Here is a 57,671-nt window from a genome sequence, read left to right on the forward strand (position 1 = left end):
CTTTCGGTCGTCGTGCTTGGCGATGAAAGCGGCTATCTGACGACCGAACATCAGAAGATGAAGCTCGCGGCAATCGAAGCCATGTGGAAGACCGAACCGGCGCCGGCCGCCTTCACCGCTTTCGGCTTCCCAGATCAGGAGGCCCGCGAGACCCATTATGCCATTCACATTCCATGGGCCATGGGCCTGATCGGGACGCGGTCGCTGACGACGGAAATCCCTGGCATCGACAAGCTCGAGGAACAGGCCAAGGACCATATTCGGGAGGGTATCAAGGCTTATGACGCGCTGATGAAGATCCGCGCAGCCAAGCCGGCAACGCCCGGCGAAGTCTCGCAGGATGTTGCCACTGCACGCACCTCCTTCGAGGATATCGGCCACGAGCTCGGTTATGCTCTGCTGCTCAAGCGCTATGTCGACGATCCTCGCCAGGCGACGGAGGAGCAGATTGCGCAAGCGGCTCGCGACACCATTCCGAATGTGCCGACGCTCTTCTGGTCATTCCGCATCATGGTCGGCCTTGGGATGTTCTTCATCCTGCTGATGACGGTCTTCTTCTTGCTCTCGGCTCGCCGGAAACTGGATCGCTATCCGCTGCTGCTGAGGATCGCGGTCTTCGCCATTCCGCTGCCCTGGGTCGCCATCGAGCTTGGCTGGGTCGTTGCGGAATTCGGCCGTCAGCCATGGATCATCGAAGGCGTGCTGCCGACGGCGGCGGCCGTCTCCAATCTTGGCGCCGGCACCGTGCTTCTCACCATCCTCGGTTTTGCCGCGCTCTACACCATCCTCATCGTCATCGAGATGATGCTGATGATCAAGGCGATCCGCAATGGCCCCGAAGCGGATGACGAGCCGGAGGCCAAGCTGATTTCCGAAAACCTAGTTCCGGCTGCGGAGTGACCTGCCATGATCCTGCATGAATTGATCGATTATGAGACCCTGCGCATCATCTGGTGGCTGCTTCTCGGCGTGCTTTTGATCGGTTTTGCCGTCACCGACGGCTTCGACCTCGGCGTCGGCACGCTCCTTCCCTTCGTCGCAAAGACGGATACGGAGCGACGCATCGCCATCAATTCGATCGGCGCGACTTGGGAGGGAAATCAGGTCTGGCTGATCCTCGGCGGCGGCGCTATCTTCGCCGCCTGGCCACCGCTCTATGCGGTGTCCTTCTCCGGTTTCTACCTCGCCATGTTCGCCATCCTCTTCGCTCTCATCCTGAGGCCGGTTGCGTTCAAATACCGTTCCAAGCGCGATAGCGCCGGCTGGAAGGCGGGCTGGGACTGGGCCTTGTTCGTTGGCGGTTTCGTTCCGTCGCTGATCTTCGGCGTAGCGGTCGGTAACGTGCTGCAGGGCGTGCCGTTCCGGTTCGACGACGATATGCGCATCTTCTACGAAGGCTCCTTCTTCGCGCTTCTGAATCCATATGCACTCCTCTGTGGTCTGCTGTCGGTTGCCATGCTCGTCATGCACGGCGCCGCCTGGCTTCTCGTAAAGACAGATGGAGTTGTCGCCGAACGCGCGCGTCGGTTCGGCACGGTGGCGGCTCTGGTTGTGATCGTGCTCTTCGCGCTCGGCGGCCTGTTCCTTTGGATCGGCATAGACGGCTATCGCATCGCCAGTGCAATCGATGTCGAAGGCCCATCCAATCCGCTTCTGAAGACGGTCGAACACAGCGCGGGCGCATGGCTTGCCAATTATGGCAGCCATCCATGGATGATGATCGCGCCGGCTCTCGGTTTCCTGGGTGCGGCAGTGGCCTTGCTTGCCATGCTCGGGCGGCGTGAAGTGACCGTGCTGCTGTTCAGCAAGCTTGCCATCTTCGGCATCATCTCAACCGTCGGCGTCTCGATGTTTCCCTTCATCTTGCCGTCCTCACTTGATCCGCGCTCCAGCCTCACGGTCTGGGACGCTTCGTCCAGTCATCTGACGCTCTTCATCATGCTCGTCGTCGCCGTCATCTTTCTGCCGATCGTGCTTGCCTACACCGCATGGGTTTATCGCGTGCTGTGGGGCAAGGTTGACGAGGCGACGGTGAACGATAAGGGCGGCCACGCCTACTGATCTGCAAGGAGATTTCGCATGTGGTATTTTGCCTGGCTTCTCGGCTTCCCTCTCGCCGCAGCATTCGCTGTCCTCAACGCCATGTGGTACGAACTGGTGGATGATCAAGCGAAAGCGAAAGCCGCGCTCACTCAGGAAAAATGAGCGAGCGTCCCATCCTTGATGGAACTTTGCCATATGATCGGCACGCCGGACCAAAACCGGCGTGCCGCGCTCGCAAGAGCGAATGGCGATAACCGGGATATAGGTTCCTGGGTTTATGACTGCCGAGTTGGTCAAACAGCTTTGTCATGCCGTCAATTACGGGAGTATCGGCTGGTTCAAGGCATTCATGGCTCGAAAATATTGGGATATTTGGTTTTCTTAGAGATGAAAAATGCGGTAGATAGCTCCACATAGCGGGAATTGTATGCAATGATATGCCATCAATGCCGGCCGGAGTTTCAGCTCAGGTCTGGTCTCGTGCGGAGCATGAAATGAAAGACTGGCATCCCGATCTCAGCCGCTCCTCCAGCCCCCGCTACATTGCCATAGCCGACTTGATCGAGATGGATTTGCGCAGCGGCGTTCTTGCCGCCGGGGACAGGTTGCCGCCGCAACGCGCGCTTGCCAAGCGTCTCAGCATCGATTTTACGACCGTTGCGCGCGGCTATGTCGAGGCGCAGAAGCGTGGGCTTGTGGATTCCCATGTCGGACGCGGGACGTTCGTGACTGGCAGGCAGGAGAGGGAGCGCCGAAGTTTTGCTCTCGACGCCGCTTCCGATCCGCGTCGTGCCTCCGCGATCGATTTTTCGATGAATCTCCCGCCGGAACCGAGCGATCCGGATCTTCTGGCCCGCATGCAGGAGGGCATGTCGGCCGTAGCGGTCGATCTTATTCCCTTGCTGCGGTATCAGGGATTTGGCGGCCTGGCTGTGGACAAGGAGGCCGCCGCAATCTGGCTCAGCCGCCGGGGCCTCACCCCGACACAGGAGCGCATCTTCATAACACCCGGCGCGCACCCGGCCTTGCTGGCGATCTTTGGCCTCTTGGCCAAGCCAGGCGAAACCGTTCTCTCGGAAAATATTACCTATCCCGGCATGCGTTCGATTGCGGCGCAGCTCCGGCTCAATCTCTCGGGCCTGGCGATGGATGAGGAAGGTGTCTTGCCGGAAGCTTTTGAAGACAGCTGCGAGCGCCTGCGACCGAAGGCGCTTTACCTCAACCCGACACTGCAAAATCCGACGACGCTGACGATTCCGCAGGCGCGGCGCGAAGCGATTGCCGCAATTGCCCGCAAATATCGTGTGCCGATCATCGAGGACGATGCCTATGGCTTCATTCCGCTGGATGCGCCAGCGCCAATGGCTGCAATCGCCCCGGATCTGACCTGGCATATCGGTGGATTGGCAAAGTGCATCGGTGCGGGGTTGCGTTTGGCCTTCGTCGTGGCGCCGGATACCCGGTCGATATGGCCCTTCGTGAGTGCGATGCGAAGCAACAATGTCATGGCGTCGCCGCTCAACATGGCGCTTGCGACGCGCTGGATCGAAGATGGCACTGCCGATGGTATTCTGCGTTTCATTCGTACGGAGGCCGCCGCCCGCCAGGAGATGGTCGCTGACACATTGCCATCAGGCAGCTATCGGGCTGACCCCATCAGCTTTAACATCTGGCTGCCGCTGGGTAACGGCTGGACGCGTGCCACCTTCGGCAGCCATATGCGCAATGCAGGTATCGGCGTTGTTGCAAGCGACGCATTCACGGTAGACGGCGTGGCACCTGAGGCCGTGCGCGTTTGTCTCGGTGGCCCAATAGGCCGCGAGGCCTTGAAGGGTGCCTTGAGTTTCATGGCGCATGCGCTGCAGGGGCCGCCGGAATTGGCCGCCTCCTTTTTCTAGTCTTCTGGCGCAACATCGCTATTGATGGGAGCGGCGCAGGCTCCTTACCGCGCCTATTCTCTTCATTTGCCGAAATTGCCACTGCGTCATTCTGCCGAATGGACGTATAGAATGCATTCATTATATTTAGAATGAATGCATGCAATATGATTATTGATTGCCTTCCCTTGGAAGATTGATTCAGGAGTGATGCTGTCATGGATGCCGATTATCCCCCGCTGAGCCCGCTGCAGGCCGGCCTTCGTTGTCGTTGCCCGCGTTGCGGGCAAGGGCGTTTGTTCGATGGATTCTTGACCCTTCGCAAGCAATGCGAAGCGTGTGGTCTCGACTATTCCTTCGCAGATCCCGCCGATGGGCCGGCTTTCTTTGTCATCTGCTTTGCCTGCATCCCGAGCGTCCTTCTCGGTGTCTGGCTGGAGGTGGCGTTCTCGGCGCCAGTGTGGGTGCAGTTTCTGGTGACTGGCCCCTTCATGCTGGCGACCTGCATTCCGCCATTGCGACCGTTGAAGGGATGGCTGATTGCGAGTCAGTACTTCTACAAGGCCGAGGAAGGCAAGCTTGTTCGTCTGCCGCAGGCGGACGGGCCTCACGCAACAAATTGAGGCCTGCTGTCGCTAGAGAACCAGAGCAAAGTTTGCAACGGATGGCTACGAGGCGATCAGAAGAAGATCGCCAAACCGACTTTCTCGGACTGATTTTCTCGGCATGGCATGGCTCGACCCTTTTCGTCGCCTGCGTTTCCGAAGCCTCCGGATATCAAATTGGACGACGATGGATGTTGCTTGATTTCAATTTTCCTGTCCACTTGACGGATATCCTACAAGTCAATAAGTTGCACGCCATGTCCCGAGGAGCTTGGGTGTCATGGTGGGAAAAGTCATTCAGCCTTTGACGCGCGCACCCTTGCTGCATGTCTCCGTGCAGGAGAGTTTGCGCAGCTATATTGCCGATAACGGTCTCGAGGCGGGCACGATGCTGCCGGCGGAGGGCGAGCTCGCGGCGCAATTGGGTGTCAGCCGCAACTCTCTACGCGAAGGCATAAAGGCGCTGGAATCTCTCGGTGTATTGGAAACGCGCCGCGGCATCGGCATATTCGTCAAGGCATTCTCCTTCGCGCCGCTGCTCGACAATCTCGCCTACGGGCTCGGCGATGCGCTGCGGCATATGGAGGAAGTGCTGGAAATCCGCCGCACGCTCGAAGTGGGCCTGATCGGCAAGACGCTCGACATGATCGGGCCGGAGGACCTGGTGGAACTGCGTGCCACGACCGACCGCATGCGCGCTCACGCCGAACGCGGCGAACCTTTTGCCGAAGACGATCAGCTCTTTCATCGCCTGCTGTTTCGCTGCCAGGGCAACGAGACCTTCGTTCGGCTGATCGATGTCTTCTGGCTTGCCTTCTACAAAGCGTCCCGCTTCTTCGATCTGGACGATGTCGATCCCATGGCCACCTGGCGTGACCATGAGGCAATCGTCGATGCGCTGGAATCCAGAAATCTCAAGGAGGTGCGCATGCGCCTCGACCGTCATTACGAGGGAATTTCGCAGGTGATCGCCAACAACAAGAAGAAGTAGCGATCGCAACCACGAGAGGAGGATCATCATGAGGAAAGCTTTTCATCTGCCTGCAATCGCGTTGGCAGCTTTGCTATCGGCCACTGCGATGCCCGTCTTGGGTGGCCTAGCAGTACCTGCCGCCGCCGCTACCATGTCCGGGGGCTTCGATGTCGGCCCAGGCGGCTTCCAGGGCAACTTCAATCCGCTGGCGGCAACCGCCGGTCTCACCTGGCTCAGCACCTACTTTGAGCCGCTGGTCAGCTACGATGAAAAGCTGCAGAAGATCGTCGGTGTGCTTGCGTCCTCCTATGAGGTGAGCCCGGATCAGTTGACCTATACGTTCAAGCTTGCCGATACCAAGTGGCATGACGGCAAGCCTTTTACGGCCAAGGACGCCAAATTCACCGTCGATCTTGCGGCCAATGCCAAGACCGGCTCGATCTTTGCCGCCCGTTTTAAACTCCTGTCATTCGTCGAGACGCCGGACGACCATACGCTTGTCATCAAGCTTTTCGCGCCTTCCGCGAGCCTGCTTGATACGCTGGCCAAGATCATGGTGCTGCCTGAGCATGCGCTTGCCGCCGTGCCCGTCGATCAGCTTGCGAAGAGCACTTGGTGGTCGACCTCGCCGATTGGGACGGGGCCGTTCAAGTTCGTCAAATATGTGCAGGATCAATATGTCGAGCTGACAGCCAATCCCGACTATCGCGGCGGCAAACCCGTTCTCGATCGGCTGATCAACCGCTATTTCGCCAATCCGGCGGCAGCGATCTCGGCGCTGCGGGCAGGCGAGATCCAGTTCACCTATGTCGATTCCAACGATGTGCCGACCTTCAAGGACGACAAGTCCTTCAAGATCATCGAGGGCGATTCCTTCGTCGTCAATTATCTTGGTTTCAACCAGGATTCGCCACTGTGGAAGGATCTTCGCGTCCGGCAGGCCGTCATGTACGCCATCAATCGCGATGCGATCATCAAGAGCCTCTATGACGGAGCGGCAAAGCCCGCCAATTGCGCTTATGTCGCCAATCAGTTGGTTCCGGACGGCATCGAAGCCTATCCCTACGATCCGGCCAAAGCCAAACAATTGCTCGACGAGGCCGGCTGGGACAAGATCAACGGCAGCAAACCGATCACCTTGCTGACCTATTATAACACGCCGCTTGCAACGAACGTATTGGCGGCCATGCAGGCCATGCTGGCGCAGGTCGGCATCAATGTCGTGCCGCGCGCCGTCGACGCGCCGACGTATAATGGCATCGTGCTGAACCCAAATGCCGACGCATCGCAATTCCAGCTTGTCTATGCGGGCCTTCAGAACGGACCCGATCCGAGCAACATCAACACCGGGCTCAACGAAAAGCAGATCCCGCCGGCGGGCGCCAATGTGGTGCGCGCACGCATGCCCGATCTGACCAAGGCGCTAGATGCGGCGATTGCCGAGACGGACGCCGGCAAGCGTGATCAGCGCTACCAGGATGTCTGCAAGGTCATGAACAAGGATCTGCCCTGGGCGACCATGTGGGTGGCGAACCGCTATGGCGTGGTTTCGTCCAAGGTGAAGGATTTCATCTGGACACCGGCGCCGGGCGGCGGGCCATACATCGCGCATCCGGAAGCGTGGAAGCTCTCAAACTAGGTTTTGAGCCGGCTGCAGGCTCGGTGGCTGGCGCATTCCGCGAAACGCAGGTTCGATATGCTGCACTATGGTCTCAGGCGTCTTGTAATCGGCATCGGCATGCTCGTCGCCTTGAGCATACTGGTCTTTGTGTTGCTGCGGTTGACGCCGGGCGATCCGATCGATGCCTATATCGACCCGAGCACGCCTTTATCTCCCGCTGCGATGGCCGATTTGCGTGAGCGCCTCGGGCTGGATCGGCCGCTGCCGCTGCAATATGTCGGCTGGTTGCAGCAGGCTCTGCAAGGCAATCTCGGCTATTCCGTCAAGCGGCTGGATCAGCCTGTTCTGACGCTGGTTCTGTCTCGCATCGGTCCGACGGTGCTGCTGATGGGCTCGGCCCTGATCATGGCGATCGTCGCCGGCATTGCTGCAGGCGTCATCGGTGCCGTCAGGCGCAATTCAGTCACGGATATCTCGCTCTCCGTGCTGGCGCTTGCCGGCATATCGAGCCCTGCCTTTCTGAGCGCGCTTCTTGGTCTTTATATTTTTGCGGTGCGTCTCGGCTGGCTGCCCTCGGGCGGCATGCTGACGCCCGGCGAGGACTTTTCCATCGGCGACCTGCTTTGGCATCTTATCCTGCCGGCTTCGCTTCTGGCGATCGCGCAAGCCGCGCTCATCATGCGCTATATGCGCGCTTCGCTGCTGGAGGTCCTCAATCAGGATTATGTGCGCACCGCGCGGGCCAAGGGCGTGTTCGAATTCTGGGTTATCGTCAAGCATGCCCTGCGCAATGCGCTCCTGCCTGTCGTAACCGTCATCGGCTCGACCATAGGTCTTGCCATCGGCGGTGCGATCTTCGTCGAAAGTGTCTTCAACTGGCCGGGCATGGGCCTGCTTCTCGTCGATGCGGTCACGTCGCGCGATTATCCCGTCATCATGGGGGCGACGCTCGTCATCGGCGCCTGCGTCATCATCGTCAACCTGCTGACCGATCTCGCCTACGCAGTGATCGATCCCCGCATCAAGGTGGGCTGAGCGATGCTGGCGCGAACCGAACGACCAAGCCATGGGCCACTTGCCCGAGCATTCGATCGCTTCCGGCTGAACGGGGCGGCCCTTTTCGGCGTCTGCGTTGCCGTACCGCTGCTGCTGCTGATCGTCACCTATCCGCTATGGTGGCGATTCCAGCCCAACGACATCGATCTCCTGGCCATGAACGCGCCGCCCAGTGCGACGCACTGGTTTGGAACGGACGGCGTCGGGCGCGATGTCTTTGCCAGAGCGCTCGAAGGCGGCCGTATATCGCTGATGGTCGCGGCAGGTTCCACCGTCATTTCGGCCATCATCGGTTTTCTGTTCGGCTTCGTGTCTGCCTTTGCCGGCCGCTGGGCGGATGCGCTCAGCATGCGCTTCGTCGATCTGGTCATGACCTTGCCGCCGGTGATCTTCCTGCTGGTGCTGGCCTCCATCACCGGCACGGGCATCTTGCCGACGATAGCAGTCATATCGCTGCTCTCCTGGCCGCTGCTGGCCCGTATGGTGCGTTCCAGGCTGCTGGAACTGCGCGAACGCGATTTCGTCACCGCTGCGCGCGGCATGGGGGCAGGGCTGCCGCACCTGCTGCTGCGCCACGGCATGCCGAACTGCATCGATATTCTGGTTGTCTACGCCACGACGCAGGTCGCCAATGCAATCCTCTTGGAGGCTGGGCTTTCCTTTCTCGGTCTCGGCATTGCGCCGCCCGCGGCGAGCTGGGGCAATATGCTGAATGCGGCCCGCTCCACAGCCGTTCTCGAACAATATCCGTGGCAATGGCTGTTTCCCGGCGCAGCTCTGGTGCTTGCCGTCCTTGCCATCAATTTCATCGGCGACGGGCTGAGGGATGCCTTCGATCCGCGCGCCGAGCTTCATTGAACCCAGGAAAGAAAGAGACGATGAGTAAATTCAAGGGTGTGGTGCCTCCCGTTGTAACGCCGCTGAACGACGATTTCACTGTGGATTACGCATCCTATACTAGGGTGCTGGAGCATCTGATCGATGGCGGCTGCCACGGCGTCTTCGTGCTGGGCTCCACCAGCGAGGTCGTCTTCCACGACGAAAAGACACGGCGGGAGATCATCGAGCATTCCGCCAAGGTCGTGAACGGGCGGGTGCCGCTGCTGGTCGGTGTCATCGACCCCACGACAGACCGCGTGATCGCTCATTCGAAAATCGCCAAAGCGGCCGGCGCCGACGCCGTCGTCGTCACCGCTCCGTTCTATACGGTGACCAGCCAGTCAGAGATATTGGATCACTTCCGCTGCATAAGAGATTCTGTCGATGTACCGCTCGTCGCCTATGACATCCCGGTCTGCGTGCATGTGAAGCTGCAGCGCCAGACGGTGGTGACACTCGCCAAGGAAGGGACCATCATCGGGCTAAAGGATTCCAGCGGCGACGACGGCAATTTCCGCTATGCGCTGCTCGATCTTGCCGATCACAAGGATATCTTCCTGATGACCGGCTCCGAAATCGTCGTCGACAATGCGCTTCTGATGGGCGCGCATGGCGTGGTGCCCGGTATCGCCAATGTCGATCCACATGGCTATGTGCGGCTATGGGATGCCGCGCAGCGCGGCGACTGGGCCGCGGCGCGGCGCGAGCAGGAAAGGCTTTGCCGCCTGTTCGAGATCGTCTGGGTCGCGCAGGGCCGCGTCAGCGGCGGTGCCGCCGGCATCGGGGCCTTCAAGGCAGCGATGAAAAGCCTCGGCATCATCGATACCGCTGTCATGCCCCGCCCGCGCGCGGCACTGAATGCGGAGGAAACGGCCAGGATCGATGCGATCCTGAAGAATACGGGGCTGCTGTAGGTATGATAGCGCCGGCTGCCCAACCCGTTCTCGATATCAGAGGGCTCAGGACCGTCTTCCGCACCCGCGGCGGCGAGTTGACCGCTGTCAGAGATATCGACCTGACCATCGACGCGGGCGAGACGCTGGCGCTGGTCGGCGAGTCCGGTTCGGGCAAGTCGGTGACGAGCCTTTCCGTGATGCGGCTTCTGACGCGCAATGTCGGGAAGGTCGCAGCTGGCAGCATTCGGTTGCGGGACAGGCAAGGCGTCGTCAGCGATCTCGCCACGCTGGACGACAGCCATATGCGTGAGATCCGCGGCGGCGCTATCGGCATGGTATTCCAGGAGCCGATGTCGAGCCTCAATCCAGTGCTGACAATCGGCGATCAGATTGCCGAGCCGATCCGCATTCATCGGCGGGCAGATCGTGCTACCGCGATGCGTGAGGCGATCGCGCTGTTGGAAAGCGTCGGAATTCCCGATGCGCAACGCCGCGTCAGGCAATATCCGCATGAACTATCCGGCGGCATGCGGCAGCGCGCGACCATTGCCATGGCGCTTGCCTGCGATCCGGTGCTGCTGATCGCTGACGAGCCGACGACGGCGCTCGACGTCACAATACAGGCGCAGATCCTCGATCTCCTGCAGCGGCTGCAGCGGGAGCGCGGCATGGCGATCCTCTTCGTCACGCATAATCTCGGCGTGGTGGCAGAGATCGCCGATCGCGTCGCCGTCATGTATGCCGGCCGGATTGTCGAGGAAGGGCCGACGGAAACAGTGTTCCGCAATCCGAGGCATCCCTATACGCGCGGCCTTTTGGCCTCCATGCCGCGGCTCGGCGAGGCGACACGGATGCGGCAGGCAGGCGAGCCGCTATACGCTATTCCCGGTGTCGTGCCGAGCCTGACGCGAATGCCATCCGGCTGCGCTTTCGCGCCGCGTTGCGCCCACGCGATCCAGGCTTGCGGCGCGGCGGTGCCGCCTCTCGATGCTGTCGATGCAAGCCATGCGAGCCGCTGCATCCGCTGGCGGGAGATTTAGATGACCGAAGCGCTTGTCTCCGTTCGCGATCTTGCCAAGAATTATGTGTCCCGCGGCGCAAGGCTTTCCATACTTCGCGATATCTCCTTCGATATCGGAAAAGGCGAAGTGGTGGGGCTCGTGGGAGAGTCCGGCAGCGGCAAGACGACGATCGGCAGGTCCATCCTGCGATTGATCGAGCCATCGGCCGGCAGCGTGCGCTTCGACGGCACGGAAATGACCATGCTCGGCGCCGGCGATCTGAGGCGCATGCGACCGCGCATGCAGTATATTTTTCAGGATCCCTTCGCCAGCCTGTCGCCGCGCATGACCATCGGCGAGATCCTGATCGAGGGGCTGAAGATCCAGCGTATCGGCAGCCGTATGGATCGGCTGGATCGGGCACGCGCGGCGCTCGAACAGGTGGATTTGCCGGCGGACGCGATCAATCGCTATGCCCATGAATTCTCAGGCGGCCAGCGCCAGCGGATCGGTATTGCGCGCGCACTTGCGCTCGGGCCGGAATTTCTGGTCGCCGACGAACCCGTTTCGGCACTGGATGTCTCCATTCAGGCGCAGGTCATCAATCTGCTGCGCGGCCTACAGCAGCGTCTCGCGCTTACCATGCTGTTCATCTCTCATGATCTTGCGGTGGTCGAATATCTCTGTGATCGCGTCATTGTGCTTTATCTCGGGCGGATCATGGAGATTGCTGCAAGCGCTGATCTGTATGCCCGGCCACGCCACCCCTATACCCGCGCGCTGCTCTCGGCCATTCCCTCACCGGACCCGGACAGTAGACGCGACCGGCAAATCCTGAAGGGCGATATTCCGAGCCCGGCAAATCCGCCGAGTGGCTGCGTCTTCCGCACGCGCTGTCCCTTCGTGCTCGAGGCCTGCGCGACGACGGTTCCGCAATTGCGGGAGATTGCGCCGGGGCAGTTCAAGGCATGTATTCGCGACGATCTCGATTGATCCCGCTTTCAGGCTGATACGGATCTCGCGACGCGGCTTGCTATGTCGCACTGCACATTTGACCAAACGGGCCACCCTTGATGTCAAAAAAGTATCGGTTGGGCGTACAAGGCGTAGTAGCGGCAGGCGCCTATGAGAGGTAGATTTACCACATAGAAGACGCGATGGCCTCTGGGAGGAGGCGCCGTAGCCGTAACGAATGCGGACGGACGAAAGGAGGTTTGCCGATGAATCCCGATTTGGAAGTGGTCGCGATCGGCAGCGGAGAATCCTTCAAAGCGTGGGAGCACGGCTATCCCTACCGCACGGTGCGTTGGCATTTCCATCCCGAATACGAAATCCATCATGTCGTCGCGACAACGGGTCAATATTTTATCGGCGACTTTATCGGCGAGTTCGAGCCCGGCAATCTAGTGCTGACAGGACCGAACCTCCCGCATAATTGGGTGAGCGACGTGCCTGCCGGTGTCACCCTGCCGCTGCGCTGCCGCGTCCTGCAATTTTCCGAATCCTTCTTCGCCGATGCCAGCAAGGTTTTTCCGGAACTGTCGGCCTGCGCCGGTATTCTTGAGACGAGCCGCCGCGGTGCGCTCTTTACGCCTGAAACGGCGGCCATCGTCGGTCCGATCCTCGGCGAACTGGTGGAAGCAACCGGTATCCGCCGCATCGAACTCTTCATGAATATTCTCGATGCGATGAGCTGTGCCGAGGGCACGCGTACGCTCGCCAGCGCCGGCTATCAGCCGGACCCATCCGGCTTCATGTCGGCGGGCGTCAATCAGGCGCTGGCTTACATCAATGCGCACCTCACCGAGCCGTTCAGCGAGTGTGATCTGGCCGAATTGACCGGCCAGAGCCCGAGCGCCTTTTCGCGCAGCTTTCGCCGCCATACCGGCATGGCGCTGGTTCAGTACGTCAATCGTCTGCGTATCAACTTCGCCTGCCATCTGCTCATGAGCAAGGCCGAGATGACGATCACCGATATCTGCTTTGCGGCAGGCTTCAACAATATCTCGAACTTCAATCGGCGTTTTCTGGATCAGAAGGGCATGGCGCCCTCCCGGTTCAGGTCGCTCTTGGCACAGCACGCACGCGCGGTGGAGGCCGCCTAACACAAGGGAGGACAGGGAGGAGAGACAAATTCAGGGCGAGCGAACGGGTTGGCATCTCTGCCGTCTGAAGGAGAAGGCTTGTCCAAAATTACCGCCGCGTCGGTCTGAGATCGCCTTCGGCGACGCATCAACAAGAGCATCGCGTGCGGACAGCCGCGATGATCGAGGGAAACCATTACCATTTGGAACGGAGAAATTCCAATGAACCATTTCGCACTGAAAATCGCCGGCATAACCGCGCTTGCGGTCGGTCTTCTGGCCGGCACTTCCGCCTTCGCGCAGTCGGCCAAAGTCACGGACGCGACCGTCGCCTTCCTGATGCCCGACCAGAGCTCGACGCGCTATGAAGAGCATGATTTCCCTGGTTTCCAGGCCGAGATGAAGAAGCTCTGCGCCGGCTGCAAGGTCATCTACCAGAACGCCAATGGCGATGCCTCGCGTCAGCAGCAGCAGTTCAATTCGGCGATCTCGCAGGGTGCGAAGGCTATCGTGCTCGACCCGGTGGACTCGACGGCCGCCGCCTCATTGGTGAAGCTCGCGCAGAGCCAGGGCGTGCGCGTCATCGCCTATGACCGGCCCATCCCGTCGGCGGCCGCCGACTACTACGTGTCCTTCAACAACGAAGAGATCGGCAAGATGATCGCCAAATCGCTGGTCGATCATCTGAAGGCGAAGGGCGTGAAGGCGGGCGATGGCGGCCTTCTCGAGATCAACGGCTCGCCGACCGATGCTGCTGCCGGCCTGATCAAGAAGGGCATCCATGCCGGTCTGGCCGACGGCGGCTATCCGGTGCTGGCCGAATTCGACACGCCGGAATGGGCACCGCCGAAGGCGCAGCAATGGGCAAGTGGCCAAATCACCCGCTTCGGCAAGAAGATCCTCGGTGTCGTCGCCGCCAATGACGGCACCGGTGGCGCAGCCGTCGCTGCCTTCAAGGCCGCCGGCTACGATCCAGTGCCGCCGGTCACAGGCAATGATGCGACCATCGCTGGCCTGCAGCTCATCATTTCGGGCGATCAGTATAATACGATCTCCAAGCCGAGCGAGATCGTGGCGGCTGCTGCCGCCAATGTTGCGATCGAGCTGCTCTCCGGCGAGACGCCGAAGGCCGACACGAAGCTCTTCGACACACCGACCAAGCTCTTCACGCCGGCCCTGGTCACGTCCGAAAATCTGAAGGCCGAGATCATCGACAAGACGGTCAACGGCAAGCCGATCCAGACGCCGGAACAGCTCTGCAACGACCGCTATGCCGATGGCTGCAAGAAGCTCGGTATCGGCAGCTGAGATCTGCTCCTCCCAGTCTCCGGCTGCTTCGGCGGCCGGAGGCAAAACGCATCCGATAGCATTTCAACCCGAGAAGGTGGCGAGTCATGAGTGACGCTTCCGATCATAGAGCCCCGGACGGCGAGCTGGTGCTCAGCCTCAAAGGGATCTCCAAACACTTCGGCGCCGTCTCGGCACTGACGGATATCAACCTCGATGTGCATGCCGGCGAAGTCGTGGCGCTGGTCGGCGACAACGGCGCGGGCAAATCGACGCTCGTTAAGGTTCTGGCCGGCGTCCATCAGCCGAGTTCAGGCACGATTACATTCCGCGGCAAGCAGGTCACGCTCAGTGACCCCGCAACCGCGCTCGATCTCGGCATCGCCACGGTCTTTCAGGATCTCGCCCTTTGCGAAAACCTCGATGTCGTCGCCAACATCTTTCTCGGCCGGGAACTGAGCCCGATGAAGCTCGACGAAACCGCCATGGAGGTTCGCGCCTGGACGCTGCTGAATGAGCTCGCGGCGCGCATCCCGAGCGTGCGCATCCCCATCGCCTCGCTTTCCGGCGGTCAGCGGCAGACGGTGGCGATCGCCCGTTCGCTGCTGCTTGAGCCGAAACTCATCATGCTCGACGAGCCCACCGCAGCACTCGGCGTCGCACAAACCGCCGAAGTGCTGAACCTCATCGAACGCGTCCGCGACAAGGGGCTCGGCGTCATCATGATCAGTCACAATATGGAGGATGTGCGCGCCGTTGCCGACCGAATCGTCGTGCTACGCCTCGGGCGCAACAACGGCATCTTCTATCCAGATGCCTCGAACCAGGAACTCGTCAGCGCCATCACCGGAGCCACGGAAAACGCCGTGTCGCGACGCGCAGGGCGGCGTCAGGCCCAGCAGGAATTGAGGGAAGGGGGCCAGCCATGAGCCAGGACAGCAAGCAATCGACCATGCTGCTCGACCGCAGCGATGTCCGCGTCAACCATGATACCGGGCTTGGCGCGACTATTCGCTCCTCCATCGACAAGGTGCGCTCCGGCGACTTGGGCTCGTTGCCCGTCGTCGTCGGCCTCGTCATCATCTGGACGGTGTTCGGCACGCTCAACCCGACCTTCCTTTCCAGCAACAACCTCGCCAATTTGCTGTTCGATGCTTCGACCGTCGGCATCATTTCGCTGGGCATCGTCTGTGTGCTGATGGTTGGCGAGATCGACCTTTCGGTCGGCTCGATCAGCGGCTTCGCCTCGGCCATGGTCGGCATGCTCTGGGTCAATGAGGGCTGGCCGGTGGCGTTGGCGATCCTGGCGGCGCTGGTCGTCGGCGGTGTGATTGGCGTGATCTATGCCGTACTGTTCAACCGCTTGGGCATGCCGAGCTTCGTTGCCACATTGGCAGGTCTTCTCGCCGTACTCGGCATGCAGCTCTATCTGCTTGGCGCCACCGGCTCGATCAATCTGCCCTATGGCTCGGCGATCGTAAATTTCGGCCAGCTCCTCGTCATTCCTCGACCGCTTGCGTATCTCTTCGCGCTTATTCCGGGTGTGGTTCTGCTGGCGACCGGCTTGGGCACTGTGCGGCGACGCAGGCAGGCGAACCTCTCCGCGCCCTCCGTCGGCGGCCTGCTGGCGAAGGCGGCTGTCATCACCGTGGCCCTAGAGTTCGTCGCCTTCTACCTCAATCAGGATCGTGGCGTTCCCTGGACGTTTGCCTTGTTCGTGGTGCTTGTTATCGTCATGGACTACGCGTTGACGCGCACGCAATGGGGCCGGTCGATGTCCGCCGTCGGCGGCAATCGCGAGGCAGCGCGCCGCGCCGGTATCAACGTACGCAGGATCTATACCAGCGCCTTCGTGCTTTGCGCCATGTTTGCGGCGCTTGGCGGCGTGCTAGCGGCGGCACGTCTCGCCTCGGCCAGCCAGCAGGCGGGTACAGGCGACGTCAATCTGAATGCGATTGCGGCGGCCGTCATCGGCGGCACCAGCCTCTTCGGCGGCCGCGGCAGCGCCTATTCGGCCCTGCTCGGCATCATCGTCATCCAGTCGATCGCCAGCGGCCTCACCATGCTCGATCTGTCGTCGGCGCTTCGCTACATGATCACAGGCGCAGTTCTTGCCATTGCCGTCATCGTCGACTCGCTCGCCCGTCGTTCCCGCGCCTCGCATGGGCGCGGCTGATTTCTTCAAGAAGGTAAGGATTGTTATGAGACAGGATTTTGCCGGCAAGGTCGCCGCCATCACCGGGGCTGCCTCTGGAATTGGCCTGGAATGCGCCAAATCGCTATTGAAAGAGGGCGCCAGCGTCGCCCTCGTCGACCGGGCCGAAGACAGCCTGAAAAGCCTTTGCGCCGAATTGGGGCCGAACGCCTTTCCCGTCGTCGTCGATCTTCTGAACCCCGAGAGCGTAGCGGCGATGATGCCGCAGATTCTTGGCAAGTTCGGTAAGCTTGATATCTTCCATGCCAATGCCGGCGCCTATATCGGCGGCGAGGTGGCGGAAGGCGATCCCGATTCCTGGGACCGGATGCTGGATCTGAATATCAACGCGGCGTTCCGCTCGGTTCGCATGGTGTTGCCGCATATGATCGAGCGCAAGACCGGCGATATCATGATGACGAGCTCGATCGCCGGTCTGGTGCCGGTGGTCTGGGAGCCGATCTACACTGCCTCCAAACATGCCATCCAGGCTTTCACCCACACGGTTCGGCGCCAGGTCGCCAAGCATGGTATCCGCGTCGGCGCCGTGGCGCCGGGGCCGGTGGTAACGGCGCTGATCAGCGATTGGCCACAGGCAAAGCTTGACGAAGCGATTGCCGCGGGCGGCCTCATGGAGGCGACGGAAGTGGCGGAAGCGGTGCTCTTCATGCTATCGAGGCCGCGGAACATCGTAATCCGGGATCTGGTGATCCTGCCTTTGAGTACGGATCTCTGATGACAGCACCCTATTTCATCGGCATCGATGTCGGCACCGGCAGCGCCCGGGCCGGGGTTTTCGATGCGCATGGCCATCTGCTCGCCGCCGCCAAGCGGCCGATTACCATCTGGCACGAGGCCGGCAGCATCGTCGAGCAGTCGAGCGAGCAGATATGGAGAGCCGTCTGCGACAGCGTCAAAGAGGCTGTTGCAACGGCAAAGATAGCGGCCGGTGACGTTTCGGGCATCGGCTTCGATGCAACCTGTTCACTGGTCGCCGTCAAGGCGGATGGCCAACCCGTGGCTGTCGGACCATCGGGCTATGCCAATCGCAATATCATCGTCTGGATGGATCATCGTGCGGCCGGCGAGGCGGCGGAGATCAATTCAGGCAATCATGCCGTGCTGCGTTATGTCGGCGGCCGGATCTCGCCCGAGATGGAGACGCCGAAGCTCCTGTGGCTGAAGCGAAACCTGCCGCAATCCTTCGCGGCAACGGATCATTTCTTCGATCTTGCCGACTATCTGACCTGGCGCGCGACCGGCTCGCTGCAGAGATCCGTGTGCACGGTGACATGCAAATGGACCTATCTCGCCCACGAGAAGCGCTGGGATGCGCAATATTTCAAGGATATCGGCCTTGGTGAGTTGGCCGACGAAGGCTTTGTGCGGATCGGCACCGAGATCGTCGAGCCGGGTACGGCACTCGGTGGCGGCTTGAACGACGCTGCCGCCGGCGATCTTGGCCTCATCGTTGGTACGCCGGTCGGCGCGTCGCTGATCGATGCCCATGCGGGCGGCGTCGGGACGCTCGGCGGGCAGGGAGCGGACGGCAAAGCCAATGTCCGGCACAGGCTCGCCTATATCTTCGGCACCTCCGCCTGTTCGATGGCGTCGAGTGATGACGCGGTCTTCGTCGATGGCGTTTGGGGACCTTATTATTCTGCCATGGTGCCTGGCCTCTGGTTGACCGAAGGCGGGCAATCTGCGGCAGGGGCGGCGATCGATCATCTCGTTACCATGCATCCGGCAAGTGGTGAGGCGCGTGCCAGGGCCGAAGCGGAAGACTTGTCGCTCGTCGCCTGGCTTGACCGGCAGGCCATGAAGGCGGTCAAGAATGCGTCCGACGCCGTGAAGCTCGCGCTGTCCATTCAAGTCGTGCCGGAATTCCTCGGCAATCGTTCGCCCTATGCCGATCCCGACGCTCGCGCCGTCATCTCCGGCCTCGGACTGGAAACCGGTATCGATGATCTTGTCGCGCTCTATGTCGCCGGCCTTTGCGGCATCGGCTATGGCCTCAAGCAGCTGCTCGAAAAGCTGGCTCAGGACGGCATTGCCTGCGATCTCATCATCGCCAGCGGCGGGGCTGCCCAGAGCGGATTGGTACGTCAGCTTTTGGCGGATACGACCGGCAGGCCGGTCGCTGTCGCCGATACGGAGGAGCCTGTTCTTCTCGGTGCGGCCATGCTCGGCGCCACGGCCGGCGGGCATTGCGGTTCGCTCGTGGACGCGATGGCTGCCATGTCACGGCTGGCGAAGAGGTTCGAGCCGGCGGATGGCACCATCAGGGCGTTGCATGAACGGCGTTACGAAGCTTTCGCGCTGCTGCAATCGGCAGATCGCAGCATCCGCACCTTGATGGCGTCGTAAGTCTGGCGGGAACGACATTTATCGCTCCAATTCATAAGTCTATACGACGATGGCCCTCTACCGCTTTGTCAATTGCAGGCTAGATTGCCCTCATGCAGCGGAGCCGTCACGGCTCATCGCAGGAAAGGATGGTCATCATGGATATCACGAGGAACGGTGCGCAGCCCTCCGGCAAAGGCCCTTCGGATTGGTTCACCGGTACTGTCCGGATAGACCCGGTCTTTGTGGCTAATGATGCGCGGCGCGCCGCAGCGAGCAGCGTCACGTTTGAACCTGGTGCGAGGACGGCATGGCATACCCATCCGCGCGGCCAGACCTTGATCGTCACCGTCGGCCTGGGTCTCGTTCAGCGCGAAGGGGGGCCGGTCGAAGAGATCCGGCCCGGAGATGTCGTCTGGTTCGAACCGAATGAGAAGCACTGGCACGGTGCTTCGCCGACGACAGCCATGACCCATATCGCCATCCAGGAACACCTTGACGGCAAGGTGGTGGACTGGCTGGAGCATGTGACGGACGAGCAATATCACGCGAGGTGAAGGTCCAACCCGTGGTCGGCCAGCACCGAGCGGATCGCTTGCAGGCAATCAACTCTTGCCATAAGTCAGCCTCACGAGGTCAATATAGATGGAACCCTGTCGCTTCCACGGCACGTCCTAACGATCGAATGCCCCGCGACGTAACTGGCCTCGCGATGGCAGCAATATGGATGGGGAAATATCATGCTTCGGCTTGTGATTGGCGCGGCTCTTGCGCTTGCAGCGCTCACCTGGTCCAACGCGCAATGTATGTAAATGCCGACGGGTTTTCCCCTACTGTCGGGCAGCGTATTTGCCGCCGATTGAACTCGGCGTAATCAGGCAGATGTCGCCATAGCGGCGGTGCTGGCCGTAGGCAGATAAGTGTTCGGTTGCATCGCCGCGTAGTGTCGATGCACTGGCACGAATCGAGGATATCCGATGACCTCTGTTGAGCGTCCCATGCCGAGCGAAGCCGGCATCCTGCAGTTCATGGAGATTTGCGATTCCTTCTATCCGCCGGATGCGGTAACGGCCTCCATCGCGCAACAGCGCCAATGGTATGACGCACTATGCGCTCGTTTCGATCGCCCTTTACCGGAGGGCATGCAGACCGCGGATGATCTTGTATCCGGAACGATTCCCGTCAGGCGTTACAAGCCCGCCAATATCCGTACGACAACGAAGCTTCTCTATCTCCATGGTGGCGGCTTCGTTGTCGGTTCGCTCGAGAGCCATCATGCGATCTGCGCCGAGATTGCCGATCATGCCGGCGCCGAACTGGTCTCGGTCGATTACCGGCTGGCGCCGGAATATCGCTGGCCCGCCCAGACGGATGATTGTTTCAACGTTCTCAAGCAGCTGCTCGCCGAGAAGAGGCCGGTCGTGCTGATCGGCGATAGCGCCGGCGGCAATCTCGCGGCAGGGCTGGCGGTGCGCGCGCAGGCCGAGGGGCTTTCGGGCATTGTTGGCCAGATCCTGATCTATCCCGCACTCGGCGGCGATCTCGTCTCCGGCTCCTATGAAGAGATGGCCGAGGCGCCGGGCCTGACGACGGCTGATGTCGCCTATTACCGCACCGTTCTGCAGGCGCCAGAAGGCGATCCGGTCGCAGGACCGCTTGCCTTAGCCACCATGGCCGGCCTTCCGCCAACCTTCATTACCGTTGCGCATTACGATCCACTGCGCGACGATGGCCGCAACTATGCGGCGCGTCTCGCACAGGCGGGCGTCGAAGTCTGGTTCCGCGAGGAGCCGCAGATGGTGCATGCCTGGCTGCGGGCACGGCATATGAGCGAAGGTGCGCGGGCCGGCTTTGCCGCCATCTGCGCAGCGGCAAGCCGGTTTGCGGGGTCGCGCTGAACTACATCAGGTCGCGGGCGATACGTTTCTCCTCGAAGGTCTTCCGGAAGATTTCGGTCTCGCCCTCATAGGCAACGACGGAGGCGCTGATGATCCAGTCCTTTGCCGCGCAGGATATGGACGATGTCGCCACCGTGCGAACGAACCAGCTGGGGCGGCTCATGTCACAGGTCCATGTCGAGATGCCTGTCATCGATAGCGGATCGTCCGGCGCGATCGACCAGACCTCTTCGCGCAGCTGCCGTGTGGAAAGTCCGGTGCCGGGATGTTCGGAGAGGCCGGTGTCCTCATGAATTTCATAGCGGGTGACGCCGGCCGAGAGATCGCGCATCACCTGCCGCTTCGTCGAGCCTGGTGCGTGTTCGATATATTTCGGCAGCGGATCGGGATTGTCAGGCTGCTTGATGTCGATGATCTCATGCGCACCGAGCTTCGGCAAAGCAAGGCCGATGGAGGCGATGTCGATCGCCAGGCCCGGATCTTCCGGTGGCGGCAGGACCATCGGCCAATAGGCTGTCGACAGCGACAAGCGGATGCGGTGCCCCTTGCGGAAACGATAGCCGCAGGCATCGAGCGTCACAGTCACTCTGACCTGCTGACCCTTGATCAGCGGCTCCGGCGCGGCATCGCCGTTGCGGTGGGCGAGGTTGAGCACGCCGAAGGAAACGCGCGTTGCCGTGCCGTCCGGATGGATATCGACGAGCCTTGCGCAGAGATTGGCGGTTTCGGCGTCGCATCTGAGCGTCAAGGTGACGACGGGGCGGCCGAGATAGTCGTGATCCTCGATCAGCGGCGCGGTTTGGAAGGTCAGCGAGCCGGCATCGTCGACGCGTTGATCGATCGCCATTTCCGCATCCGGCTTCAGGGTGAACCATTCGCCCGAGGCCGTACCCGTGTCGAGCGGCGAGCGCAGATAGACGGGATGTTCCGGTGCGTGCGGGATTGGCATGCCTTCCATCAGCGTGCCGAATTGCTCGACATAGAAACACTGCATCTCTGGCTGCTGCCATTCTTGCTTCGCGATCCAGAAACCGGGGTCGAAGTCGCGGCGTTTGGCGGGCTTTATGGCGTCAAGAATATAGGCACGCACCGATGGCATGGCCTCCGCGCCGTTACGTTCGCCACGCAGCCAGTGGTTCCACCAGGCGATGGCTTCTCCGTGGAAATCGACCCGCGGCTTCGGCCAGGCGAAATGCGGATATTTGTGAACCCACGGGCCGATCAGCGCCTTCGCCTTATCCCCGAGGCCTTCGACCGCCAACAGCGGCGTATTGCGGTAACCGTCAGCCCAGCCGGCGATGACGATGGCGGGGATATCGAAGCCTGCAAAATCTTCGCAGATCGAGCCATGCCGCCAGAAATCGTCACGACGCTGGTGCTGGAGCCATTCTTCCATGAAGAAGGGTTCCTTTTCCAGGCGCTCCAGCCACATATCGCGCCAGTCGTCGCCAACGATGGCCGGGTCGGGTGAGCGCGATTGATAGCCGAGCATGGTCGCCGCCCAGGAGAGTTGGGCGGAGAGATGGCAGCCGTTCTTGTAGTGGATATCGTCGTTATATCGATCGACCGTGGAGGCGATCGAAATCACCGCTTTCAACGCGGGCGGCTTCAGCGCTGCGACCTGCAGGCAGTTGAAACCGCCCCAGGAAATGCCCATCATGCCGACCGACCCATTCGACCACGGCTGTGCTGCGATCCAGGCAATCAGCTCGCAGGCATTCGCAAGCTCGAGCTCTGTATATTCGCCATCGATGACGCCGCTGGATTCGCCGGAGCCTCTGATATCGACACGAACGCCGGCAATGCCTGCTGCAGCGAAGACCGGGTAGGTGGATTCGTCACGCGGACTTGTCCCGTCGCGCTTGCGGTACGGCAGGAACTCGAAAACGGCAGGCACGGGATCGCTCTCCGCCCCTTCCGGCATCCATATGCGCGCGGCAAGCCGCGTTCCGTCCTTCAGGGTGATCCATTGATTTTCGATGGTGGTGAAGCTGCGCTCGGCCATGATCATATATCCAGAAGAGGTTTAGGCATTAAACCATACACGGCTGCCGATGTAGCCATTCGACATATCGTTGCCGATATCGTCCACGTATCCCTTCAGCGTCTTCGAAGAGGCCATGATGTAGTCGTTGAAGACGGGCAAAATCAGGCCACCATCGTCTCGCACCATCACTGCCAGCTGTCGATAAAGCACCTTGCGTTTGGCTTCATCGAGCTCGGATCGCGCCTGCAACACCAACTTGTCGAAGTCGGGGCGCTTGAAGCGCGTATCGTTCCACTCGGCGGTTGACAGGTAGGAGGTGGAGTAGCGCGAATCCTGCGTAGGACGGCCGCCCCAGAAGGATGCGCAGAAAGGCTGCTTGTTCCAGACATTGGTCCAGTAGCCGTCTTCCGGTTCGCGCTTCACGTCGATCGCAATGCCGGCCTTGCGTGCGCTTTGCTGGAACAGGATCGCCGCATCCACCGCGCCTGGAAACGCTGCGTCTGACGTCAGCAGCTGAACGGGGCGATCGAGACCCGATTTCTTGAAGTGGAAGGCGGCCTTGTCTGGATCATAGGGGCGCTGTTCGATATCGGTCGGCGCGAGCGCGTAGTTGGAATTGACCGGATAGTCATTGCCGATCGTCCCGTAGCCGCCCAGAACCTTGTCGAGGATCGACTGGCGATCGATCGCATATTTCAGCGCGAGCCGAAGATCGGCGTTGTCGAAGGGCGCCGTGTCGCAATGCATCAGGAAGCAGTAGAAGCCCTTGCCGGCATTGCGGACGATCTCGACGGTCGGTGCCCGCTGCAGCATCGGCACGGTTTTCGGGTCGACATTGTTGACGAAATGAACCTGACCGGAGGCGAGCGCTGCAATGCGGGCGGTGTTGTCGTTGATGACGAGGATTTCGACGCTGTCGACGAAGCCCCGGTCAGAGCGCCAATCCCTAGGGTTCTTCTCGAAGGTGGCACGAACACCCGGCTCGAAGCTCTTCAGAATGTAAGGGCCGGTGCCGATAGCTGCCGCCGGCTTGTCGACGCCGCCCTTCGGCTGGATGATCAGGTGGTAATCGGTCAAAAGCAGAGGCAGATCCGCATTGCCCTCGGAAAGCGTGAGGACGAGATCGCCCGCCTTTTCTTCGATGCCGGTGATCGAGGCCATAAGCCCAAGAGCACCCGACTGCGAATTCTTGTCCGCATGCCGCTTCAATGTCGCGACAATGTCGGCGACCGTCATCTTGCTGCCGTCGTGAAACTGCACATCGTTGCGGATCTTGAAGGTCCAGACGGAAGCGCCAGCCGAGGGCGTCCAGGAGGATGCTAGCGACGGCAAGGGAGCGCCGGTCTTCGGATCGGATTCGAGGAGCGTATCGCCCCAGAGGCGGCCAATGACGAACAAGACGGAGGCACTATAGGTTGCCGGGTCGAGCGCATCGCTGGTGGCGCCGCCCTTGAGGCCGAGTTTCAGATGACCACCGCGCTTCGCTTCCTGTGCTTGAGCATCGCGGGGCATTAGGAGGCCGGAGGTGAGTGCCGGCAGTGCACCCAGCGCGGCTGCCCCGCCGAGGAAGTGGCGGCGGCCCATATTCAGCTGAGAAGATTGATCTTTTTGTTGCGTCATGACAGTTCCCTCGTTTCCATTTTGTAGGTGAGAACGTAGAGGCCGGCTCAGCCCACGCAATTTCGCGACTTGACGCATCTTTAAGCAAGTTTACGCTAGTCGTCGTCAATGCGGAGCTACCGATGCCTCACTTGGTCGAGAACCTCAAAATTGCCTGCGCAACGCAACGCTCCATTTCGCATCTGTGCCGCGCAATCGATATCAACCGGCAACAATTCAACCGGTACATCAACGGCCAGACGAGACCGTCTGCCCACAATCTGGCGCGCATCGCCAACTATTTCGATCTTGATGCAGCCGACTTTAGCCTCGCTCCGAAGCTGTTTCGTGAACGTCTTCGAAAACCTGCCCTCGGCGTCAATGAAGGTTCCGATCTCCTCAAAGCGTTTCCCGGAAACCTGATCGCGCTCAGGCGTCACATCGGCTATTTCCAGACCTATCATCGTTCGCCGTCCTGGCCCGGAATGGTTGTGTGTTCGTGCAGTCGTCTGATCGAGCAGGGTGGGTTGGTGCACGTCAAGTCGATGGAACGTCTGCGCGATCCTGGAAATGGCATTCAGCAATTCTCGAAATATGTGGGTTTGGCGGCGTTTTATCGAAACCGCATCTTCATCACGGAGCGTGTGGTAGGCCCGAATTCCATGTTGTCGCAGACGATCCTCCTGCCCTTCGACGAGCACCAGCGCGTCTATCTGCGCGGGACGACAATGGGCGTCTCCTGGCGAAGGGAAAACCTCCCCTACGCCTCGCGGATGATCTGGCGGCATGTGGGTGCCGAGCCTGATCTGCGAGAACTTCTGTCGCGCTGCGGACCGCTGCCGCTGTCATCGCGGCAACTGCCGCCGACGGTACGCTCGTTTCTTGCGGATCCCTCGGCCGAAGTGTATGCGGTGCCAGCCGAGTATTGACGACACCGATTGCCGAAGGGCTTTGTTAGTCTTCGCGGGGGCTCAACAGCGAAAAACCCAAAATGCAAGAAAAAGTTGTGCTTCTACGGAATATATTAAGGATCGCTTTATAAGAATGGCGGTCATCATATCGTTTAGTGACGCATACTTCGACATTTTGGGGATGCCTAGATGCTTTTCTCTGCGAGAATGGATGCAGATCCCAGTGCGTGTGCCTATATCAACGATCTGCTTCGCCAAGAAGCAAAGGTTAATTTGGACCGCGACGCCGACATTCCCGATGCCGTTTCAGTCAACCGGATCTTGAATTTCATCAAGCGCTTGTGGAGCGAAACCGGGGAGGAGCTGGATGTCAATGTCTTCTATCGCCATCGCACCCTCGATGTCCTCGGCCTTGCAATTTCCAATCACGAAGACCTCTCAGTCTCTCCGAAAATCATAGAGCTCCGTGGCGGGGAGGGCGCGGCGCCGTTGCTGCTATTTGCCGGCGGAGCAAGCTGCTTCCTGGAAATGCAGCAATTGATCAAGGAAATTCGCTTTCCAGGACCGATCCTTGGCGTTGCATTGACGGCCTTCAATCGCGATCGTCGACATCCGGCCACGGTGGAAGACGAGATCCAAAGCACGCTGAGAGCGCTGCAGGCCGCAGGGATCAGCGAGCCATATCGATTGCTCGGTTATTCGTTTGGTGGTGTTTTTGCCTTGGAGCTTGCCCGCGTCCTGAGAGCGCAGGGGCAAAAGATTGCATTCCTTGGCATGCTTGATACCCCGTTTGGCGAGCAGGAGTGGCCGCTGACGACGTGGGGCAGGTTCATGTGGCAACGCTGGAGGCGCGCCCGAACCAGAAAGAAGAACCTACGGAAAACCGATTCTCAGCCACGCCGTCAAGTATCGGCTCAGGCCAGCAGGTCGGTTATCGAGCGACGAGAACTCCTCGCAAAAAAACTGAAGCCCCTTTCTTTCCGTTACGCCGATCCGCATTCGGCCTATTATCCGGAGCTGGCGCCGCAATGGATGGGCGATTATCCGCCGCTCTATGATGCAGCTGCCAGACAACTCCTGCGTATGAAGGGTCTTTATAAACCGAGCTGTTATGACGGCGAGCTGACCTTCTACCGCAGCCTGCAAGGCTCACCGGTCGATTGCGATCCCAAGACCATATGGAGGCGTTTTCTTGCGCATGCGGATTGGGTCGATGTTGCCGGCAACCACCAGAGCATGATTGTCGGTCGCAATGCCGGCACGCTTGCTCGCGAACTCAGCGCGCGCCTGCTGCGCTGAGCTTTCAATTTCCGGCGCTCTCCATCTTTCGGGTCGTCAGTACGCGCTCCAGCCAGCCGATCTCCATTTCGGGAACGGATTTCAGCAGCAAGTCGGTGTAATCGTCGAAGGGCGGCGACAGTGCTTGCGATTTCGGGCCGAAGCGAACGAGCTTGCCGCGATGCATCACCGCGACGCTATCGGCGATGGCGCGCACGATAGCGATGTCATGCGTGATGAAGACGTAGGAGAGATGCGACTCTTCCTGCAGCTTCAGGAGCAGTTTCAGAATGCCTTCGGCAACCAGCGGATCGAGCGCCGAGGTCGGCTCGTCGCACAGTATGAGTTCCGGCTTGGCTGCGAGCGCGCGCGCGATGGCGACACGCTGTTTCTGGCCGCCCGATAGCTCGGCCGGATAGCGGTCGATGAAACCGTTGCTCATCTCGATCTGATCGAGCAGTTCTTTCACACGTGCGGTCTTTGCTGCACCATGCAGGCCATCATAAAAGGTCAGTGGACGGCCGATGATATCGCGCACGGTCTGACGCGGGTTCATGGCGGTATCCGCCATCTGGTAGATCAGCTGGATACGTCGCAGTTCCTGCCGCGAGCGGTCTTTCAAGGCAGGCGTCAGCGGCTTGCCGTCGAAAGAAATCCGCCCGTCGCTCGGCGGCAGCAGGCCGGTGATGACGCGGGCAAGCGTCGATTTTCCGGAACCGGACTCGCCGACCACTGCCAAAGTCTGGCCTTTAGGAACGTGTAGAGAAACATCATGTAATACTCTGAAACCATTGGAGTATTGCGCGCTGATATTTTCGATTTTCAAAAGCGCGCTCGTCTGATCGGCGGCTTCTGCACGTATCTCCTGGCGGACGTTGACGAGAGCGTGGGTATAGTCCTGTTGCGGCTCCTCGATGATCTGCTGGACGCTGCCATATTCCACCGTCTTGCCGTGCCTCAGCACCATGATGTCGTCGGAAATCTGGGCAACGACGGCAAGGTCATGGGTGATGTAGAGCGCAGCGGTATGCGTCTCCTCAATGGCGTGCTTGATCGCTGCAAGCACATCGATCTGCGTGGTGACATCGAGCGCGGTCGTCGGTTCGTCGAAGACGATCAGTTCCGGATTGGAGCAGAGCGCCATGGCGGTCATGGCGCGCTGCAGCTGGCCGCCGGAAACCTGATGCGGATAGCGGTCCCCGAAAGTTTCCGGATTGGGAAGGCCAAGCACGCGGAAGAGATAGAGCGCCCGCTTCCTTGCCTCCTCCTTCGTCATCAGGCCATGCTTCACCGTTGCTTCGATGACCTGATCGCCCAGCCGATGCGCCGGATTGAAGGCGGCCGCTGCCGATTGCGCGACGTAGCAGACCCGTGCCCCGCGGATCCGGCGGATGCCGGACTTGCCGAGCGGCAGGATGTCGGTGCCGTCGAGCAGCACCTGGCCGCCGGTAATCTCGGCGCCGCCACGGCCGTAGGCGAGGGCGGAAAGGCCGATGGTGGACTTGCCGGCGCCGGACTCGCCGATCAGCCCGAGCACCTTGCCTTTCTGCAAGTCGAAGGAAACGCCATCGACGATGGTGACGCGTTTCGGCGGCTCGCCCGGCGGATAGCTGGTTGCCTCTATCTTGAGATTACGGACGGAAAGAAGCTCAGGCATCGCCACGCCCTCCCTTGAGGCTGGAGGTGCGCCTTAGGAGCCAGTCGACCACCAGATTGACACAGATTGCGAGTGCCGCAATGGCGGAGCCCGGCACGAGCGCGGCTGAAATCCCGAAGATGATGCCGTCCTTATTGTCCTTGACCATGCCGCCCCAGTCGGCTGCCGGCGGCTGGATGCCCAAGCCGAGGAAGGACAGGGTGGAGAGAAACAGGATCGAGAAGGCAAAGCGCAGTCCGAATTCCGCTAGCAGCGGCGACAGCGTATTCGGCAGGATCTCGCGGAAGATGATCCAGATCTTGCCTTCGCCGCGCAGCTTAGCGGCTTCGACGAATTCCATGACCGCGACATCCAGCGCTACGGCGCGGCCGAGGCGATAGACGCGGGTGGAATCGAGAATGGCCATGACGAGGATCAGCACGATCAGGTTCTGCGGCAGGACTGCGAGCACCACGAGCGCGAAGATCAGCGTCGGGATCGACATCATCAAGTCGTTAAAGCGCGAAAAGACCGTGTCGATCCATCCGCGCGAGACGGCGGCGGTAAAGCTGAGGATGATGCCGAGCGAGAAGGAGATGATCGTTGCCGCCAGTGCGACGAAGAGCGTCGTGCGGGTGCCATAGATCAGACGCGAGAGGATATCGCGGCCGAGATTGTCGAGACCGAAAAAATATTGCGCATCGGCCGGCTGCCAGACGTTGCCGACGACTTCCGTCTCGCCGAAAGGGGCGATCCAGGGCGCGAAGATCGCGCAGATAAAGGCGATCAGAATACCTGTCATGCCGACCCAGGCGGTGATGGGAATGTCTCTCAATCTCATCGCGGATGCCTCAGACGCGGGTTGGCGATGATGGCGAGAATATCGGCCGTCATGTTGAGGAAGATGTAGACGGCGGCAAAGATCAGGCCGCAGGCCTGGACGACAGGCATATCCCGCACCGTCACCGCATCGACCATGTACTGGCCCATGCCCGGATAGACGAAGACAACTTCGACGACGACGACGCCGACGATGAGATAGGCGAGGTTCAGCGCGATGACGTTGATGATCGGCGCCAGCGCATTGGGGGCGGCGTGCTTGACGATGGCGCGGAAGGCGGAGAGCCCCTTCAGTTCCGCCGTTTCCATATAGGCCGAAGACATGACGGAGAGAATGGCCGCCCGCGTCATGCGCATCATGTGAGCGAGTACGACAAGGACCAGAGTTGCGGTCGGAAGCGCGATTGCCTTCAGCCGATCGACGAAGCCCATGCCGTCGAAAACTGTGGCCGGAAAAGTCGCGATACCGAATTTGACCGAGAAGAACATGATGAGGAGATAGCCGATGAAGAATTCCGGCAGAGAGATTGCCGCCAGCGAGATGACATTGATGATCTTATCAGGCATTCGGTTCCTGAAATGGACGGCGAGCATGCCTAGGCAAACCGCCAGCGGCACCGAAATCAACGCCGCAAAGCCGGCTAGAAACAGCGAATTGCCGAGCCGCTTGCCTATTTGCTCGCCAACTGAATTCTTGCTGGCCCAGGAGGTGCCGAAATCGCCCTTGACGGCATTGCCGAGCCATTCGACATAGCGGGTGACAACCGGCCGATTGAGGCCAAGCTCTTCGCGGATATTCGCGACCGCCTGTGGCGTTGCCGACTGGCCGAGATAAGTGGTGGCGAAATCGCCGGGCAGGGCTTCGAGCCCGCCGAAGATCAGGACCGAGACGGCAAACAGCAAAATGATGCTGAGCACGCAACGCTCGATAATGAGGGATAGCAGCGGAAAACGCTGCTTGAACCTCAGCCCGGGCAGAACGGTGCCGGGAGGTGAATTGGACATGGCCGATGCCTCGCACTGAGAGCGGTTCCATGTTTTACAGGAATCGCTGTGCCGCTCTCTCTTGTTGTTTTACGCAATTCCGAATGGAAAACAGCTGCGCATTTTCCTGAAATTGCCTGAAACGTCGGGAGGACCGCGAAAGGCTTTCGCGGTCCCGGCTGCGTTGGAGATCAGGGCGTTCTCGCCCGCTTCAGGCATCAAGCGTCCAGCCAGACGCGGGTCGCGACATAGCCGTTCGACATGTCATTGCCGATATCGTGGACATAGCCCTTCACCTGCTTGGTGGAGGCATTCACGAAATCGTTGAACATCGGCAGGATGACGCCGCCTTCGTCGCGCACCATCATTGCCATGGCGCGATAGAGCTCCTTGCGCTTGGCTTCGTCCAGTTCGGAGCGGGCCTGAAGCAGGAGTTTGTCGAAGTCGGGGCGCTTGAAGCGCGTGTCGTTCCAGTCCGCCGTCGAGAGATAGGCGGTGGAATACATCTGGTCCTGCGTCGGCCGCCCGCCCCAGTAGGAGGTGGAGAAGGGCTGGACGTTCCAGACGTTCGTCCAGTATCCGTCGCCCGGCTCGCGCTTGACCTCGATATTGATCCCCGCCTTCTTGCAGCTTTCCTGATAGAGAACTGCGGCATCGACGGCGCCGGGGAAGGCGACTTCGGAGGTGCGCAGCAAGACCGAACCGCTATGGCCAGACTTTTTGTAGTGGAAGGCGGCCTTGTCGGGATCATATTTGCGCTGCTCGATGCCTTCGGGGAAGAGCGCATAGGTGCCGTTGATCGGGAAGTCGTTGCCGACCTTGCCGTAGCCGCCAAGAATCTTTTTGACCATCGTCTCGCGGTCCATGGCGTATTTCAGTGCCAGGCGCAGGTCGTTGTTGTCGAAGGGCGCCTTGTCGCAATGCATGATGAAGACGTAATGGCCGCGGCCGGCGGTGGCCAGGATTTCGACGTTCGGCGCACGCTTGAGAAGATCCACGGTCTTCGGATCGACACGGTTGATGTAATGGACTTGGCCGGATGAGAGCGCGGCGATGCGAGCCGTCGCATCGTTCATGCAGATGATTTCGACACTGTCGACGAAGCCGCGGTCGGTACGCCAGTCGTCCTTGTTGCGCTCGAAGGTGGCGCGTACGCCGGGCTCGAAGCTGACCTGCTTGTAAGGGCCGGTACCGATCGAGGCGAGGGGATCGTCATAACCGCCATTCGGCTGGATAACGAGGTGATAGTCGGTCAGAAGCAACGGCATGTCGGCGTTGCCTTCGGTCAGCGTCAGGATGAGATTGTCGCCATCGGCCTTGATCTCCTTGATCGACTTCATGACGCCCAGCGCGCCGGATTCCGATTTCGCATCCGTATGGCGCTTGAGCGTGGCGACGACGTCGTCGATCGTCAGGTCCTTGCCGTTGTGGAATTTCACGCCCTTGCGGATCTTGAAGGTCCAGGTGGCGGCATCCTTCGACGGCTCCCAGGATTCAGCGAGCGAGGGAACGGCGGCGCCTGTCAGCGGGTGAGATTCCACCAGCATGTCGCCCCAGCAGCGGCCGATGCAGAACATGACCTGTGACAGGAATTTTGCCGGATCCTTGGAATCGGTTGCAGCACCGCCTTCAAGGCCAAGCTTCAGATGGCCGCCGCGCTTCGGTTCGGCTGCCATTGCACTTTCGGTAAAGAGCTTGTCGGCGAGCGTCAAAGTCACGCCCGCGGCCATTGCGCGTCCCATGAATTCGCGGCGGCTAAGCCCGCCGGCGGTAACGCGGCTGGTCAGATATTTCGTATAATCGTTCATTCCCCTGTTCCTTCTTCTTGCCGTGTTGACAAAGCTCCCGAGCAAGCCACTTCAGGTCACGGTTCCTCTTCCGCCTGAAGCCTGTTGCCCGCGAGCATGCGGGAAATTCAGCGGTTGCTGCCGCCTCCTACCTTCCTTTCCAGATGGGGGCTCGCTTCTCTGCGAAAGCCCGTGCGCCTTCCAATTGATCTTCGCTCGAATAGAGGATGTCGACGGTTGAAAACTGCCGTTTGGTGATCTTGTTCATGGCAGTCTGAAACGTCGAACCCTCCGCTTCACGAACGATTTCCTTGATCGCTGCGTAGACGAGCGGCGGACCGCTTGCGAGCAGGCGGGCGAGCTCCCAGGCCCTGTCCATCAGCTTGTCGGCCATGACGATCTCGTTGACGAAGCCCCAGCGATGCGCCTCTTCGACGTTGAGCCAGCGGCCGGTCAGCAGCATGTCCATGGCGATATGATAGGGGATGCGCTTCGGAAGCTTGATCGACGCCGCATCGGCGACGGTGCCGGAGCGGATCTCGGGCAACGCGAAGGTCGCGTGCGGCGCGGCTATGATGAGATCGGTCGACAGAGCGATTTCCAGCCCGCCGCCGCAACAGATGCCGTTGACGGCGCAGATGATCGGCTTGTTGAGGTCGCGCAGTTCCTGCATCCCCCCGAAACCGCCAACGCCATAGTCGCCATCGACGGCGTCGCCATCAGCGGCGGCCTTCAAATCCCAGCCCGCGGAAAAGAATTTCTCGCCGGCGCCGGTCACGATGGCGACGCGCAGATCTGGGTCGTCGCGGAAGTCACGAAAGATCAAACCCATCTTGCGGCTGGTCGCCAGGTCGATGGAGTTCGCCTTGGGCCGATCGATGATGACCTCGAGGATGCCGTCTTCGGAGCGGGTTCGAATGGGGTCTTGCAACTTCCGCTACCTCCTTCGCCGGATGAGGGCATCCGCCGCAATGGCGCCCCGAGATTCTGCTAGAACCATCAATGGATTAATGTCTAGTTCTTCAAGATGTGCGGCGTTCGTTACGACATATTCTGCCGCTGATAGGACGGCGTCAGCAACGATTTCAAGGCTGCTGCCGGTATCGCCGCGATAGCCCTCAATCAGTTTCCGGACCTTCAGCCGCGAAATCCGCTCGAGAACCTCGGCTTTCGTCACGGGGAGTGGCAAAACGACGGAATCCTCAAGCAATTCCACGAGAATTCCGCCCGCGCCAACGGTTAGTGTCAAGCCGACGACCGGATCGCGGACCGCGCCAACGATCAGCTCCGCGATAGGGCGATCGATCATCCGCTCGACAAGGAATCCGTGTGAGAAACCGGCCATGCCTTCGGCCGCGTCTCTGACAGCATTCCTATCCCATAGGTTGAGCTTAACCGCGCCGACATCGGACTTGTGCTCGACACCGAGCGCCTTGAGCGCCACCGGAAAACCGAGTTGTTCCGCGCAATCGGCCGCTTCGCTTGCCGTGGCGGCGGTCCTGCCTAGTGGGACGGCGAGGCCCGCAGCGGCAAGTTCCGCCTTGGCGGCAGCTTCGCTCAGGGTCTCGACCTCGCCTTCGGCGGTGGAAGCGCTGAGAAGCGGCAATGGTTGCGGCCTATTCCATGCCCTGGCAATGTCGCTGGCCATATCCGCTGCGGTCAACGCCTCGCTGATACCGCAGAGCGGCACGATGCCGCTTTCGATCAGCCGTTGTGCGATCGCCTCCGGCATGTTTTCGGGCAAGGTCGCCAGAATGCCGGCGCGGGCACCCGTCCGCTTCGCGGCCGCGGCAACCGCTGCAACAGTAATCATCCAGTCGGCGCCATCACAACGATCCGCGCGCGGGAAGTCGAGAACGAGCAGATTGAGGGCATAGCCGCCGGCGAACATGGCGCTGAAAGCCTCCGTCTGCCGGCCCAGATCGCCCCAGACGAAGGTGTGATAGTCGAGCGGATTGGAAAGCGTCACCATCGGGCCGAGAGTTGCGCGCAGGGCAGGAAGCTGTTCGGCTTTCAACGCACGAAACTCGATAGTCCGGCCCACGGCAGCATCGGCCATCAGCGACGCCTCGCCGCCCGAACAGCTCATCGACGAGATCGCATTGCTCTCGAGCGGGCCAGCGACATGCAGGAGTTTCAACGTCTCGATCAGCTCCGGCAGCGTCGAAACGCGGCCGATGCCGAGGCGGTCGAGAACGGCGTCGGCCACTGCATCGCTGCCAGCAAGTGAGGCGGTGTGCGAAACGGTGGCGCGTTGAGCCTGTTCGGATTTGCCGACCTTCAGTGCGACGACGGGCTTCTTCAGCTCTCGGGCGCGCATGGCGAGCCCTTCCAGCGCCCTTATATCGCCGAAGCCTTCGATATGCAGACCGACGGCCGTCACACGCGGATCTTCAAGGACGGCTCGGGCAAGGTCCGACAGGCCTGTCTGCGCCTGGTTGCCCGCCGTCATCAGATAGCTGATGGGCAGGCCGCGCCTCTGCATGCTGAGATTGATGGCGATATTGGAGGACTGCGTAAGGATCGCAACGCCGCGCTCGGTTCTGACAATGCCATGCTGATCGGGCCAGAGCAGGGCGCCGTCCAACCCGTTGATCATGCCGTAGCAATTCGGCCCAACGATCGGCATGCTACCTGCCCCTTCGACGAGCGCGCGCTGCAAGTTCGCGCCATCAGCCAGTTCGGCCACAGCCTCACTGAAGCCTGAGGCATAGCAGACGGCGCCGCCGGCGCCTCTGGAGGAGAGCTCCCTCACGATATCGACGGTAAGCGCCCTGTTAACGCCAACGAAGGCGGCGTCCGGCGCGTCAGGCAGGTCGGCGACCGAGCGATAGCAGCGGCGGCCAAGCACGCTTTCCTGTGTCGGATGCACCGGCCAGATTTCGCCGGCAAATCCCATGCGGTCGCATTGCTCGATGACGCGCCGTGCCTCTCTGCCGCCGAAGACGGCGATCGTTTTGGGTCGGATCAGGCGGTCGAGCGAACGCTGGGTCATGGGCTCATGCTCCGAACGGCCGAAGCAGGTCGCGGCTGATAATGTGCCGCTGGATTTCCGAAGTCCCGTCCCAGATACGCTCGACGCGGGCGTCGCGCCAGAAGCGGGCAAGCGGCAGATCGTCCATCAATCCCATGCCGCCGAAGATCTGGATCGCCTCGTCGGTGACGCGGGCAAGCATTTCCGACGCATAGAGCTTGGCCGATGCGATTTCGCGATTGGCCGGGATGCGGGCATCGAGCTTCCAGGCGGCCGACAGCGTGAGCAGATCGGCCGCGTCGATCTCGGTAATCATGTCGGCAAGCTTGAAGGACACGCCCTGATTGGCGCCGATCGGCTTGCCGAATTGCTTGCGCTCGGCCGCATAGGGCAGGGCAAGATCAAAAGTGCGGCGTGCCCGGCCTACACAGGTGGCGGCAACCGTCAGGCGGGTCCCGTAGAGCCACTGATTGGCAAGATCGAAGCCCCGATGCACCTCGCCGAGCACCTGAGACCTCGGCAGGCGGCAATCAGTGAAATTCAAGATGCAGTTGTGATAGCCGCGATGGGAGACCGAGTCATAGCCTTTGACGATCTCGAAGCCCGGCGTGCCGCGATCGACCAGGAAGGCCGTAATCTTCTTCTTGACGCCTCGATGGGTATCCTCCTCGCCGGTGGCAGCAAAAACGATGACGAAATCGGCGACATCGGCATGCGAGATGAAATGCTTCGTGCCGTTGAGCACGAAATCGTCACCATCCTGCCTTGCCGCGCATTTCATGCCGCGCATGTCGGAGCCGGCGTCCGGCTCGGTGATGGCAAGTGCATCGACCCTTTCCCCGCGCACCGCCGGCAAGAGGTAACGCTCGCGCTGCTCGCCCTCGCAGGCCATCAGGATGCCGGATGGGCGGCCGAAGAAGACCGTAAGTCCCATCGAGCCGCGGCCGAGCTCACGTTCAACAAGCGTGAAGGTGACGTGATCGAGCCCGGCGCCGCCGATCTCCTCCGGGAAATTGCAGGCATAGAAGCCGAGCTCGATGCATTTGCGCTTGATTTCCAGCCCAAGATCGGGCGGCACGAAGCCGGTGCGCTCGACCTCGTTTTCGTGCGGATAGATCTCCGTCTCGACGAAGTCCCTGACCGTCTTGACGATCATCTCCTGTTCTTCGCTGAGCCCGAAATTCACGATCGCTTCCTCCTAGCGTTTTTGTCCCACATGACGGCCGGCTCCCTCCGGCATGGCCAAGGCTGCATGCGCGGCAGTAATAGGCATCAGCTTCGCCAACACCTCCTCCGGTGCGGCAACGGCTTTGCCTGCTTTCGCATCGACATGAAGCAGCATCTGTTCGGCGGTGGCGATTATTTCGCCGCTGGCGCTGTTATGCAGTGCATGGAAAACATGCAGCCGCTTTTCGTCAGATGCGAGGATCTGCGCCGTCGAATGGATGGCCTGTCCGAGCTTGGCTTCGCCGAGATGGCGGATATGTGTCTCCACCGTGTAGTAGCTATGGCCGCGCTCAACATAGGCGAGATCGACGCCGATCAGCCGCAACAGCGCATCCGACGTGTCGCCGAACACCTGCAGATAGCGATGCTCGGTCATATGGCCGTTATAGTCGACCCATGCGGGGCTGACCTTGGTATCGATCAGGCGCAGCGGCTTTGTAACATCCAGCCCCTGCTTCTCTCCGCCACCTGCGGCCCAAAGCTGCTGTTCGAAATCCTTCAGCAGTTTGCCGGCGCCCCAGCCTTTGCCGCCATGGCTTCCCTTTAAGCTCTGAAGGATGCCGACGAGGTTCTCGTCGCGGATGCGCTCGAGTTCGCGGATCGACAGGCCATCGGCCTGATCGTCCGACTGCTGGCCGATCTTTTCGACAAGCGCATCGTCGAGATCGACGACATCCATCAGCTTCGTCCAGTTCCATTGTAGGGCAGGGCCGAATTGCGCGAGGAAATGCCGCATGCCCGCTTCCCCGCCGGCGATGCGATAGGTCTGGAACAGACCCATCTGCGCCCAGCGCAGACCGAAGGAATAGCGGATCACATCGTCCAACGTCTCGACGGTGCAGATATCGTCCTTGATCAGCCACAAGGCCTCGCGCCAGAGCGCTTCCAGCAGGCGGTCGCCGACGAAAGCTTCGATCTCCTTGGCGATATACACACCCTTCATGCCGATGGGCGGCAGGCGGTCCATCGCCGCCTTGATCGTGGCAGCACTGGTCTTTTCGCCGCCGACGATTTCGACGAGCGGCAGCAGATAGACGGGATTATAGGGGTGAGCGACGAACAGGCGCTCAGGATGACGCATGTCGCGTTGCAGGTCGGTCGGTAGCAGCCCCGAAGTGGATGAGCCGATCAGCGCATCGGGCTTTGCGGCCGCATCGATCTGCGTCAGCACGTTGCGCTTGAGATCCAGCCGCTCGGGCACGCTTTCCTGGATCCAGTCAGCGCCGGCGACGGCTGCTTCCAGCGTCTCCTTGAACGTAAGCTTGCCGCGCGGCGGAAGCGGCGCGCCGGTCAGCATCGCATAGGCTTTTTCGGCGTTATCAAGAACTTCGCCGACGATGCGGGTTGCCTCAGGATGCGGGTCGTAGACATCCACATCGATGCCTGCCAGCAGGAAGCGGGCGATCCATCCGCCGCCGATGACGCCGCCGCCGATGCAGGCCGCCTTGTTGATCTTGGTCATCGGGGCCTCAGCGCTTCGTCAGTTTCAGCTTCTTGCGGACATCTTCAGGGCCGATGATGCGCGCACCCATGCCTTCCACCACCTGCACCGCTTTTTCGACGAGCTGCGCGTTGGTCGCGAGCATGCCCTTGCCGGCATAGAGATTGTCTTCCAGCCCGACACGGACATTGCCGCCGGCAAGGATGGCGGCCGCTGGATAGGCCATGGCGTTGCGACCAATAGAAAAGGCCGAGAAGGTCCAGCTTTTGGGAACGTTATTGACCATCGCCATAAAGGTGTTGAGGTCATCGGGCGCCCCCCAGGGGATGCCCATGCAGAGCTGGATGAGGACCGGATCCTCGATCAAGCCCTCCTCGGCAAGCTGTTTGGCAAACCAGAGATGACCGGTGTCGAAGGCTTCGATCTCCGGGCGGACGCCGAGATCGGTCATCTTCTTTGCCATGGCCCGTAGCATCGAAGGCGTATTGGTCATGACGTAGTCGCCAAGATTGAAGTTCATCGTGCCGCAATCGAGCGTGCAGATCTCCGGCAGGCACTCGGCGACGTGGCTGACGCGCTCGGTGGCGCCTGCCATATCGGTGCCCTTGGCATTCAGGGGCAGGGGGCTCTCGACATCGCCGAAAATCAGGTCGCCGCCCATGCCGGCCGTCAGGTTCAGCACGACATCGATGTCGGCCGAACGGATACGGTCCGTGACTTCCCTATAAAGTTCGTTGCGGCGGCTGGCAGCGCCCGTTTCGGGATCGCGGACATGGCAGTGAACCACTGCCGCTCCAGCCTTGGCGGCGTCGATCGCGGAGTCGGCGATCTGCTTGGGAGTGATCGGAACATGGCTGGATTTCGAAACCGTGTCGCCGGCACCGGTCACGGCACAGGTGATGAAGACATCGCGATTCATCGCAAGAGGCATTTTTGTTCTCCCTCGTATTGAGGACATTACGAGCCATGAGACGCTTTCGTGCTTTGCATTATCGGAAGCATTCGATACAGTTTCGGAACGCTTGGAGGAATGCGTGATGCTGGCATCGGCAAACGAGACACTCGACATCGATCTCCTCATCCTTCCGGAGACGAACTTGATTCTGATCGCGTCGGTGATCGAACCCTTGCGCGGGGCCAATCGCATTTCCGGAGCCGAGCTTTATCGCTGGCGCCTTTTCACGCCGGACGGCTCTCCCGCGGAGACGACGAGCCTTATCCCGGTGCCAGCTTGCGCAAGCTTTCGGCCGACATCGGATGCGACGCCACTTTTTGTGCTCGCCAGTTACAATTGGCGGCGCAACGCCACGCAGGCGCTGAAAATGCAATTGTCGCAGACCGCACGCCATCGCTCGATGATTGCCGGCATCGAGTCCGGGACGTGGCTGCTTGCCGAGGCGAGCCTGCTCGATAATGTTTCCGCTGCCGTCCACTGGGAGGATTACGACGATTTCGCGCTCGCCTATCCGCAGGTGCGCGCGGTCAAGGACCGCTTCGTCATCGACGGCAAGCGGATCACCACGGCCGGCTCTCTGCCGACCGTCGATCTCATGCTCGAGATCATTCGGCGGCGGCAAGGCTATTCGTTGGCCCTCGAAGTTAGCCGCCTGTTCATTTACGAGCCGGCGAGCACGCAGAGTGTGGCAGAACTTTCGCCATCGACGGCCGGCTTGCGCATGCGCGATCCGCGCGTGGCGCAGGCAATCCGCCTGATGGAGGACCATATCGAACAGCCGCTGGTGCTCACGCGTCTCGCCCGCCGTGTTGGTGTCAGTGCACGCCATCTTCAGGCGCTTTTTCAGGAGAGCATCGGCGCGCCGCCGCATGTGCATTATCTGGCGTTGAGGCTCAATGCAGCGCGGCGCAAGGTCATCGAGACGAAAGCCTCCTTCGCCGAGATTGCAGCCATGACAGGTTTCAATTCGGCATCGGCCTTTTCGCGTAGCTATCGTGCCAGCTTTTCCGAAAGTCCCTCCGGCACGCGCCGCAGGCTGCGCCGTCGCATTACGGCTGCAGCAGAGCCGACATAGGCTGGAACGCCTCGCGCACCATTTCGGCCAGTTCCCGGATCGCCTCGCTCGAATGATAGGGGTTGCGGCGAAGCACGACGCGCGATGAATCCACAGGCGGAAAACCGTCGTCACTCGTCAGTTCGCGGCAACCGTTCGGAATGTTGCTGCGCGATAGCGTGGTCACGGCTAGCCCGGCGGAGACGGCGTTCTTCAAGCCCGAGCTCGTGTCGGCGATGAAGGCGATACGATAACGCCGCCCAATTTGCTCCAACGATTTCAGAGCGAAGTCGCGACACCATGTCGAATCCCGATAAACGGCGATTGGCATTGGGGTCGCCTCATGCACACGGTGCACCAACGATGTCACCCAGACCGTCGGGTCGATGCAGAGAACCTCGCCTTTGCTCTGGTTGTTCCAGTCAAAGACGACGGCCAGATCCAGTTCATCCTTTTCCAGCGCGGCCAGGTTATGTGCCGTGTAATCGCAGGAGACGGTCACTTCGACGGCTGGATGCCTGACTGCGAAAGCGGCTAAGGCGGCGGGAAGAATGGTCTGGCTATATTCCTCCGGAATCCCGATCCGGACCGGGCCGTCGAGCGGTTTGGTGCGAATATTTGCCGCCGCCTCGTTTAGAAGCTCGATCACGCGCTGCGCGTAGGGAAGCAATTGAGTGCCGGCTCGGGTGAGGACGGCCCCCCGGGCACTTCGTTCGAAGAGCGTTTCGCCGATCGTATCCTCGAGCCGCTTGATCTGGGCGCTGACGGCCGATTGCGTGCGGCCGATCCTTTGAGCGGCGGTGGAAAAATTGGACGTCTCGCTGATGACGAGGAAGGTCCGCAGAAGGTCGCTCTCAATGGGTTCACGCATTGGGGTCACAAATATTTCTGATAGCTACTATCTCTACTATTCGTTTGCCTGATGTCAAATATCGGCGCACACAGGAGCGTTCCTTCGTTCCTCCGAGTCCATACATGACATTCCAGTTTCCGGCCCGCTCCGCTTTTGCCAGCGAATATGAGAGGGGCGTTATACTTGTGGCGACAGCAATGCTTGCGTGGAGCTGCAGCGGCATCTATGCGCGCCTGCTGACCACGGACATATGGACGGCGATCGCCTGGCGTTCGCTGTTCGGTGGCTTGTTTCTGTTGATTCCCAGCTTTTTCCTCGAAGGTGGGTTTTCCAGGCGGCAATGGGCATCGATCTTTCACCCTGCCGGACTGGCGATGCTGGCCTGCCAGACCATCAGCCAGGCCTGCTTCATCGGCGCGCTTTACACGACCACGGTTGCGAACGTGACCATGATCTATGCGACGGCGCCGTTCATTGCCGCCTTCCTCAGCTGGACTATGCTGAAGGAGCGGGTCGCGAAGCGCACATTGGTGGCCGGCGGTATCTGCCTTATCGGCGTTGCTGTTATCGTTGCCTCGTCGATCGGCGGTGGTACAGGTGTCGGCGATCTGCTGGCGCTCGGCATGACTGTTACCTTCGCCCTCATCATCGTCATCCCGCGCATGGACCCGAGCATCCCGATCCTGCCGTCGAGCGTCGTCAGCGGGCTTTTGACCTTCGTGGTCTTCGTGCCCTTTGCCTCGACAAGCTCGGTGGACGTTCACAACTGGCTTCTGCTCGCCGCATTCGGGGCGACGAATTTCGCGCTTGCCTTCGTTCTTTTCCTGTTCGGATCAAGAAAGATGCCCGCCGCCGACGCCGCTCTCATCAGTTCGATGGAAATCGTGCTGACGCCGTTCTGGGTGTGGCTCTTCTTCTCGGAGATGCCGCCGGTTGCCACTTTTGTCGGCGGAGCGATCATCTTCGCGACGATCGTCTGGCATACCGCGATCGATCTGCGGCATAGCCGCCGCCGTCGCGCACCCGTCAATGGGCTATAGCCATAACCTCTCGTCTCAGCAAAGATAGCGGATCGAGCCTCGACTTCATAAAGCGATGAAAGTGACATGACCTCCAACGATCCCTTGCTCCAGCCCTATCAGCTCAAGCACCTGACACTGAAGAACCGCATCATGTCGACAGCGCATGAGCCGGCCTATTCGGAAGGCGGCATGCCGACGGATCGTTACAGGCTCTATCATCGCGAGAAGGCAAAGGGCGGCATCGCGCTGACGATGACGGCGGGCTCGGCGATTGTATCGGCCGATTCGCCGCCGGCCTTCGGCAATCTCCATGCCTATCGCGATGAAATCGTGCCCTGGCTGAAGAAGCTTGCCGACGACTGTCACGAGTTCGGGGCTGCTGTCATGATCCAGCTGACCCACCTCGGCCGCCGCACCGGCTGGAACAAGGGCGACTGGCTGCCGGTGCTGGCGCCATCGCCGATCCGCGAGCCGGCGCATCGCGCCTTTCCGAAGACGGCTGAGGATTGGGATATCGAGCGGATCATTGGGGACTTTGCCGCGGCGGCGCAACGCATGCAAGCCGCCGGCCTGGACGGTATCGAGATCGAAGCCTATGGCCATCTGACCGACGGCTTCTGGTCACCTGCAACGAACCGGCGTGAGGACGAATTCGGCGGCTCGCTTGAAAACCGCATGCGTTTCTCGGTGATGGTGACGCAGGCCATCCGCAAGGCTGTCGGCCCGGATTTCATCGTCGGCATGCGCATGGTGGCTGACGAGGACTGGGAAAAGGGGCTCTCGCGGGAGGAAGGCGTCGAGATTGCCAGGCGGCTGGTGGCCTCCGGCAATATCGATTTCCTCAATATCATTCGCGGCCATATCGATAGCGACGCGGCTCTCAACAATGTCATTCCCATCCAGGGCATGGCATCGGCACCGCATCTCGATTTTGCCGGCGAGGTGAGGGCAGCGACGAAGTTCCCTGTCTTCCATGCCGCCCGCATCGGCGATGTCGCCACCGCGCGTCACGCGATTGCGGAAGGCAAGCTCGATATGGTCGGCATGACGCGCGCGCATATCGCCGATCCGCATATCGTCAGCAAGATCATGACGGGCCAGGAGGCCAATATACGCCCCTGCGTCGGCGCAACCTACTGTCTCGACCGCATCTATGAGGGTGGCGAGGCGCTCTGTATTCATAATGCGGCAACCGGCCGCGAGGCCGAGATGCCGCATCGGATCGAGCGCGCGGCGGCGTTGCGCAAGGCTGTCGTCATCGGCGCCGGGCCTGCGGGCCTGGAAGCGGCGCGTGTGCTGGCTGAGCGCGGCCATAAGGTCGACGTGCTGGAGGCGAGCAGCAAGGCTGGCGGACAGGTGAATCTGCTCACGCGCAACCCGCGCCGCAAGGAGATGATCGGCATCATCGATTGGCGGCTGGCGGAGCTGGAGCGGTTGGGCGTCACGATCCACTACGACGTCTATGCGGGAGCTGATGAAGTCCTGGCGTTCGAGCCCGATCTCGTCGTCGTGGCGACGGGCGGTATCGCGCAATCTCCGGAGCTGGAGAGCGGCGACAGCCTTTTGACCTCCTCCTGGGACATTTTGGCCGGCGCGGTGAAGGCCGAGGGTCAGGTCCTGCTTTATGACGACAATGGCGGACATCCGGGCATGTCGGCGGCCGAAGTCATCGCCAATGGCGGCGCCGAACTGGAGCTTGTCTCGCCGGAGCGCTTCTTTGCGCCGGAGATGGGCGGCATGAACCATGTGCCCTATGCCAAGACCTTCGCCGAGAAGAATGTCCGTGTCACCATCAATACGAGGCTGAAATCGGTGCGGCGCGATGGCAATGCGCTCGTCGCTGTCCTCGGATCGGATTTCTCGGAAGAGACGCAATGGGAACGCAGAGTATCCCAGGTGGTCGTCGAGCACGGTACCATCGCGAATGATGAACTTTACCTGGAGCTGAAGCCCTTATCGCGTAACTTGGGCGCGGTCGATTATCCGGCATTGATCGCCCGCCGCTCGCCGCTGCCCGTCAAGAACGAAGCCGCTTCCTTCGATTTGATCCGCATCGGTGACGCGATCGCTAGCCGTAATATCCACGCGGCAATTTACGACGCGCTGCGCTATTGCTCGCTTCTGTGAGCCGAGCGGACGGTCAGGCTGCGCTCGAATTTTCACCAAGAATATTATTTATATCAATGCGATGTAATAAATACCTTGGGTGATAAATGAAGTTCTGGCGCCGCAGTGAGGCTACCAGACCGCCTTAATTTTGAAACAAAATGTAACAAGTTATAACACCCTGTTACCGGCCGAATCGTTATATTCGGGCATGTGAGTGAACGAGAGGTGTTTGATGCTGGCTACCCATGCGCCGTCCCCTTCGCGGACCGATGTCCTGATCTGTCTGGATAATCAACAAATTGCCTCGCGCATCAGTTCGCTTCTATCACAACAGGGATTGACGGTCGCAGCCATACCGACGGCCGGCCTTCAGGAGTGGTTCGATCCAACCGGTTGTCACCTGGTGGTGACGCATACCGCGATGATCGGAGACGTGCGGAGGCGGCTGAACTTGCCGGTCGTCAATATCGAGACTTTCATATTCGAGCGCCCTGATCATGTGACCGAGGGGGCTGCGCGGCAGTTCGACGGCAACGCCTTCGTCAAGCGCATTTTTTCCGTTATGAACGGTACGCAAAGGCGCGCGGCTGAGTGATTTAAGTCAGCGGTTGCTGTCTCCTATAATCGCTGCTGGCTGGCCTTGTCGAAGAAATGCAGGTTCGGTGTCTTGAGCGAGATCTGAATTGTCTGGCCCGGCACGAGTTCGGCTCGCTCTCTCATTACCCAGGTTAATTCCTTGCCCTCAAGATCGAGCGCGACATGCGTTTCGGAGCCGGTAGGTTCGACGACGGTCACGGTTGCGCTAACGCCGGCCTCCGTGGCAAACGAGATATCTTCTGGACGTATGCCGAGAATGACCTCCCGACCCTCCGATTGAGCCGGAGCGCTGGCGAGTTGGATGCGTGTGCCGGTTGGCAATATCAATTCCGGCGATGCACCGCCGGTAAGCTTGCCTTCAAGAAAATTCATGGCTGGAGAACCGAGGAAACCGGCCACGAAGACATTTTTCGGCCGGTCGTAAAGTTCGAGCGGCGAGCCGACCTGTTCGACCTTCCCGCCCTGCAGCACCACGATCTTGTCGGCCATAGTCATGGCCTCGATCTGATCATGCGTCACGTAGACGATCGTGGTTTTCAGGCGCTGATGCAGCGCTTTGATCTCGGCCCGCATCTTGACGCGCAGCTTGGCGTCGAGATTGGAAAGCGGTTCATCGAACAGGAAGACCTTGGGATCGCGCACGATGGCGCGGCCCATGGCGACGCGCTGGCGCTGGCCGCCGGAAAGCTGGGCGGGCTTGCGATCCAATAATGGTTGCAGGCCAAGTATCTTGGCGGCCTCGCCGACCTTCTGATCGATTTCGGCACGCTTTGCGCCGGCAAGCTGCAGCGCGAAGCCCATGTTCTGCGCCACCGTCATCTGCGGATAGAGTGCGTAATTCTGGAATACCATGGCGATGTCGCGATCTTTCGGCGGCAGGTCGTTGACGATCCGGCCGCCGATGGAGATTTCACCGCCGGTGATGTCTTCCAGCCCGGCGATCATGCGCAGCAATGTTGACTTGCCGCAGCCCGAGGGACCGACGAGAATGACGAATTCGCCGTCCGAGATTTCGACATCGACGCCATGGATAATGTTTACAGCGCCATAGGACTTCCTGACGTTCTTGATGGTCAATCCGGACATAACTTTTTCCTTGGATCAATGCTTCTTGCGGATGCGGAGCGCCTGGTATGGCTTGCCCGGCAGTTCCACGCCGAAGGCGGCGTCCGCCTTGCCGCCGCGCACGATCGCGCCGTGGCGCGTCGGATGCGGGATCGGCGCTTCCACCTTTTTTGCCGGCGTGACCGTCATTTCCCATGTGTCGATGATATCGACGTCATAGTCGGTTCCGTCCTTCGGCAGACCGGTGGACCAGATAACCGGTTGATGTTCGCCGAGATAGATGTAGCTGACATCACCATCCCTGGCGCCGGAAACGCGCGTCCACGGCCATTCGCCATAGGAGGACATGGGCTCAAGGCCGTTGACGACATCCTGCTCCAGCAGATCGCGCAGGAAGCCGATGCGCTTCCAGGCTTCCCCGCGCAGCTCGCCGCCTTTTGCCCACCAGATGAGATCCTCCGGATGCGAATAGGTTTCACCATGGCCGGCATAGCCGCCGCGCGTCACCGTAATCCAGAAGCGATGCACCAGCTCCTGTGCCGTCAGATTGCCCCAGGACTGAATGATATTGCCTTCATATTCCGGCTCGTCGTTGACGACGGGCTTGCCATAGGCTTCGCGCCATTCCTGTGTGCGCTTCACATCCCAGTTCTGGATGCAGGTATGGGTGACCCACGGCTTGCGATGATCGAAGTTCATTGTCGGCTCGCCGTTGTGGATCGACTTCAGATGGCCATAGGGATCGTTCTCTTCGAGAATGTGGAAGTAACGGTCCCACTGCTGCAGCGGCTTGGTGTCGAGAAGGAAGTCGTACTCGTTGGCAAGCGCCCACCAGACATTGCGATAGGCAGAAAGGCGCGCCGCGAGATAAGCGACGTAGCGGAAATCCTGCTCAGCCGACATATCGGCATAACCCCAGCGATCGTAGGGGTGGAACATGATGATATCGGCCTCGATGCCGAGATCGCAGAGGGCCGCGACCTGGCTCTCGAAATGGCGAAAAAGAACGGGGTTCGGCCGATCGAAGTCCTCCTTGCCGTCCGCGCCCTTTTCAAAGCAGGCATAAAGCGGCTCGTTGACGTTGTAGGGGTAGTCCTTGGGGAAGACACCCATGCGGATCTTGTTGAAGCGTGATTTCTTCAGCGTTTCGAGCGTCTGGGCCTGCATCTCAAGCGGCTGGTGCGTCCAGGCATAGCAGGTCGTGCCGAAGGAGAGGAAAGGCTTGCCATCGGCATAGGCGAAATGGAACTTGTTGCGGACGTGCACGGGGCCGTGGTTGCCTTCCGACGGCTTGGTGGCAACGAAAGAGCCAGTCTTGCCGTCCAGTTCCGATGTCTTCGAGCGCGTGCGGAACGACCAATCGCCTTCGTTGTCGGGCATGAAACGAACGCGATAGACACCGTCGCCGTCATAGAAGCCGGGTACGCGGACATCGCGGCTGTGCTGGCTGAAAACGGCATCGAATGCCACATCGCGATAGGGATTACCGCTCGAAGGGCCGTTGAAGGCAGCTTCGAACACTCCCCATTTTTCGACGGACGCGTTGGACATGATATTCTCCTTGGAAGATGGATGAATGGCCCGACCGCTCAGCCCTTGACCGCACCGGAGGTGAGGCCGGAGACGAAGTAGCGCTGGAAGATCAGATAAACGATGGTGGCCGGTAGCACAGTCATGACGATCGCCGCGTTCAACTGCCCGTAATCATTGGAAAACTGACCCTGGAAGGACATGAGCCCAAGCGGCAGCGTCCACATATGCTGATCCTGCAGCAGCACGAGCGCCATGGCGAACTCATTCCACGTGGAAACGAAATCCAGGATCAGCAGCGCCGCGAGCACCGGCAGGCAGACGGGCAGGAATATCCGGCGAAAGATGGTGAAATGGCTTGCACCGTCGATCAGGGCCGCTTCCGACAATTCCTTTGGAATGCCTTTGAAGAAGCCGTGCAGAATGAAGACCTGATAGGGCACGCCGAAGGCGATGTAGGGCAGGATCACGCCGGGATAGGTATCGATTAAGCCCAGCGAATTGACCAGCGTGAACAGTGGCGCCAGCATGACCTGAAACGGGATCATCGTGCCGAAGACGACAAGGAGCAGCAGGATCTTGCTGAACCGCAGGCGTATCTTGGCAAGCGCATAGGCCGCCATCGCCGAGAGGATCAGGCCGAGCGGCACTTTGATGACGGTAATGATGGTGCTGTTCAGGAAGGCGCTGGCGAAATTGCCGCGGCCCCAGGCGCTCGAATAATTCTCGAAAGCCGGGTCGAGCGGCGGCATGAAGGCGCCAGTCGACGTCACATCAGCCTGCGTTTTCAGCGAAGTGAAGACGATGAAAACGAAAGGCGCGAGCCAGATCGCGGCGACCACCAGCAATGCTATCCATAGGCCGATCAGACCGGGATCGCGCTTGCGCTTTGCCGGTGCAATCGTTTCGAAGTCGTCCGACATGGATGTGGCCGATGCTGCCGTCATTGTTCGGCCTCCTCATGCTTTTGCGTCCAGCGCAGGTAGGGAATGACGACGATGATGGTGATGAGCAGCAGGACGACCGAGATCGCGGCACCGCGGCCGAAATCGAAGATCTGCATGGCTTGTGTGAAGGCCCAGAGCGCCAGCATCTGCGTCGATTGCGCCGGCCCGCCGCCCGTCAGGCCATAGACGATGTCGAAGGCCTTCAGCGACGAAATGACCGAGAGTACAAGCACAATCGTCAGCGTCGTGCGCAATGCAGGCAGGGTGACGTAGCGGAAGATGTTCCAACGCCCGGCGCCGTCGATGCGGGCGGCTTCGACCAGCGTCTGCGAGACGTTCTGCAGGCCAGCGAGAAACAGGACCATGGAAAAGCCGACGGATTGCCAGAGATAGGCAATGAAGACGGAATAGAGCGCGATATCCTTGTCGCCGAGCCAGTCCTGGATCCAGTCCTGCAGGCCTATGGAAGTCAGGATTTCGGTGAAGAGACCGAAGAAGGGATCGTACATCCATTTCCACATGGTCGCGACCGCGATCGGCGCGATAATGACAGGCAGATAGAAGATGGCGCGGAAGGTATTGCGGGCAAAGAGCTTCTGGTTGAGGCTCAGCGCCAGCAGCAGCCCGACCATGGGCGGAAAAATCACGCACATGATCGTCCAGATCACCGTGTTGCGGAAGGCAACCCAGAAGACGGGGTCCTGCGTGAAGATATATTGATAGTTCGCCAGGCCGACGAAGGGGCGTTGCGGATCGAGGCCGTTCCATTTCTGGAAGCTCAGCACCACCACGTTCAGCATCGGGTAAAGCGCGAAAATCGCGTAGATCAGCATGGCCGGCGCAAGCAGGATCGCTGCCTGGACGCTGGGATCATGTGTTCGGTTGCGGAATGACATTTCTGATTGCTCCCGGCGGCAGCTGACGCGTGGGCATAAGGGTGAGGGAGGCCGTTCGCCGCGATGACGATCGGCCTCCCTCGATTGATCAGGTGCGACCGGCGATGAAGGTCTGCAGCTGCTTGGCGGCATCGACCGGCTGGATGTTGCCGGAGGCGACGTCGTTGATGACCCGGAAATATTCGGTGGTGACGTCGAGCGGGAAGGCCTGGTCGCCGTTCATGTATACCTTGCTGTAGGTTTTGAAGATCTCAAGCCACTTCGCCTCGAGCGGCTTCTGATCAGTGTACTGGACATTCTTGTTGACCGAGATCGAGCTGATCTGGCCGACGAGATCCTGCTGCACCTTCGTCGACAGGAAGTAGTCGAGGAACTTTGCCGCAAGATCCGGGCTCTTGCTCTTGGTGCTGATGTAATTGTACTCGGCAAAGCCATAGAGGCGATTGGTGTTCGTCGGGAACGGCACGACGCCGTAATCGTCGAGATTGACCTTGCTGCCGCTCAGCTGGCTGACCAGCCAGTCGCCTTCGAGCATCATCGCAGCACGGCCGGCGACGAACAGGGTATAGGATTGCTGGTTGCTGATGCCCATGAAAGGCTTCAGCGTATAATCCTTCGTCCACTTGGCGAATTCGGTGAAGGCATCGGTTGCGCAGGGCTCCTTGGTCCAGTCGGCTTTCATGGCCATCAGCGCGTCATGCTTATCGGCGCCGCATTTGGTTTCGAGCAGCACGTCCATCAGGCGCATGACGTGCCAGTTGACCGAGCCGCCGAAGGTGAAGGCCGGAATGCCTGCGGCCTTGAGCTTGTCTGCTGCGGCCAGCAGCTCTTCATAGGTTTTCGGCTCCCCGGTGATACCAGCCTTCTGGAAGAGCTTCTTGTTGTAGTAGATCGCTTCGCCCTTGAAGGTGAAGGGAACGCCATGCTTGCCGCCCGGATAGAGATCGGCAAAGGCGGCGGCGGACGGAAGCAGTTCGTCGTTCCATTTGTACTGGGTGTAGTATTTGTCGAGCGGCAGCGAGAGTCCCGCCTTCACATATTCGCCGCCGAGGCCAAGGCCGGCCCAGCTGAAATAGATGTCCGGGCCTTTGCTGGAGCCTGCGGCCACGCGAAGGGCGGTCTTGTGTTCATCGACGCCGCGCTGGACGATTTCGACATGGGTGCCGGGATTGGCGGCCTCGAAATCCTTCGCCACCTTCTTCAGCGCGCCGTTTGCCGCGCCATTGTCGAAGTTCAGCGTCCACAGCGTCAGGTCTTCCGCGGCAACATTGGTTGCCGAAAAGGCCGCCGCTGCCATAGCAGCAGCGCCGAACCAACGCGCATATTTGAAGTTGCCAGCCATCTCCCGTCCTCCTCTGAGCAAAGCTGAGGGCGGTTTTGACAAATCGTTGTCAACATGTCAACTGGTATGATGAGCTTATCAGCGGTATCGCATGAAGTGATCGTGAAAACAGACCATGACGACGACGGCCGACGCCGCGCCGGGGTCCATATGTCCCAAGGCTCGATCGCCCAGGCGCGACGACCGGCCTTTTGCCGCGACCATATCCTTGGTTGCTTCTGCGCCCGCTTCGCCCGCTTCAAGGGCGGCGGCCAAGCAATCGGCGAGTGAAAGCCCTCGATCCATGGCCGCGCGGCAGGCTGCGGCAGCGGGTGCCCAAGCATCCACCATGGTCTTTTCGCCGACCTCCGCCTTGCCCCGATCCTGAATGCCCTTGGCAAAAGCTGCGAATATTTCGACCATATCGTCGTCGCTCAATGACGCCTTTCCCTTGGCGACCGCGCCTGCGCGCATCAAGGCGGTCGCATAGAGCGGTCCGGACGAGGCGCCCACCGCATTGAGGAAGGACTTTGCAGCCGTGTTGAAGACCAGCGTCGGGTTGGATGTCGATGATTCCAGCTCCGAAACCGCCTTGGCTGCGGCAGCGAAGCCGAGCTCCATGGCGATGCCGTGGTCGGCGTCGCCGATCACGCCGTCGAGTTCGCAGAGACGGTCCTTCTCGCGGGCCATTGCTTCGGCGATCCGCACGAAAAGCGATTTCAGCTCTTCTGTTCCGATTATGGTCATGACAGCGCCTCGCCGGAGCGGAACATGGCGCAATCGCAGGGGTGATCGATGAGCCGCTGCAATTCGTCATCGAGATGCATGAGGGTGATCGAGGCGCCGGTCATTTCGAGCGACGTGCAGTAATTGCCGACCAGCGACAGGTGAATGACGACGCCGGCATCGTCGAGCATGGCCTTGACCTTGCGCATCATGATGTAGAGCTCCATCAGCGGCGTCGAGCCTAGCGAATTGACGAGCACGGCGACCCGGTCGCCGCGCGCCGGCTTCATCTCATCGAGAATTTTGCCGACGAGTTCGCTCGTCACCTCGTCCGCCGATCGCATCGGCCCGCGGGCGACGCCGGGCTCGCCATGGATGCCCATGCCGATTTCCATTTCGTCGGCGCCGATCTCGAAATTCGGCTTGCGGGTTTGTGGCAGAGAGCAGGGCGAGAGCGCCACCCCCATCGTATAGGTGCGTTCGTTAGCCCACCGCGCCACCCGTTCCACGTCGTCGAAACCGTACATCAGGTCGCAGGCTGCACCCGCGGCCTTGAAGATGAAGACATTGCCGGCAACCCCGCGACGGCGCTCCTTCTGATCGACCGGCGCAGAAGCGATGTCGTCCGTCGTCAGGACTGTACGCACCTCGATATCGTCCATGGCAAGCATTTCCGCCGCCATGTCGAAATTCATGACATCGCCGGCATAATTACCATACATGAACAGCACGCCGGCGCCGCCGTCGACGGCCTTGGCACATTCGATGATCGGATCGGGCGGCGGCGAGGCAAAGACATTCCCGATAGCGGCGGCATCGGCCAGCCCTTTGCCGACGAAGCCGAGAAACGTCGGCTCGTGCCCGGATCCGCCGCCGATGACCAGGCCGACCTTGCCGGCCCGTGGGCCATGCTTTGCCACGATCGAGCGCGGCGATCCCTCGACAGCGCGCAGATGGCGTGGATGAGCCGCCAAGATGCCGGCCAGCATCTCATCGACGGCGGCGGCACCCTCGTTGATCAATTTCTTCGTCTTCACGCCGAGACTCCCAAATCATTGTGATTGTTGGGACTAACTTGCGCGTCTGCGAATGAAGGTCAATCCATCAAAGTCGTGGAAGCGGTGCTATAGGCATCAAGCGTAAGCCTCGTATTTCCGGGCTGCTCCAGCAGCCGGAACCTTCCCAGCTGAATCTGTTGCGAGGCGGGTGTGATGTTGACCAAATGGAGTTGTCGAGCCGCTCCAGGCTGCGCCGTGATGAAGGCGAGCACGGAGGTCTGATCGGACGACAGGCACTCCTGCCACTGGCTGCCTGCGAGGCGAGACAAGGTGGAGACGACGTTAAAAAGCGGTCGTGTGGTTCCCCGCGCCGACGGCTCTTTTTCTCCGGCGATCAGGCCAAAAGGCCCGGTCAGCGCCGAAAGCGTCAGGCATTCCAATCCGGCATCGAGGACGCGGACGGCATAGCCGAGTGCAAAGGCCTTGCCGAAGCGGGCATTGTGCCGTGGATCGGTGTTGGCCATGGCGATGCGGCCGCCGCGGGGATTCTCTATCGTCCGGCTGCCATAGGGGTTCTGCCGCATCGGTATGGTCGATGGTCCGATACGGTAAGGCTTGTCGCCGTAGATGGCGCGTACGGAACGCGTGATGAAGGGCAATGATTCCAGCGTCTGCATGACGCTCAGATCGTCAGCCGCATGGACGATCGGATTGGTGCAATGGGTGATGAAGCCGAGCGTATCGGCGGGCACCCGTTTGCGATTGAGTTCCGTGAAATAGCTCAGCATGCCGCCGCCAAGACGGATGTTGGGGAAGGCGGCGTGAGCTGCGGCATAGACCTCTTCGAGAGGCGGGCATTCGGGCCATTTGCTGCCCGGCGGCGTCGATTGTCGATCGACCGAAGGCGACACGACGATAGCATCGGGTTTGAAACCGGCGTCGTGCATCAAGGTCGCGATCTGCTGTGCTTCGGCAAGCGGAGCCTTCCGGCAGGGCAACGCGATTTCGAGAGTCGATCGCCCGGCGTGAAGCGCTGCGATGCCCGTAAAGGATTTGAGAGCATCAATGCCATGGTCGGCGTCGGGGTCGAAGTGGAAGAGCAATTCCTGCGGCGCGATTTCGGCAAGCCGACCACGAGCAGCGAGCGTTGCTTCGGCTTCTTCGGGCGTGATGACGAGCCCTATCGCAGGCATGATGCCGGATGTTTCTCCCAGGCTCAACTCGATCGGGCGCCGATCGGCGATCATTGCCGGTGCGGCGGTCGCACGCCGCTTATCCCCGATGGTCAGAACGATACGCTGCCGCATCGGCTCGCTGGCCGGAATGCGATAGGGCCAAGGCAGGGCAAGCGGGCGAACGTAGGTCTTATAGGAAGCATCGGACCAGTTGCGCTGATCTTCCATCTCGAAGGTGTCGCCTTCCACCCGGCACTCAGCGGTTACGTTCGCCATCACGCCATGCGTAATCGCCCGCATATCCTTGAAGGGCTGCCAGGGTTCGATAAGATCGGGGAAATGCGTGCTCTCGCGGCTGCCATCGACATGCTCGACCGATACCGGTGTACCGGCAACACCCACGATCGGGTGCAGGATACAGAAGCCGCAGCGGTTGGTTTCGAAGCCGGTCGTCGAGAGCGCTATTGCCTCGAAGGTCAGGGCTTCATCGGCCTCAGCTGTTATCCGCACGTCAATCGCAAGTTCGGTATTCTCAGGGCCTCTGCAACGCGCAACATAGCTGACCAAAAAGCCATCCTGCTGCTGATTAATCCGCAGATCGTCGATATCGGGCGCATAGGTGCCCCAATCACGATCGCGAACCAGATAGGAAACGGCTCGCAAGACTTCGATGCCGTCGTAACGAATGGCTCGGAGATTGCCGTCCTTAAAATCGACCTCAAGCCTGCCCGCTGTCAGTCGCACCGGCGGCGTTTCGAGCTCGCGCGTGCCGTAAAGCTGGAACGGATCGATCTCGCTCTTCATTGCAGCATCGCTCCGATATCGACGGATTTCCCGTTGGCGGCACTCTCATAGGCGGCTTCGACAAGCGCCAGGGTCTTGAGATTGTCAGCGCCTGACGTGGAGGTTTCGCCACCACTGGCAAGGCGGTCCGTCCAATGCTGCTGGATCGCCAGGACGCTCTCCTGAATATTGTGCCAGGGACGCGAGGCCCAGGACAGAAGCTGGGGTGATGCATCCGATAGGGTCACGCCATCGGCACCGCTGACCTCAAGCCGATATCCCTGCGAGAGGCGAATGCTACCCTTCGTGCCGTCGAGCTCGATCAGCGTTTCAGGGAATGGCTCGGTCGCAAGCTTGGAGGCATAGCTGACATCGACGATCGACGTCGCGCCGTTTTCATGATCAAGTAGGATGGTGGCGACATCCTCGCCCTTGATCTTCGGATTGACCCGTTTGGTGCGGGCCGTCAGTGAAGAAACGTCGCCGAGGATGAAGCGGGCGATGTCGAGCGTATGAATGCCGAGATCCTCGATGATGAACCGTTCGCCTTCGGCCAAATAGGGCTGCCCCGAAAACACATCATAGCCGGAGCGGAAGGAGAAGCGCCCCCAGAAGGGCTCGCCGATCGCGCCGGACTGGAGGGCACGCTTGACCGCCTGAATGGGCGTTTGCCAGCGGAAGTTCTCATGCACCATCAGCGGCACGCCGGCTCGCGCACAGGCCTCGACCATTGCCTTGGCGTCACTCAACGTCTTTGCGAAAGGCTTCTGGCAGATCGCCGGGATCTTATGCGAGGCAGCCATCTCCACCAGGGCGCGATGGCTTTGCACCGTCGTTGCTATATCGACGAAATCAAAGCCGCCATCGGCGAACAGGGTGGCTGCGTCCGTGTAGCGGCGTTCGATACCGAACTGGTCGCCGACGAGTTTCAGCCGCTCCGGATCGCGGTCGCAGATCGCGACGATGCTGGCGCCTTCGACGTCTTGCCACGCATGCATCTGATTGATCGCGAAGAAGCCGCAACCGATCAATGCGCCCTTGAGTTCTGCCATTTCAGCCTGCCTTTGCCATTTGCATGAGAGTTACGCGCTGCTGGAGGCGCCGTTGCGCCTGATCCACGACAACAGCGATGATGATGACCAATCCTTTGATGACCATCTGCCAGAAGGATGAGACGCCCATCATCACGAGACCATCCGAAAGGATGCCGATGACGAAGGCGCCGATGATCGTGCCGCCTATGGTGCCGCGGCCGCCTGACATAGAGGTGCCGCCGAGCACCGCTGCCGCGATCGCGTTCAGCTCGAAGCTTTCGCCGGTTGCCGGATGCGCCGCCATCAGCTCCGACGATATGACAATGCCGACGATGGCAGCGCAGAGCCCCGAAAACATGTAGACGAAAATCTTGACTACATCGACGCGGATGCCGGACATGCGCGCAGCGCGCTCGTTTCCTCCGACGGCAAAGATGTGCCGGCCGATCGGCGTCGAGCGGGCGACATAGGCGGCGAGTAGCGCCAGTATGATCAGGATCCAGATGGAAACGGGCAGACCAAGCATGCGGCCGGCGCCGAAGACATCGAAGCCTGTCGTATCGTATTCCGGTCGGCCCACCAGGTTCGGAAAGGTCTGACCGTCGGACGACAAGAGCGCGAGGCCGCGGGCGATATAGAGCGTTCCGAGCGTGGCGATGAAGGGTGCGACGTTGAGCTTGGTGATGAGCAGGCCGTTGATGAGCCCGATCAGCAGCCCGACGGCCAGCGTGATGAGAATGATCTCGTAGATGTTGAAGTAAACGGTATAGCCGATCGGCAGTTCGACGCCGTTGAGGATAAGGGCGCCTGCCACCATGCCGCAGAGGCCGACAATTGAGCCTACCGATAGATCGATCCCGCCGGTGACGATCACGAAGGTCATGCCCATGGCGAGAAAGGCGTTGAGCGCGACATGCTTCGACATCAGGATGATGTTGGCGGTCGAGGTGAAGTTCGGTGCAAAGATCGCAAAGAAGATGACGACGGCAAACAGCGCGATGAAGGTCCTGAGCTTCATCAGCGTCAAGAGAACGGAGCCGTTCGAGCGATTGGTCGCAAAGGCGGAGGACGTGTCTGCGGTCATGACGCGAGTTTCCCTGTATGTCCGTGTCCCTTGGCGGATGCCGCGATGATGGCCTCTTCCGTCGCTTCGCTTCGGTCGAGAACGGTCACGAGCTTGCCGTTGCTGAGCACTGCGATGCGGTCCGAAAGTGCCATGACCTCTTCAAGGTCCGATGTTGAAAACAAGATTGCCAGACCCTTGCCGGCGAGCCTGCGCATGGTGCGGAAGACGTCGGCCTTGGCGCCGACATCGATGCCGCGGCTCGGCTCATCCATCAAAAGCACCTTCGGGTCGGTCATGAGCGCCTTGCCGATGACGACCTTCTGCTGGTTGCCGCCGGACATGGAGGTGACCTCGAAATCTGGATTGGGCGCCTTGATCGAGAGATCGCGGATCATGTCGCGAATGGCGTTCTTTTCGGCACCCGGATCGATATGGAAAAACAGCCGGGCGAAGCGGCCGAGGCTCGCAAGCGTCAAATTGCTGGCGATAGACAGGACCTGCACCAGTCCCTCGCGCTGACGGTCCTCGGGGATCAACGCCAGGCCTTGCCGGATGCGCCTAGTGGTGTCGCGTGCGCGAACCTCGACCCCATCGATGTAGATCCGCCCGGTCGAATGCATATGCCGGCCCATCACGCATTCGAAGAATTCGCTGCGTCCGGCACCCATCAGGCCGTAGATGCCGAGGATTTCGCCGGCGCGCACCGACAACGAGACATGATCGACGGCAAGGCCGCCCGTACGCCGCGGCAGGCTGATCTCCTCGGCACGGAAGGCTTCTTTGCCGATCGCATGGCCGCCGTCTCTGGCGAAGTCCTTGGCATCCGATCCTATCATCGAGCGGACGATCCATTTCGTATCGATATCGCGAACCATGGCCTGGCCGGTAATCTGCCCGTCGCGCAGCACGGTGATGTAGTCGCCGATGCGCATCAGCTCTTCCAGCCGGTGCGAGATATAGACGATCGCAACTCCTTGAGCTTTCAGTTCCGCAATGACCTTGAACAGAATGTCGACTTCTGCCGCTGATAGCGCCGATGTCGGCTCGTCCATGATGAGGATACGGGCGTCAAGCGATATGGCCTTGGCGATCTCGACGAGCTGCTGCTGCCCGATCGGTAGATCCTCCACCATGGTTTCGGCGCCTATGCCGGCATCGAGCCGATCCAGAAACGCGTTGGCCCTTGCGATCTGCGCCTTGTGATCGATACCGAAAATGCCGCCGGTGATTTCGCGCGTGGCAAAGATGTTCTCGGCCACCGTCATGTTGGCAAAGAGATTGAGCTCCTGGAAGATCATGCCGATTCCGCGGGCCTGTGCGTCGGCCGGGCTGCTGAAGGAGACTTCCTCGCCCGCGAGCAGGATGCGGCCCGAAGTCGGCCGTTCGACGCCGGCGATGATTTTCATCAAGGTAGACTTGCCGGCACCGTTTTCGCCGACGAGCACGTTGACCGCGCCGCGGTGCAGCTCGAGGTTGGCGTGCCTGACGGCGACGATGCCGGAATAGACCTTGGAAACGTCCTCCAGGCGCAGGATGATGTCGTTGCTTGGGGTTCCGCTCATGGTCATTGCCCCAATGTCAAGGCTGAAGGCGTGATCAGGGGAAGCTGGCCGGATAGGGGCAGCGGAAACGCGCCCGTTACGGTGATCGTCTTTCCGATCAGCTGGTTGCGAGGCAGAGCTGCCAGAAAGGACGAGTTTGCCTTCTCATTGAAGGCTTTGCCGAATTGAGCCCACTCGATCTGGTTTCTGAATTCGTTGAAGTCCAGAAAATCAAGCGCGTCGCGTAGCGCCGTGCCTCGGATCGCAGGGCCGATCTGCACCTTCGCGTCCGGCTTGCCATCGCCATCCACATCGACGTCGAGGGTTCCGGCGCGAGAGGCTGTGTCGGCAGCCACGATCTTGCCGCTCAGTTTGACGGCATAAGTCCACGGCGATGAAGCCTGTTTTCGCGGGTTTCCGTATTTTGCGCCGGCATCGTCCGGATTGGCGGCTATGGCTTGCAGCACCGTCTTAATGTCACCCGCGCGCTTCTCAATAGCGGGCAGTGCCTGGGGTTGCCAGATCGCCTCCGCCTTGGCTGCGGGGTCGAAGGCACTCTTTGCCGCCGCTGCCGC

At 60.5% G+C, this 57,671-nt stretch carries 50 protein-coding genes (2 of these 50 only partly in view); 26 read left to right on the plus strand and 24 right to left on the minus strand.

The features are described 5' to 3' along the window. The 20 genes from FBZ99_RS17330 to FBZ99_RS17425 form a co-directional block, all read left to right on the plus strand. Positions 1 to 900: the 3' portion of a cytochrome ubiquinol oxidase subunit I gene (locus FBZ99_RS17330; protein WP_145634118.1), read on the plus strand. It extends 696 nt beyond the left edge of the window; the window shows 900 of its 1,596 coding nt (coding positions 697-1,596); the start codon falls outside the window, past its left edge; its stop codon occupies positions 898 to 900. Positions 901 to 906: 6 nt separating this feature from the next. After that, complete coding sequence (gene cydB / locus FBZ99_RS17335) at positions 907 to 2,061, plus strand: cytochrome d ubiquinol oxidase subunit II (RefSeq protein WP_145634120.1); 1,155 nt, start codon at positions 907 to 909, stop codon at positions 2,059 to 2,061. Between the two features lie 18 nt (positions 2,062 to 2,079). Continuing rightward, positions 2,080 to 2,205, plus strand: coding sequence for a cytochrome bd-I oxidase subunit CydX (cydX, locus tag FBZ99_RS17340; RefSeq protein ID WP_113390170.1), 126 nt, complete (start codon positions 2,080 to 2,082; stop codon positions 2,203 to 2,205). 332 nt (positions 2,206 to 2,537) lie between these two features. After that, a complete protein-coding gene (locus FBZ99_RS17345) occupies positions 2,538 to 3,941 on the plus strand; it encodes an aminotransferase-like domain-containing protein (RefSeq protein ID WP_113351086.1) in 1,404 nt (467 codons plus the stop codon). A 197-nt stretch (positions 3,942 to 4,138) separates the two neighbouring features. Then, positions 4,139 to 4,543 (plus strand): DUF983 domain-containing protein, encoded by a 405-nt coding sequence (locus FBZ99_RS17350; RefSeq protein WP_145634122.1) that lies wholly within the window; start codon positions 4,139 to 4,141, stop codon positions 4,541 to 4,543. Between the two features lie 262 nt (positions 4,544 to 4,805). Continuing rightward, the gene (locus tag FBZ99_RS17355) at positions 4,806 to 5,516 is read left to right on the plus strand and encodes a FadR/GntR family transcriptional regulator (RefSeq protein WP_113351088.1); all 711 of its coding nucleotides are present in this window, start codon (positions 4,806 to 4,808) and stop codon (positions 5,514 to 5,516) included. Between the two features lie 88 nt (positions 5,517 to 5,604). Further along, a complete protein-coding gene (locus FBZ99_RS17360; RefSeq protein WP_371864946.1) occupies positions 5,605 to 7,137 on the plus strand; it encodes an ABC transporter substrate-binding protein in 1,533 nt (510 codons plus the stop codon). 57 nt (positions 7,138 to 7,194) lie between these two features. Then, entirely contained in the window at positions 7,195 to 8,154 is a 960-nt protein-coding gene (locus FBZ99_RS17365) for an ABC transporter permease (RefSeq protein WP_113351194.1), read from the plus strand. Between the two features lie 3 nt (positions 8,155 to 8,157). Beyond that, entirely contained in the window at positions 8,158 to 9,033 is an 876-nt protein-coding gene (locus tag FBZ99_RS17370; protein WP_113351090.1) for an ABC transporter permease, read from the plus strand. A 20-nt stretch (positions 9,034 to 9,053) separates the two neighbouring features. Continuing rightward, a complete protein-coding gene (locus FBZ99_RS17375) occupies positions 9,054 to 9,968 on the plus strand; it encodes a dihydrodipicolinate synthase family protein (RefSeq protein ID WP_113351091.1) in 915 nt (304 codons plus the stop codon). 2 nt (positions 9,969 to 9,970) lie between these two features. Beyond that, positions 9,971 to 10,990, plus strand: a complete 1,020-nt coding sequence (locus FBZ99_RS17380; protein WP_371864936.1) for an ABC transporter ATP-binding protein — start codon at positions 9,971 to 9,973, stop codon at positions 10,988 to 10,990. Then, positions 10,991 to 11,944: an ABC transporter ATP-binding protein gene (locus tag FBZ99_RS17385; protein WP_113351092.1), complete on the plus strand. Its 954-nt coding sequence runs from the start codon at positions 10,991 to 10,993 to the stop codon at positions 11,942 to 11,944. Positions 11,945 to 12,171: 227 nt separating this feature from the next. Next, entirely contained in the window at positions 12,172 to 13,056 is an 885-nt protein-coding gene (locus tag FBZ99_RS17390; protein WP_113332739.1) for an AraC family transcriptional regulator, read from the plus strand. A gap of 201 nt (positions 13,057 to 13,257) precedes the next feature. After that, positions 13,258 to 14,343, plus strand: coding sequence for an ABC transporter substrate-binding protein (locus tag FBZ99_RS17395; protein WP_112344940.1), 1,086 nt, complete (start codon positions 13,258 to 13,260; stop codon positions 14,341 to 14,343). 86 nt (positions 14,344 to 14,429) lie between these two features. Further along, on the plus strand, positions 14,430 to 15,251 hold the full coding sequence (locus FBZ99_RS17400; protein WP_145634124.1) for an ATP-binding cassette domain-containing protein: 822 nt from the start codon (positions 14,430 to 14,432) through the stop codon (positions 15,249 to 15,251). Then, positions 15,248 to 16,498: a sugar ABC transporter permease gene (locus FBZ99_RS17405; RefSeq protein WP_145634125.1), complete on the plus strand. Its 1,251-nt coding sequence runs from the start codon at positions 15,248 to 15,250 to the stop codon at positions 16,496 to 16,498. The genes FBZ99_RS17400 and FBZ99_RS17405 overlap by 4 nt, the downstream gene beginning before the upstream one ends. A 25-nt stretch (positions 16,499 to 16,523) precedes the next feature. Further along, positions 16,524 to 17,252, plus strand: a complete 729-nt coding sequence (locus FBZ99_RS17410) for an SDR family oxidoreductase (RefSeq protein WP_113351196.1) — start codon at positions 16,524 to 16,526, stop codon at positions 17,250 to 17,252. Further along, the gene (locus tag FBZ99_RS17415; RefSeq protein WP_145634128.1) at positions 17,252 to 18,883 is read left to right on the plus strand and encodes an FGGY-family carbohydrate kinase; all 1,632 of its coding nucleotides are present in this window, start codon (positions 17,252 to 17,254) and stop codon (positions 18,881 to 18,883) included. The genes FBZ99_RS17410 and FBZ99_RS17415 overlap by 1 nt, the downstream gene beginning before the upstream one ends. Before the next feature lie 134 nt (positions 18,884 to 19,017). Continuing rightward, positions 19,018 to 19,419, plus strand: coding sequence for a (R)-mandelonitrile lyase (locus FBZ99_RS17420; protein WP_145634180.1), 402 nt, complete (start codon positions 19,018 to 19,020; stop codon positions 19,417 to 19,419). A 420-nt stretch (positions 19,420 to 19,839) separates the two neighbouring features. After that, on the plus strand, positions 19,840 to 20,760 hold the full coding sequence (locus FBZ99_RS17425; RefSeq protein ID WP_145634131.1) for an alpha/beta hydrolase: 921 nt from the start codon (positions 19,840 to 19,842) through the stop codon (positions 20,758 to 20,760). 1 nt (position 20,761) lies between these two features. Here FBZ99_RS17425 and FBZ99_RS17430 read toward each other — a convergent pair whose 3' ends face one another. Together FBZ99_RS17430 and FBZ99_RS17435 are read right to left on the minus strand one after the other, a co-directional pair. Further along, positions 20,762 to 22,765, minus strand: a complete 2,004-nt coding sequence (locus FBZ99_RS17430) for a CocE/NonD family hydrolase (RefSeq protein ID WP_145634134.1) — start codon at positions 22,763 to 22,765, stop codon at positions 20,762 to 20,764. Between the two features lie 21 nt (positions 22,766 to 22,786). Then, complete coding sequence (locus tag FBZ99_RS17435) at positions 22,787 to 24,367, minus strand: ABC transporter substrate-binding protein (protein ID WP_145634136.1); 1,581 nt, start codon at positions 24,365 to 24,367, stop codon at positions 22,787 to 22,789. A gap of 122 nt (positions 24,368 to 24,489) precedes the next feature. On the opposite strand from FBZ99_RS17435, the gene FBZ99_RS17440 reads away from it, so the two are divergent. Both FBZ99_RS17440 and FBZ99_RS17445 read left to right on the plus strand, forming a co-directional pair. Further along, positions 24,490 to 25,275, plus strand: coding sequence for a helix-turn-helix domain-containing protein (locus FBZ99_RS17440; RefSeq protein ID WP_113351097.1), 786 nt, complete (start codon positions 24,490 to 24,492; stop codon positions 25,273 to 25,275). A gap of 189 nt (positions 25,276 to 25,464) precedes the next feature. After that, positions 25,465 to 26,556 (plus strand): thioesterase domain-containing protein, encoded by a 1,092-nt coding sequence (locus FBZ99_RS17445; protein WP_233788762.1) that lies wholly within the window; start codon positions 25,465 to 25,467, stop codon positions 26,554 to 26,556. 4 nt (positions 26,557 to 26,560) lie between these two features. On the opposite strand, the gene FBZ99_RS17450 is transcribed toward FBZ99_RS17445, so the two are convergent. The 9 genes from FBZ99_RS17450 to FBZ99_RS17490 all read right to left on the minus strand — a co-directional run bounded on the left by FBZ99_RS17450 (position 26,561) and on the right by FBZ99_RS17490 (position 38,355). Beyond that, positions 26,561 to 28,192, minus strand: coding sequence for an ABC transporter ATP-binding protein (locus tag FBZ99_RS17450; RefSeq protein WP_113351099.1), 1,632 nt, complete (start codon positions 28,190 to 28,192; stop codon positions 26,561 to 26,563). Further along, the gene (locus FBZ99_RS17455) at positions 28,185 to 29,012 is read right to left on the minus strand and encodes an ABC transporter permease (RefSeq protein ID WP_113351100.1); all 828 of its coding nucleotides are present in this window, start codon (positions 29,010 to 29,012) and stop codon (positions 28,185 to 28,187) included. The genes FBZ99_RS17450 and FBZ99_RS17455 overlap by 8 nt, the downstream gene beginning before the upstream one ends. Next, the gene (locus FBZ99_RS17460; protein WP_113351101.1) at positions 29,009 to 30,016 is read right to left on the minus strand and encodes an ABC transporter permease; all 1,008 of its coding nucleotides are present in this window, start codon (positions 30,014 to 30,016) and stop codon (positions 29,009 to 29,011) included. The genes FBZ99_RS17455 and FBZ99_RS17460 overlap by 4 nt, the downstream gene beginning before the upstream one ends. A 197-nt stretch (positions 30,017 to 30,213) precedes the next feature. Further along, complete coding sequence (locus FBZ99_RS17465; RefSeq protein WP_113351102.1) at positions 30,214 to 31,803, minus strand: ABC transporter substrate-binding protein; 1,590 nt, start codon at positions 31,801 to 31,803, stop codon at positions 30,214 to 30,216. Between the two features lie 127 nt (positions 31,804 to 31,930). After that, on the minus strand, positions 31,931 to 32,713 hold the full coding sequence (locus tag FBZ99_RS17470; RefSeq protein ID WP_113351103.1) for a carnitinyl-CoA dehydratase: 783 nt from the start codon (positions 32,711 to 32,713) through the stop codon (positions 31,931 to 31,933). 6 nt (positions 32,714 to 32,719) lie between these two features. Continuing rightward, positions 32,720 to 34,777 carry an acetate--CoA ligase family protein gene (locus tag FBZ99_RS17475; RefSeq protein WP_113351104.1) on the minus strand — a complete coding sequence of 686 codons (2,058 nt, stop codon included), beginning with the start codon at positions 34,775 to 34,777 and terminating at the stop codon, positions 32,720 to 32,722. 4 nt (positions 34,778 to 34,781) lie between these two features. Next, positions 34,782 to 35,942 carry an acyl-CoA dehydrogenase family protein gene (locus FBZ99_RS17480; protein WP_113351105.1) on the minus strand — a complete coding sequence of 387 codons (1,161 nt, stop codon included), beginning with the start codon at positions 35,940 to 35,942 and terminating at the stop codon, positions 34,782 to 34,784. 12 nt (positions 35,943 to 35,954) lie between these two features. After that, entirely contained in the window at positions 35,955 to 37,445 is a 1,491-nt protein-coding gene (locus FBZ99_RS17485; protein WP_113351106.1) for a carnitine 3-dehydrogenase, read from the minus strand. Between the two features lie 7 nt (positions 37,446 to 37,452). After that, positions 37,453 to 38,355: a 3-keto-5-aminohexanoate cleavage protein gene (locus FBZ99_RS17490; protein WP_015342966.1), complete on the minus strand. Its 903-nt coding sequence runs from the start codon at positions 38,353 to 38,355 to the stop codon at positions 37,453 to 37,455. A 106-nt stretch (positions 38,356 to 38,461) separates the two neighbouring features. Here FBZ99_RS17490 and FBZ99_RS17495 point away from each other — a divergent pair, with 106 nt between their 5' ends. After that, positions 38,462 to 39,454, plus strand: coding sequence for a GlxA family transcriptional regulator (locus tag FBZ99_RS17495; protein WP_113351107.1), 993 nt, complete (start codon positions 38,462 to 38,464; stop codon positions 39,452 to 39,454). Here the strand turns inward: FBZ99_RS17495 and FBZ99_RS17500 are convergent. Then, on the minus strand, positions 39,429 to 40,304 hold the full coding sequence (locus tag FBZ99_RS17500) for a LysR substrate-binding domain-containing protein (protein ID WP_113351108.1): 876 nt from the start codon (positions 40,302 to 40,304) through the stop codon (positions 39,429 to 39,431). The genes FBZ99_RS17495 and FBZ99_RS17500 overlap by 26 nt on opposite strands. A gap of 104 nt (positions 40,305 to 40,408) precedes the next feature. Between FBZ99_RS17500 and FBZ99_RS17505 the strand changes: the two genes are divergently transcribed. From FBZ99_RS17505 to FBZ99_RS17515, 3 genes are all read left to right on the plus strand, one after another. Continuing rightward, positions 40,409 to 41,326, plus strand: a complete 918-nt coding sequence (locus FBZ99_RS17505; protein ID WP_113351109.1) for a DMT family transporter — start codon at positions 40,409 to 40,411, stop codon at positions 41,324 to 41,326. Positions 41,327 to 41,392: 66 nt separating this feature from the next. Continuing rightward, complete coding sequence (locus tag FBZ99_RS17510) at positions 41,393 to 43,435, plus strand: NADH:flavin oxidoreductase (RefSeq protein ID WP_113351110.1); 2,043 nt, start codon at positions 41,393 to 41,395, stop codon at positions 43,433 to 43,435. A 214-nt stretch (positions 43,436 to 43,649) separates the two neighbouring features. Further along, on the plus strand, positions 43,650 to 44,012 hold the full coding sequence (locus FBZ99_RS17515) for a hypothetical protein (protein WP_113351111.1): 363 nt from the start codon (positions 43,650 to 43,652) through the stop codon (positions 44,010 to 44,012). Between the two features lie 23 nt (positions 44,013 to 44,035). Here FBZ99_RS17515 and FBZ99_RS17520 read toward each other — a convergent pair whose 3' ends face one another. From FBZ99_RS17520 to FBZ99_RS17575, 12 genes are all read right to left on the minus strand, one after another. After that, positions 44,036 to 45,100, minus strand: coding sequence for an ABC transporter ATP-binding protein (locus FBZ99_RS17520; protein ID WP_113351112.1), 1,065 nt, complete (start codon positions 45,098 to 45,100; stop codon positions 44,036 to 44,038). 15 nt (positions 45,101 to 45,115) lie between these two features. Then, positions 45,116 to 46,630: a DUF5060 domain-containing protein gene (locus FBZ99_RS17525; RefSeq protein WP_145634138.1), complete on the minus strand. Its 1,515-nt coding sequence runs from the start codon at positions 46,628 to 46,630 to the stop codon at positions 45,116 to 45,118. Positions 46,631 to 46,668: 38 nt separating this feature from the next. After that, positions 46,669 to 47,556, minus strand: coding sequence for a carbohydrate ABC transporter permease (locus FBZ99_RS17530; protein WP_113351114.1), 888 nt, complete (start codon positions 47,554 to 47,556; stop codon positions 46,669 to 46,671). Next, on the minus strand, positions 47,553 to 48,452 hold the full coding sequence (locus FBZ99_RS17535) for a carbohydrate ABC transporter permease (protein WP_113351115.1): 900 nt from the start codon (positions 48,450 to 48,452) through the stop codon (positions 47,553 to 47,555). The genes FBZ99_RS17530 and FBZ99_RS17535 overlap by 4 nt, the downstream gene beginning before the upstream one ends. 88 nt (positions 48,453 to 48,540) lie before the next feature. Further along, entirely contained in the window at positions 48,541 to 49,794 is a 1,254-nt protein-coding gene (locus FBZ99_RS17540) for an ABC transporter substrate-binding protein (protein ID WP_113351116.1), read from the minus strand. A gap of 78 nt (positions 49,795 to 49,872) precedes the next feature. Beyond that, on the minus strand, positions 49,873 to 50,520 hold the full coding sequence (gene dhaL / locus FBZ99_RS17545; RefSeq protein ID WP_113351117.1) for a dihydroxyacetone kinase subunit DhaL: 648 nt from the start codon (positions 50,518 to 50,520) through the stop codon (positions 49,873 to 49,875). Then, positions 50,517 to 51,536 carry a dihydroxyacetone kinase subunit DhaK gene (locus FBZ99_RS17550; protein ID WP_113351118.1) on the minus strand — a complete coding sequence of 340 codons (1,020 nt, stop codon included), beginning with the start codon at positions 51,534 to 51,536 and terminating at the stop codon, positions 50,517 to 50,519. The genes dhaL and FBZ99_RS17550 overlap by 4 nt, the downstream gene beginning before the upstream one ends. 59 nt (positions 51,537 to 51,595) lie before the next feature. After that, a complete protein-coding gene (apnL, locus tag FBZ99_RS17555; RefSeq protein ID WP_113351119.1) occupies positions 51,596 to 53,476 on the minus strand; it encodes a D-apionate lactonase in 1,881 nt (626 codons plus the stop codon). Next, positions 53,473 to 54,507: a Gfo/Idh/MocA family protein gene (locus tag FBZ99_RS17560; RefSeq protein WP_113351120.1), complete on the minus strand. Its 1,035-nt coding sequence runs from the start codon at positions 54,505 to 54,507 to the stop codon at positions 53,473 to 53,475. Before FBZ99_RS17560 ends, apnL begins: the two co-directional genes overlap by 4 nt. 1 nt (position 54,508) lies before the next feature. Continuing rightward, positions 54,509 to 55,573 carry an ABC transporter permease gene (locus FBZ99_RS17565; protein ID WP_113351121.1) on the minus strand — a complete coding sequence of 355 codons (1,065 nt, stop codon included), beginning with the start codon at positions 55,571 to 55,573 and terminating at the stop codon, positions 54,509 to 54,511. Next, complete coding sequence (locus FBZ99_RS17570; RefSeq protein ID WP_113351122.1) at positions 55,570 to 57,123, minus strand: sugar ABC transporter ATP-binding protein; 1,554 nt, start codon at positions 57,121 to 57,123, stop codon at positions 55,570 to 55,572. The genes FBZ99_RS17565 and FBZ99_RS17570 overlap by 4 nt, the downstream gene beginning before the upstream one ends. Next, positions 57,120 to 57,671 carry the 3' portion of a DUF2291 family protein gene (locus tag FBZ99_RS17575; RefSeq protein ID WP_113351123.1) on the minus strand. 93 nt of this gene lie beyond the right edge of the window, so only the last 552 of its 645 coding nucleotides appear in the window; its start codon lies off the right edge, out of view; it ends in the stop codon at positions 57,120 to 57,122. Before FBZ99_RS17575 ends, FBZ99_RS17570 begins: the two co-directional genes overlap by 4 nt.

This window comes from Rhizobium sp. ERR 1071 (assembly GCF_007828675.1).
GTDB classification, from domain to species: domain Bacteria; phylum Pseudomonadota; class Alphaproteobacteria; order Rhizobiales; family Rhizobiaceae; genus Rhizobium; species Rhizobium dioscoreae.

What these genes read in the sequence shown, in the direction of transcription:
- FBZ99_RS17400 (WP_145634124.1), top strand. Translation starts at nt 14,430, where the DNA reads ATGAGTGACGCTTCCGATCATAGAGCCCCGGACGGCGAGCTGGTGCTC.
- FBZ99_RS17430 (WP_145634134.1), bottom strand. Translation starts at nt 22,765, where the DNA reads ATGGCCGAGCGCAGCTTCACCACCATCGAAAATCAATGGATCACCCTG.
- FBZ99_RS17520 (WP_113351112.1), bottom strand. Translation starts at nt 45,100, where the DNA reads ATGTCCGGATTGACCATCAAGAACGTCAGGAAGTCCTATGGCGCTGTA.
- FBZ99_RS17375 (WP_113351091.1), top strand. Translation starts at nt 9,054, where the DNA reads ATGAGTAAATTCAAGGGTGTGGTGCCTCCCGTTGTAACGCCGCTGAAC.
- FBZ99_RS17345 (WP_113351086.1), top strand. Translation starts at nt 2,538, where the DNA reads ATGAAAGACTGGCATCCCGATCTCAGCCGCTCCTCCAGCCCCCGCTAC.
- FBZ99_RS17460 (WP_113351101.1), bottom strand. Translation starts at nt 30,016, where the DNA reads ATGTCCAATTCACCTCCCGGCACCGTTCTGCCCGGGCTGAGGTTCAAG.
- FBZ99_RS17455 (WP_113351100.1), bottom strand. Translation starts at nt 29,012, where the DNA reads ATGAGATTGAGAGACATTCCCATCACCGCCTGGGTCGGCATGACAGGT.
- apnL (WP_113351119.1), bottom strand. Translation starts at nt 53,476, where the DNA reads ATGAAGAGCGAGATCGATCCGTTCCAGCTTTACGGCACGCGCGAGCTC.
- FBZ99_RS17360 (WP_371864946.1), top strand. Translation starts at nt 5,605, where the DNA reads ATGCCCGTCTTGGGTGGCCTAGCAGTACCTGCCGCCGCCGCTACCATG.
- FBZ99_RS17495 (WP_113351107.1), top strand. Translation starts at nt 38,462, where the DNA reads ATGCTGGCATCGGCAAACGAGACACTCGACATCGATCTCCTCATCCTT.
- FBZ99_RS17500 (WP_113351108.1), bottom strand. Translation starts at nt 40,304, where the DNA reads ATGCGTGAACCCATTGAGAGCGACCTTCTGCGGACCTTCCTCGTCATC.
- FBZ99_RS17440 (WP_113351097.1), top strand. Translation starts at nt 24,490, where the DNA reads ATGCCTCACTTGGTCGAGAACCTCAAAATTGCCTGCGCAACGCAACGC.
- FBZ99_RS17390 (WP_113332739.1), top strand. Translation starts at nt 12,172, where the DNA reads ATGAATCCCGATTTGGAAGTGGTCGCGATCGGCAGCGGAGAATCCTTC.
- FBZ99_RS17370 (WP_113351090.1), top strand. Translation starts at nt 8,158, where the DNA reads ATGCTGGCGCGAACCGAACGACCAAGCCATGGGCCACTTGCCCGAGCA.
- FBZ99_RS17565 (WP_113351121.1), bottom strand. Translation starts at nt 55,573, where the DNA reads ATGACCGCAGACACGTCCTCCGCCTTTGCGACCAATCGCTCGAACGGC.
- dhaL (WP_113351117.1), bottom strand. Translation starts at nt 50,520, where the DNA reads ATGACCATAATCGGAACAGAAGAGCTGAAATCGCTTTTCGTGCGGATC.
- FBZ99_RS17510 (WP_113351110.1), top strand. Translation starts at nt 41,393, where the DNA reads ATGACCTCCAACGATCCCTTGCTCCAGCCCTATCAGCTCAAGCACCTG.
- FBZ99_RS17465 (WP_113351102.1), bottom strand. Translation starts at nt 31,803, where the DNA reads ATGAACGATTATACGAAATATCTGACCAGCCGCGTTACCGCCGGCGGG.
- FBZ99_RS17350 (WP_145634122.1), top strand. Translation starts at nt 4,139, where the DNA reads ATGGATGCCGATTATCCCCCGCTGAGCCCGCTGCAGGCCGGCCTTCGT.
- FBZ99_RS17380 (WP_371864936.1), top strand. Translation starts at nt 9,971, where the DNA reads ATGATAGCGCCGGCTGCCCAACCCGTTCTCGATATCAGAGGGCTCAGG.
- FBZ99_RS17475 (WP_113351104.1), bottom strand. Translation starts at nt 34,777, where the DNA reads ATGACCCAGCGTTCGCTCGACCGCCTGATCCGACCCAAAACGATCGCC.
- cydB (WP_145634120.1), top strand. Translation starts at nt 907, where the DNA reads ATGATCCTGCATGAATTGATCGATTATGAGACCCTGCGCATCATCTGG.
- FBZ99_RS17415 (WP_145634128.1), top strand. Translation starts at nt 17,252, where the DNA reads ATGACAGCACCCTATTTCATCGGCATCGATGTCGGCACCGGCAGCGCC.
- FBZ99_RS17530 (WP_113351114.1), bottom strand. Translation starts at nt 47,556, where the DNA reads ATGACGGCAGCATCGGCCACATCCATGTCGGACGACTTCGAAACGATT.
- FBZ99_RS17385 (WP_113351092.1), top strand. Translation starts at nt 10,991, where the DNA reads ATGACCGAAGCGCTTGTCTCCGTTCGCGATCTTGCCAAGAATTATGTG.
- FBZ99_RS17435 (WP_145634136.1), bottom strand. Translation starts at nt 24,367, where the DNA reads ATGACGCAACAAAAAGATCAATCTTCTCAGCTGAATATGGGCCGCCGC.
- FBZ99_RS17450 (WP_113351099.1), bottom strand. Translation starts at nt 28,192, where the DNA reads ATGCCTGAGCTTCTTTCCGTCCGTAATCTCAAGATAGAGGCAACCAGC.
- FBZ99_RS17535 (WP_113351115.1), bottom strand. Translation starts at nt 48,452, where the DNA reads ATGTCATTCCGCAACCGAACACATGATCCCAGCGTCCAGGCAGCGATC.
- FBZ99_RS17505 (WP_113351109.1), top strand. Translation starts at nt 40,409, where the DNA reads ATGACATTCCAGTTTCCGGCCCGCTCCGCTTTTGCCAGCGAATATGAG.
- FBZ99_RS17560 (WP_113351120.1), bottom strand. Translation starts at nt 54,507, where the DNA reads ATGGCAGAACTCAAGGGCGCATTGATCGGTTGCGGCTTCTTCGCGATC.
- FBZ99_RS17365 (WP_113351194.1), top strand. Translation starts at nt 7,195, where the DNA reads ATGCTGCACTATGGTCTCAGGCGTCTTGTAATCGGCATCGGCATGCTC.
- FBZ99_RS17540 (WP_113351116.1), bottom strand. Translation starts at nt 49,794, where the DNA reads ATGGCTGGCAACTTCAAATATGCGCGTTGGTTCGGCGCTGCTGCTATG.
- FBZ99_RS17445 (WP_233788762.1), top strand. Translation starts at nt 25,465, where the DNA reads ATGGATGCAGATCCCAGTGCGTGTGCCTATATCAACGATCTGCTTCGC.
- FBZ99_RS17405 (WP_145634125.1), top strand. Translation starts at nt 15,248, where the DNA reads ATGAGCCAGGACAGCAAGCAATCGACCATGCTGCTCGACCGCAGCGAT.
- FBZ99_RS17485 (WP_113351106.1), bottom strand. Translation starts at nt 37,445, where the DNA reads ATGACCAAGATCAACAAGGCGGCCTGCATCGGCGGCGGCGTCATCGGC.
- FBZ99_RS17570 (WP_113351122.1), bottom strand. Translation starts at nt 57,123, where the DNA reads ATGACCATGAGCGGAACCCCAAGCAACGACATCATCCTGCGCCTGGAG.
- FBZ99_RS17490 (WP_015342966.1), bottom strand. Translation starts at nt 38,355, where the DNA reads ATGCCTCTTGCGATGAATCGCGATGTCTTCATCACCTGTGCCGTGACC.
- FBZ99_RS17515 (WP_113351111.1), top strand. Translation starts at nt 43,650, where the DNA reads ATGCTGGCTACCCATGCGCCGTCCCCTTCGCGGACCGATGTCCTGATC.
- FBZ99_RS17395 (WP_112344940.1), top strand. Translation starts at nt 13,258, where the DNA reads ATGAACCATTTCGCACTGAAAATCGCCGGCATAACCGCGCTTGCGGTC.
- FBZ99_RS17410 (WP_113351196.1), top strand. Translation starts at nt 16,524, where the DNA reads ATGAGACAGGATTTTGCCGGCAAGGTCGCCGCCATCACCGGGGCTGCC.
- cydX (WP_113390170.1), top strand. Translation starts at nt 2,080, where the DNA reads ATGTGGTATTTTGCCTGGCTTCTCGGCTTCCCTCTCGCCGCAGCATTC.
- FBZ99_RS17355 (WP_113351088.1), top strand. Translation starts at nt 4,806, where the DNA reads ATGGTGGGAAAAGTCATTCAGCCTTTGACGCGCGCACCCTTGCTGCAT.
- FBZ99_RS17425 (WP_145634131.1), top strand. Translation starts at nt 19,840, where the DNA reads ATGACCTCTGTTGAGCGTCCCATGCCGAGCGAAGCCGGCATCCTGCAG.
- FBZ99_RS17525 (WP_145634138.1), bottom strand. Translation starts at nt 46,630, where the DNA reads ATGTCCAACGCGTCCGTCGAAAAATGGGGAGTGTTCGAAGCTGCCTTC.